At 45.9% G+C, this 57,671-nt stretch carries 59 protein-coding genes (2 of these 59 running past the window's edge); 10 read left to right on the top strand and 49 right to left on the bottom strand.

The genetic code is table 11. From position 1 onward, the window contains the following. Both LCM00_RS06330 and LCM00_RS06325 read right to left on the bottom strand, forming a co-directional pair. Positions 1-1,535: the 5' portion of a glycosyltransferase gene (locus LCM00_RS06330; protein ID WP_224899059.1), read on the bottom strand. It extends 805 nt beyond the left edge of the window; only the first 1,535 of its 2,340 coding nucleotides appear in the window; the start codon lies at positions 1,533-1,535; its stop codon lies beyond the left edge, outside the window. Further along, positions 1,489-2,139 carry a DUF4912 domain-containing protein gene (locus tag LCM00_RS06325; RefSeq protein ID WP_224899056.1) on the bottom strand — a complete coding sequence of 217 codons (651 nt, stop codon included), beginning with the start codon at positions 2,137-2,139 and terminating at the stop codon, positions 1,489-1,491. The genes LCM00_RS06330 and LCM00_RS06325 overlap by 47 nt, the downstream gene beginning before the upstream one ends. 323 nt (positions 2,140-2,462) lie before the next feature. Between LCM00_RS06325 and LCM00_RS06320 the strand changes: the two genes are divergently transcribed. Further along, on the top strand, positions 2,463-2,834 hold the full coding sequence (locus tag LCM00_RS06320; protein WP_224899054.1) for a hypothetical protein: 372 nt from the start codon (positions 2,463-2,465) through the stop codon (positions 2,832-2,834). Then, a complete protein-coding gene (locus tag LCM00_RS06315) occupies positions 2,831-3,352 on the top strand; it encodes an endolytic transglycosylase MltG (protein ID WP_224899049.1) in 522 nt (173 codons plus the stop codon). The genes LCM00_RS06320 and LCM00_RS06315 overlap by 4 nt, the downstream gene beginning before the upstream one ends. Before the next feature lie 88 nt (positions 3,353-3,440). Here LCM00_RS06315 and phoU read toward each other — a convergent pair whose 3' ends face one another. From phoU to LCM00_RS06265, 10 genes are all read right to left on the bottom strand, one after another. Continuing rightward, positions 3,441-4,100, bottom strand: a complete 660-nt coding sequence (phoU, locus tag LCM00_RS06310) for a phosphate signaling complex protein PhoU (protein WP_224899046.1) — start codon at positions 4,098-4,100, stop codon at positions 3,441-3,443. A gap of 53 nt (positions 4,101-4,153) precedes the next feature. Then, on the bottom strand, positions 4,154-4,981 hold the full coding sequence (pstB, locus tag LCM00_RS06305; protein ID WP_224899043.1) for a phosphate ABC transporter ATP-binding protein PstB: 828 nt from the start codon (positions 4,979-4,981) through the stop codon (positions 4,154-4,156). A gap of 95 nt (positions 4,982-5,076) precedes the next feature. Continuing rightward, positions 5,077-5,955, bottom strand: coding sequence for a phosphate ABC transporter permease PstA (gene pstA / locus LCM00_RS06300; RefSeq protein WP_009794880.1), 879 nt, complete (start codon positions 5,953-5,955; stop codon positions 5,077-5,079). Continuing rightward, a complete protein-coding gene (gene pstC, locus LCM00_RS06295; protein ID WP_224899040.1) occupies positions 5,955-6,929 on the bottom strand; it encodes a phosphate ABC transporter permease subunit PstC in 975 nt (324 codons plus the stop codon). Before pstC ends, pstA begins: the two co-directional genes overlap by 1 nt. 52 nt (positions 6,930-6,981) lie before the next feature. Beyond that, positions 6,982-7,971 (bottom strand): PstS family phosphate ABC transporter substrate-binding protein, encoded by a 990-nt coding sequence (locus tag LCM00_RS06290; RefSeq protein ID WP_224899037.1) that lies wholly within the window; start codon positions 7,969-7,971, stop codon positions 6,982-6,984. A gap of 508 nt (positions 7,972-8,479) precedes the next feature. Further along, positions 8,480-10,648, bottom strand: coding sequence for a peptidoglycan D,D-transpeptidase FtsI family protein (locus tag LCM00_RS06285; protein ID WP_224899032.1), 2,169 nt, complete (start codon positions 10,646-10,648; stop codon positions 8,480-8,482). A gap of 143 nt (positions 10,649-10,791) precedes the next feature. After that, positions 10,792-12,009, bottom strand: coding sequence for an MFS transporter (locus LCM00_RS06280; protein WP_224899029.1), 1,218 nt, complete (start codon positions 12,007-12,009; stop codon positions 10,792-10,794). Positions 12,010-12,137: 128 nt separating this feature from the next. Beyond that, positions 12,138-12,746, bottom strand: coding sequence for a superoxide dismutase (locus tag LCM00_RS06275; RefSeq protein WP_224899026.1), 609 nt, complete (start codon positions 12,744-12,746; stop codon positions 12,138-12,140). Positions 12,747-12,930: 184 nt separating this feature from the next. Further along, positions 12,931-13,413: a DUF456 domain-containing protein gene (locus LCM00_RS06270; RefSeq protein WP_224899023.1), complete on the bottom strand. Its 483-nt coding sequence runs from the start codon at positions 13,411-13,413 to the stop codon at positions 12,931-12,933. An 82-nt stretch (positions 13,414-13,495) separates the two neighbouring features. Next, entirely contained in the window at positions 13,496-15,130 is a 1,635-nt protein-coding gene (locus tag LCM00_RS06265; RefSeq protein WP_224899019.1) for a Na/Pi cotransporter family protein, read from the bottom strand. A 225-nt stretch (positions 15,131-15,355) separates the two neighbouring features. On the opposite strand from LCM00_RS06265, the gene LCM00_RS06260 reads away from it, so the two are divergent. Then, positions 15,356-16,129, top strand: a complete 774-nt coding sequence (locus LCM00_RS06260; RefSeq protein ID WP_224899016.1) for a DUF1189 domain-containing protein — start codon at positions 15,356-15,358, stop codon at positions 16,127-16,129. 94 nt (positions 16,130-16,223) lie between these two features. On the opposite strand, the gene LCM00_RS06255 is transcribed toward LCM00_RS06260, so the two are convergent. Both LCM00_RS06255 and LCM00_RS06250 read right to left on the bottom strand, forming a co-directional pair. Continuing rightward, the gene (locus tag LCM00_RS06255) at positions 16,224-17,264 is read right to left on the bottom strand and encodes a methyl-accepting chemotaxis protein (protein WP_404802146.1); all 1,041 of its coding nucleotides are present in this window, start codon (positions 17,262-17,264) and stop codon (positions 16,224-16,226) included. A gap of 152 nt (positions 17,265-17,416) precedes the next feature. Further along, positions 17,417-17,983 (bottom strand): hypothetical protein, encoded by a 567-nt coding sequence (locus tag LCM00_RS06250; RefSeq protein ID WP_224899011.1) that lies wholly within the window; start codon positions 17,981-17,983, stop codon positions 17,417-17,419. Between the two features lie 168 nt (positions 17,984-18,151). Here LCM00_RS06250 and LCM00_RS06245 point away from each other — a divergent pair, with 168 nt between their 5' ends. Both LCM00_RS06245 and ispG read left to right on the top strand, forming a co-directional pair. Beyond that, positions 18,152-18,490: a hypothetical protein gene (locus tag LCM00_RS06245; protein WP_224899009.1), complete on the top strand. Its 339-nt coding sequence runs from the start codon at positions 18,152-18,154 to the stop codon at positions 18,488-18,490. Between the two features lie 147 nt (positions 18,491-18,637). Beyond that, positions 18,638-19,753, top strand: coding sequence for a flavodoxin-dependent (E)-4-hydroxy-3-methylbut-2-enyl-diphosphate synthase (gene ispG, locus LCM00_RS06240; protein WP_022544197.1), 1,116 nt, complete (start codon positions 18,638-18,640; stop codon positions 19,751-19,753). 77 nt (positions 19,754-19,830) lie between these two features. On the opposite strand, the gene LCM00_RS06235 is transcribed toward ispG, so the two are convergent. Continuing rightward, positions 19,831-20,262 carry a DUF308 domain-containing protein gene (locus LCM00_RS06235; RefSeq protein WP_224899007.1) on the bottom strand — a complete coding sequence of 144 codons (432 nt, stop codon included), beginning with the start codon at positions 20,260-20,262 and terminating at the stop codon, positions 19,831-19,833. 389 nt (positions 20,263-20,651) lie between these two features. Here LCM00_RS06235 and LCM00_RS06230 point away from each other — a divergent pair, with 389 nt between their 5' ends. Continuing rightward, positions 20,652-21,224, top strand: a complete 573-nt coding sequence (locus tag LCM00_RS06230; RefSeq protein ID WP_224899005.1) for a hypothetical protein — start codon at positions 20,652-20,654, stop codon at positions 21,222-21,224. 40 nt (positions 21,225-21,264) lie between these two features. Here the strand turns inward: LCM00_RS06230 and LCM00_RS06225 are convergent, their stop codons facing one another. Genes LCM00_RS06225 through LCM00_RS06215 form a run of 3 tightly spaced genes read right to left on the bottom strand, consistent with a single transcriptional unit; the run spans position 21,265 to position 23,387 of the window. Continuing rightward, complete coding sequence (locus LCM00_RS06225; protein ID WP_224899003.1) at positions 21,265-21,678, bottom strand: Fur family transcriptional regulator; 414 nt, start codon at positions 21,676-21,678, stop codon at positions 21,265-21,267. A 57-nt stretch (positions 21,679-21,735) separates the two neighbouring features. Continuing rightward, positions 21,736-22,599, bottom strand: a complete 864-nt coding sequence (locus tag LCM00_RS06220; protein WP_224899001.1) for a metal ABC transporter permease — start codon at positions 22,597-22,599, stop codon at positions 21,736-21,738. Then, the gene (locus LCM00_RS06215; protein WP_224898998.1) at positions 22,596-23,387 is read right to left on the bottom strand and encodes a metal ABC transporter ATP-binding protein; all 792 of its coding nucleotides are present in this window, start codon (positions 23,385-23,387) and stop codon (positions 22,596-22,598) included. The genes LCM00_RS06220 and LCM00_RS06215 overlap by 4 nt, the downstream gene beginning before the upstream one ends. A 169-nt stretch (positions 23,388-23,556) precedes the next feature. On the opposite strand from LCM00_RS06215, the gene LCM00_RS06210 reads away from it, so the two are divergent. Further along, complete coding sequence (locus tag LCM00_RS06210; RefSeq protein ID WP_224898995.1) at positions 23,557-23,811, top strand: DUF2624 domain-containing protein; 255 nt, start codon at positions 23,557-23,559, stop codon at positions 23,809-23,811. A gap of 596 nt (positions 23,812-24,407) precedes the next feature. Here LCM00_RS06210 and LCM00_RS06205 read toward each other — a convergent pair. Further along, the gene (locus LCM00_RS06205; RefSeq protein WP_224898992.1) at positions 24,408-25,304 is read right to left on the bottom strand and encodes a deoxyribonuclease IV; all 897 of its coding nucleotides are present in this window, start codon (positions 25,302-25,304) and stop codon (positions 24,408-24,410) included. 28 nt (positions 25,305-25,332) lie between these two features. Further along, complete coding sequence (locus LCM00_RS06200) at positions 25,333-26,643, bottom strand: DEAD/DEAH box helicase (RefSeq protein ID WP_224898989.1); 1,311 nt, start codon at positions 26,641-26,643, stop codon at positions 25,333-25,335. 378 nt (positions 26,644-27,021) lie between these two features. Between LCM00_RS06200 and LCM00_RS06195 the strand changes: the two genes are divergently transcribed. Continuing rightward, the gene (locus LCM00_RS06195) at positions 27,022-27,594 is read left to right on the top strand and encodes a YqfQ family protein (protein ID WP_224898986.1); all 573 of its coding nucleotides are present in this window, start codon (positions 27,022-27,024) and stop codon (positions 27,592-27,594) included. Between the two features lie 196 nt (positions 27,595-27,790). After that, positions 27,791-28,732, top strand: coding sequence for a 4-hydroxy-3-methylbut-2-enyl diphosphate reductase (locus LCM00_RS06190; RefSeq protein WP_224898983.1), 942 nt, complete (start codon positions 27,791-27,793; stop codon positions 28,730-28,732). A 36-nt stretch (positions 28,733-28,768) separates the two neighbouring features. Here the strand turns inward: LCM00_RS06190 and LCM00_RS06185 are convergent, their stop codons facing one another. The 27 genes from LCM00_RS06185 to rpsU form a co-directional block, all read right to left on the bottom strand. Beyond that, complete coding sequence (locus LCM00_RS06185) at positions 28,769-29,884, bottom strand: Nif3-like dinuclear metal center hexameric protein (protein ID WP_224898981.1); 1,116 nt, start codon at positions 29,882-29,884, stop codon at positions 28,769-28,771. Next, positions 29,871-30,593, bottom strand: a complete 723-nt coding sequence (locus LCM00_RS06180) for a tRNA (adenine(22)-N(1))-methyltransferase (protein WP_224898978.1) — start codon at positions 30,591-30,593, stop codon at positions 29,871-29,873. Before LCM00_RS06180 ends, LCM00_RS06185 begins: the two co-directional genes overlap by 14 nt. Before the next feature lie 170 nt (positions 30,594-30,763). After that, positions 30,764-31,129, bottom strand: a complete 366-nt coding sequence (cccA, locus tag LCM00_RS06175) for a cytochrome c550 (RefSeq protein WP_009791414.1) — start codon at positions 31,127-31,129, stop codon at positions 30,764-30,766. Positions 31,130-31,549: 420 nt separating this feature from the next. After that, on the bottom strand, positions 31,550-32,689 hold the full coding sequence (locus LCM00_RS06170) for an acyl-CoA dehydrogenase family protein (protein ID WP_224898975.1): 1,140 nt from the start codon (positions 32,687-32,689) through the stop codon (positions 31,550-31,552). 96 nt (positions 32,690-32,785) lie between these two features. Then, complete coding sequence (locus tag LCM00_RS06165; RefSeq protein WP_224899332.1) at positions 32,786-33,307, bottom strand: hypothetical protein; 522 nt, start codon at positions 33,305-33,307, stop codon at positions 32,786-32,788. Positions 33,308-33,406: 99 nt separating this feature from the next. Further along, entirely contained in the window at positions 33,407-34,531 is a 1,125-nt protein-coding gene (gene rpoD, locus LCM00_RS06160; protein ID WP_009791410.1) for an RNA polymerase sigma factor RpoD, read from the bottom strand. Between the two features lie 48 nt (positions 34,532-34,579). Next, the gene (gene dnaG / locus LCM00_RS06155; protein WP_224898970.1) at positions 34,580-36,391 is read right to left on the bottom strand and encodes a DNA primase; all 1,812 of its coding nucleotides are present in this window, start codon (positions 36,389-36,391) and stop codon (positions 34,580-34,582) included. Positions 36,392-36,435: 44 nt separating this feature from the next. After that, positions 36,436-36,843, bottom strand: coding sequence for a DUF188 domain-containing protein (locus tag LCM00_RS06150; protein WP_224898967.1), 408 nt, complete (start codon positions 36,841-36,843; stop codon positions 36,436-36,438). 339 nt (positions 36,844-37,182) lie between these two features. Further along, positions 37,183-38,001, bottom strand: a complete 819-nt coding sequence (locus tag LCM00_RS06145; protein WP_224898964.1) for a pyruvate, water dikinase regulatory protein — start codon at positions 37,999-38,001, stop codon at positions 37,183-37,185. 24 nt (positions 38,002-38,025) lie between these two features. Beyond that, on the bottom strand, positions 38,026-38,658 hold the full coding sequence (locus LCM00_RS06140; RefSeq protein ID WP_009791406.1) for a helix-turn-helix transcriptional regulator: 633 nt from the start codon (positions 38,656-38,658) through the stop codon (positions 38,026-38,028). A gap of 188 nt (positions 38,659-38,846) precedes the next feature. Beyond that, positions 38,847-40,919: a glycine--tRNA ligase subunit beta gene (gene glyS, locus LCM00_RS06135; protein WP_224898961.1), complete on the bottom strand. Its 2,073-nt coding sequence runs from the start codon at positions 40,917-40,919 to the stop codon at positions 38,847-38,849. After that, positions 40,906-41,802, bottom strand: a complete 897-nt coding sequence (gene glyQ, locus LCM00_RS06130; RefSeq protein WP_022544204.1) for a glycine--tRNA ligase subunit alpha — start codon at positions 41,800-41,802, stop codon at positions 40,906-40,908. Before glyQ ends, glyS begins: the two co-directional genes overlap by 14 nt. A 434-nt stretch (positions 41,803-42,236) precedes the next feature. Then, on the bottom strand, positions 42,237-42,998 hold the full coding sequence (gene recO / locus LCM00_RS06125) for a DNA repair protein RecO (RefSeq protein WP_224898958.1): 762 nt from the start codon (positions 42,996-42,998) through the stop codon (positions 42,237-42,239). A gap of 29 nt (positions 42,999-43,027) precedes the next feature. After that, a complete protein-coding gene (locus LCM00_RS06120) occupies positions 43,028-43,171 on the bottom strand; it encodes a YqzL family protein (protein WP_224898955.1) in 144 nt (47 codons plus the stop codon). A gap of 156 nt (positions 43,172-43,327) precedes the next feature. Continuing rightward, entirely contained in the window at positions 43,328-44,257 is a 930-nt protein-coding gene (gene era / locus LCM00_RS06115) for a GTPase Era (RefSeq protein WP_224898952.1), read from the bottom strand. Continuing rightward, positions 44,250-44,648: a cytidine deaminase gene (locus tag LCM00_RS06110; protein ID WP_224898950.1), complete on the bottom strand. Its 399-nt coding sequence runs from the start codon at positions 44,646-44,648 to the stop codon at positions 44,250-44,252. The genes era and LCM00_RS06110 overlap by 8 nt, the downstream gene beginning before the upstream one ends. A 286-nt stretch (positions 44,649-44,934) precedes the next feature. Further along, positions 44,935-45,330, bottom strand: a complete 396-nt coding sequence (locus LCM00_RS06105) for a diacylglycerol kinase family protein (RefSeq protein ID WP_224898947.1) — start codon at positions 45,328-45,330, stop codon at positions 44,935-44,937. After that, positions 45,308-45,778: an rRNA maturation RNase YbeY gene (gene ybeY / locus LCM00_RS06100; protein WP_224898944.1), complete on the bottom strand. Its 471-nt coding sequence runs from the start codon at positions 45,776-45,778 to the stop codon at positions 45,308-45,310. Before ybeY ends, LCM00_RS06105 begins: the two co-directional genes overlap by 23 nt. Continuing rightward, positions 45,775-47,955 (bottom strand): HD family phosphohydrolase, encoded by a 2,181-nt coding sequence (locus LCM00_RS06095; RefSeq protein ID WP_224898941.1) that lies wholly within the window; start codon positions 47,953-47,955, stop codon positions 45,775-45,777. The genes ybeY and LCM00_RS06095 overlap by 4 nt, the downstream gene beginning before the upstream one ends. Before the next feature lie 191 nt (positions 47,956-48,146). Then, on the bottom strand, positions 48,147-49,109 hold the full coding sequence (locus tag LCM00_RS06090; protein ID WP_224898938.1) for a PhoH family protein: 963 nt from the start codon (positions 49,107-49,109) through the stop codon (positions 48,147-48,149). After that, positions 49,106-50,299, bottom strand: coding sequence for a sporulation protein YqfD (yqfD, locus tag LCM00_RS06085; RefSeq protein WP_224898935.1), 1,194 nt, complete (start codon positions 50,297-50,299; stop codon positions 49,106-49,108). Before yqfD ends, LCM00_RS06090 begins: the two co-directional genes overlap by 4 nt. Before the next feature lie 73 nt (positions 50,300-50,372). Then, positions 50,373-50,657 (bottom strand): sporulation protein YqfC, encoded by a 285-nt coding sequence (gene yqfC / locus LCM00_RS06080; RefSeq protein WP_224898932.1) that lies wholly within the window; start codon positions 50,655-50,657, stop codon positions 50,373-50,375. Between the two features lie 82 nt (positions 50,658-50,739). Next, positions 50,740-51,207, bottom strand: a complete 468-nt coding sequence (locus LCM00_RS06075; RefSeq protein ID WP_224898929.1) for a hypothetical protein — start codon at positions 51,205-51,207, stop codon at positions 50,740-50,742. Between the two features lie 35 nt (positions 51,208-51,242). Continuing rightward, entirely contained in the window at positions 51,243-52,241 is a 999-nt protein-coding gene (gene floA / locus LCM00_RS06070) for a flotillin-like protein FloA (RefSeq protein WP_224898926.1), read from the bottom strand. A gap of 51 nt (positions 52,242-52,292) precedes the next feature. Further along, on the bottom strand, positions 52,293-53,633 hold the full coding sequence (locus tag LCM00_RS06065) for an NfeD family protein (RefSeq protein ID WP_224898923.1): 1,341 nt from the start codon (positions 53,631-53,633) through the stop codon (positions 52,293-52,295). 226 nt (positions 53,634-53,859) lie between these two features. Then, positions 53,860-54,303, bottom strand: coding sequence for a GatB/YqeY domain-containing protein (locus LCM00_RS06060; protein WP_148976513.1), 444 nt, complete (start codon positions 54,301-54,303; stop codon positions 53,860-53,862). Between the two features lie 17 nt (positions 54,304-54,320). After that, the gene (rpsU, locus tag LCM00_RS06055) at positions 54,321-54,494 is read right to left on the bottom strand and encodes a 30S ribosomal protein S21 (RefSeq protein ID WP_009791389.1); all 174 of its coding nucleotides are present in this window, start codon (positions 54,492-54,494) and stop codon (positions 54,321-54,323) included. A 244-nt stretch (positions 54,495-54,738) separates the two neighbouring features. Between rpsU and LCM00_RS06050 the strand changes: the two genes are divergently transcribed. After that, positions 54,739-55,659 carry a Na/Pi symporter gene (locus tag LCM00_RS06050; protein ID WP_224898920.1) on the top strand — a complete coding sequence of 307 codons (921 nt, stop codon included), beginning with the start codon at positions 54,739-54,741 and terminating at the stop codon, positions 55,657-55,659. Between the two features lie 50 nt (positions 55,660-55,709). Here LCM00_RS06050 and deoC read toward each other — a convergent pair whose 3' ends face one another. Then, on the bottom strand, positions 55,710-56,381 hold the full coding sequence (deoC, locus tag LCM00_RS06045) for a deoxyribose-phosphate aldolase (protein ID WP_224898918.1): 672 nt from the start codon (positions 56,379-56,381) through the stop codon (positions 55,710-55,712). A gap of 231 nt (positions 56,382-56,612) precedes the next feature. After that, positions 56,613-57,671 carry the 3' portion of a tRNA (N(6)-L-threonylcarbamoyladenosine(37)-C(2))-methylthiotransferase MtaB gene (gene mtaB / locus LCM00_RS06040; protein ID WP_224898915.1) on the bottom strand. It continues 294 nt past the right edge of the window, so 1,059 of the gene's 1,353 nt are visible here — the last part of the coding sequence; its start codon lies beyond the right edge, outside the window; its stop codon occupies positions 56,613-56,615.

Here is a 57,671-nt window from a genome sequence, read left to right as displayed (position 1 = left end):
ATCGTTGCCAGCAGCGGTATACCGAGCTCAGATTTAAGTGATTCTGAAGCTGGCCCTGCAAGCCAGTCATGTGCATGAATGAGGGAGAAGCGGTGGATGCGTGCCAGCTCAAGCCCTTTTTCTGCCATAGCCAGATTCAGGCTCCCTACCCAGTACAGAAAATCTTCTTCTGCAGCAGCAAGCGGCCTCACCCGATGGACAGTGACTCCATCAGCTTTCTCCTCCATTGGCGCCCCGTCTGTGCCGGCAGTAAGAACATGAACATCGAAGCCTTTCCCTGCAAGGCTCGAGGCCAGTCCATGGACATGACGTGAAAGGCCTCCGACAATATTTGGCGGGTACTCCCAGGAAAGCATCAGGATCTTTGGCAAACTGCCCGTTTCGGCTATCTGCTCTCCTCCACCAATTGCTGCAAGGATGGGTGATTTCCCCTCCAGTTCTTCCAGGAAGGCCTCTCCTCCCTCTCCAGCGGCAAACAGCCTCTCAAGCTTCCGAAATGCCTCAGCATGCTTCTCTGATTCCCCCCGATAATCGGGGTGTGCTCCGGCGGTATTCAAAAAAAACATCCATTCTCTTGTCATTTGTTTATAAATCCTAAGCTCCCGGCTACTCTTCAAAGATTCTCCAATCTTCCCAAGCTTCCTTTCCAAAAAGAAGCACTCCTCCCAAAAGCCGGATATCTCTTCAAAGGGAATTCCGCCAGCTTCTAAAAATGATGAGGAAAGGTGGACTCTTTCCAATTTATCAGCACTTTCCTTGGAGGAGGAGGCTGATAGAACAGATAGTTTCTCAAGGTTATAAACATTGAGATCATGCAGGCTGACCGCCGGCATACCATCATCCTTATCTTCTGTCCCCCGAAATGGATAGACAGGGACCATGATTACCCCGTGGGGAGACAAGACTTCTCTCTTCCTTCCACCCTTTGGCGCCGGGTCTGCATAGCCGATTGTCCTGCCGTTTATATAGCTGTAAAGGATGCCTGCTTCAGCTAGATAAAGGTCAAGTCCTTGCTCATAAGCCCCTTTAGGAAACCAGAATCCTTCCGGATGGATGGAAAAATAATCATTCATGATGGATATTCCAGTATCTATCTGCTTTCTTATTCCATTATGAGTCGAAAGAAAAGGGAGGATTGCTGAACATGCCGGGGAAGCAAGGAGCTCCAGCCGGCCGCTTTCGGCAAGCTGGCGCACAAAGATATTCAGCCTTCCCTGATGCTTCTCCCAAATATGGAGCGCCATGTCAGCCTGCTTGTCCGCTTTTAAATACTCAGCCATTTTCTGCTGAAAATCAGGCTGATCGAGCAGCTCGTAGTAGATGGGCGTCACCGCCAGCTTCATCCCATGTTTTTCCTGTGCAGATTCGAGAAATAGAATGAACTTTACAGTAAATGAAAAAATTTCACCCTGCATCTCCCGGCTATCAGAATAAAAGTTCATGACAGGCGCTTCTGCGTATACAATGAATCCTCCTGTAGCGGCCAGTTTAAACGCCTCCCTTATCATTTGTATAAAAGCTGTAGGTGCTGACATGTTCAATCCAATTTGGCGGGGATCCAGCTTCGTGTGCTTTTAGATCTTCCTTGAGACGCCCTGCCTGTTCCGCGGAATTCCTTGGTATTTGAACTGAATTGGATCTCATAAAAGGGATGAACCTCCCATGGACCTTGGCTCCTGCCTCGATGCAGTAAGACCGGTCAGGCGCCAGGCCTTCAAACATAATGGAGTTCTGTCCTTCAGCGGGGATATGTTCCTGAAAGCTGTGTGCATTGCTGCCATTGAAAATTATACTGGTGATATCATAAAGCCTGATGACATCCTCCAGGTCACTTTCATGAACTTCAAAATATGAAGCAGCAAGGGTTTTCTTCATGGCTGCCGTCCTCCAGAAGGAATAGATGCTTCCATCCTGCACCTGCCAGGCAGATATCCCCTCTTCTTTCATCAAATAATCTGCGGATACCCGGGCCGCTTCCATCACTATATGCTTCTTTTCCTTCTCTTCCGCTTTTGAATCCGACTCTTTCACGTGCTTCATCCACTGATACTGAACTTTTCCGCGCGTTGTACCGAGCTCTTTTGCGATTTTTCTGAAAGAAAGCCCTTTTTCCCTTAATCTGATAATTTCAGATTGCATGGTGCACCTCCTGCCAGCCAACCTGCCATTATATGCCCTGCCGGCCCGTCTTATTACTTTCATGTTATCACTGAACACGCGCCCCCACAATGAACGCATTTTGTCGTAATATGCAGGTCCTTTGAGCCCCGTGCATCCAAGGACAAAATATTTTCTCTGCATGAATTTAGAACCAGTCATTACAGCCGGATTCTATTTTAAACTCAGCCAAAAGTACGGATTATGCAGATAAACACTCTTTTCCTGCTAGATAGAGTCGAATTTTGTCACCTGTAGTGGTAAAATTACTAGGGCACTAAAAAATTATTATTGAGGTGAATATAATGGGTTATGTTATGATCGGCCTGATAGCCGCGGCAATATTGCTTCTCATACTCTCGTTTTTTCTGAAAGATCCATATAAAAGCATTCGTGAAGAAATTGACCAGGTATCAATCCATCAGATACAGGAACTTTACTTAATCAAGAAAAAGCTGAAGGTGCTTGAAGAAGAGCTATTAGTAGACGGAGCTGCTGCCAAACCGGCAGGCCAGCCGATTTCTTCCGGGCAAGTCAATCCCATATTGAAGAATCAGGTTCTCTCCCTTTCACAGCAAGGGCTGTCCATCGACCAGATTTCAAAGCAGTCCTCCCTTTCCAGAAGCTCAGTACAGGAGATCGTCAATGAATTTTCTGCAAGGAGAGAGTACTCATGAACAGACTGACCTTGCGGGCATTTTCACTTGGGATGCTGATTACAGCCGGACTCATCGGCGCGTTTTATTTCTTTTCAAAGGACGATTATATCAATCTTTCGGATTCGAAGGCTGCCAAAGCAAGCGTGAAGGAAAACGGATATATCCTTTTGTCCGAAAAAGAATATAATGATCTAAAAGGCAGGACGGCAGAGGCAGCTGAAAGCAGCCAGGAAGAGGATAAGCCTGCCAAAGAAGGCGATAAGAACGCAGACGCAGAAGAAAAACCTAAACAAGACGAGCAGGAAAAAAAAGCTGAACCAAAAGTGATCACCTATAAAATCACAATTTCAAGCGGAATGGATACTGGTGAGATCGCAAGCCAGCTGGCTGCAGCCAAAATCATTACCAATGAGTCTGCATTTAAGCAGTACCTCATTTCCAGCGGCATGCACACAAAGATCCAGCTTGGCACATTTGAACTGAATAATGAAATGACTTCCCAGCAGATTGCAACAGTCATCACAAAAGGCAGATAAAGGAAGGAGGATGAAGCATGGCTTCATCCTCCTTTTTTTATATAGGAAAAGCCCCGCAGAATCCGGGATTACTGCAGGGCTCTTTGCTTTAGCTATTCAAATCATAGTGCCTTCCTTTTACGAGGTAAAACACACTTTCGGATATGTTGGTCACATGGTCTGCTGCCCTTTCAAGATAGCGGCAAATAAAGGACAGCTGAGTGATCTGCGGCAGGTATTCAGGCTTCTGCAGATTGATCTGCAGGAGTTCCTGTATTGTCTGGCCGTACAGGTCATCAACCTGGTCATCCATTTCTGCCACTTCTTTTGCTTTCCTGATATCTTCTTCATTGAAAGCCTCAAGTGACATCTTAAGCATCCTGGAAGTGATTTCATACATCTCTTTAATATGGACGATCGGCTTAACATGATCCTCGCTTCCGATGCGGATGGTTGATTTCGCGATATTGACGGCAAAATCGGCTATCCTTTCAATATCAGTAGCAATTTTAATCGCCACAATGATTCTTCTTAAATCAATTGCGACCGGCTGCTGCTTTGCTATCAGAAGGATGGCAAGGTCATTGATCTCTTCATATAGCACATCAGCTTTCGTATCATCCTCCATAATTTCAAGCGACAATTCAATATCCTTGCCTTCAAGGGCATTAATCGCCCGGAGCAAAGCCTGGTCGGCAAAATTGCCCAGCTCCATCAATTTATTCTGCAGCTCTTTCAAATCATAATGAAATTTTTCGCGGATTGCCATTTTATAAGCTCCCTTCTTTTCCTGTAAAATGTGTTTTCCTTATTAACCGGGCATCAGCCAAATCGGCCGGTAATATAATCTTCTGTCCTCTTGTCGACAGGATTGGAGAAGATTTTGTCTGTATTGGAAAACTCAATCACTTCACCATTCAAGAAGAAAGCAGTCTTATCTGAAATACGGGCAGCCTGCTGCATATTGTGGGTAACGATGATGATACTGAATTCTTTTTTCAGCTCCTGTACAAGCTCTTCAACCTTCAAAGTAGAAATTGGATCTAGGGCAGAGGTTGGCTCATCCATCAGGATGACATCCGGTTCGATGGCGAGGCAGCGGGCAATGCAGAGCCGCTGCTGCTGGCCGCCTGAAAGTCCAAAGGCATTCTGGTTCAGCCGGTCCTTCACTTCATCCCAAATGGCTGCTCCCTTCAAGCTCTTTTCCACGATCTGATCAAGAATTTTTTTATCGCGGATCCCGTGGATCCTTGGCCCGTAGGCGACATTTTCATAAATGGATTTCGGGAAAGGATTAGGCTTCTGGAACACCATGCCAACTTTTGTACGCAGTTCTTCCACTTTATAAGACTTGTCAAAAATATTCCTGCCCCTGTAAGCAATTTCCCCTGAAGTCCTGACTCCGGGAACAAGCTCGATCATCCTGTTCAGCGTTTTGATATAGGTCGACTTCCCGCAGCCTGAAGGGCCGATGATGGCTGTCACCTCATTTTCATAGATATCCAGATCAATATTTTTCAATGCATTATTATCGCCGTACCACAAGTTCAGCTGATTCGTTTTGTATACGATGCTTTTTTCATTAACAGACCCCTGGGTGCTGCCTTTTCTGACAGCTGGTGCATTCACTTTATCTATTGTTGCATTCATTATGAAAAACTCCCCTTCATCCTATATTATTAGCTCGCCTGATTTGCTGCTCATCATAATGGGCAGGCTGAAATCTGATCTATTGTCTGAGAGCCTTAATATCTTTTCTGAAATTTATTCCTGATCAGGACGGCAACAGAGTTCATGCCGATAAGAAGCACGAGCAAAACAATGATGCCTGCAGCTGCAAGCGCCTGAAACTCTTCCTGCGGCCTTCCGGTCCAGTTATAAATCTGCATAGGCAGTACAGTGAACATATCAAACACCGACCTTGGCAGGAACGCCAGGAACAGCGGCAGACCAAGGACAACCAGCGGTGCAGTTTCCCCAATGGCCCGTGAAAGAGCCAGGATTCCGCCTGTCAGTATGCCGGGCACTGCAGCAGGCATGACAACCCGGACGATTGTCTGCCATTTGGTTGCGCCCATTCCGTATGAAGCTTCTCTAAGCTCCTTGGGAACAGAACGGATCGCTTCCTGAGAAGCTACAATAATGATTGGCAATACAAGCAGGCTCATAGTCAGCCCGGCTGCAATTACACTTGTGCCAAACCCTGCCGCTCTTACAAATACAGTAAGACCGAGCAGCCCGAAAACGATCGAAGGCACACCTGCAAGGTTTGAGATATTCACTTGAATGAAGTCAGTAAACTTATTTTTCTTTGCATATTCTTCCAGGTAGATCGCCGTTCCCACTCCAAGCAGAAGTGATACCGGGGCAACGACGCCCATGAGCCAAATCGTCCCGATCAGAGCTGTTTTAACCCCAGCCAGTTCAGGCTTCCGGGATGGAAGGCTTTGAAGGAACTGCATATCAAGATAGCCGGCCCCTTGAGTGAGTATCCGATACAATAAGATTCCCAAAATCAATAATCCAAACATGGTGGCTGCCAGGAATATCAATTTAAACAGTACATTCTTATACAGCCTCGGTTTCATTTTGTTAACGACAGAAGTATGGTCAATCAGCTTCATCAGTATTCCTCCCTAAAGCGGCGGGAAATGAACTGGGCGAACAGATTCATTACTAGAGTAAACAGGAAGAGTGTAAATCCAACCGCGTATATGCTGTAATAGATCGTTGTCCCGTAGCCGGCATCACCCTGGCTGACCTGGACAATATAAGCTGTCATGGTTTGGATGCTGTTTGTCACGTCCCATGAAAGGTTCGGCGTCGATCCGCCTGCCACTGCTACAATCATTGTTTCTCCGATTGCCCTTGATACAGCAAGCACAACTGAAGCAATAATACCCGATAATGCTGCCGGCAGGACAACCTTGAAGGCCACTTCAAGCTTAGTCGATCCCATTGCAAGAGCCCCTTCCCGCATCGCACGCGGAACCGAAGACATAGCGTCCTCTGAAAGCGAAGCTATCATCGGCGTAATCATGATGCCGATCACTATTCCCGGACTCAGGGCATTGAAGATTTCAAGAGAAGGAATCATATCCCGAAGGATTGGCGTTACAAATGTCAGTGCAAAAAAACCGTAAACAATCGTCGGTATGCCTGCCAGCACCTCAAGGATAGGCTTTATGATCCTTCTGGTCCTGTCAGATGCATACTCACTCAAAAAGATGGCTGATGCGAGGCCGATCGGCACCGCAACTATAACCGCGATCGCAGTAACTTTCAAAGTGCCTGAAACAAGCGGCAGGATGCCATATGACCCCTGTGATTCAGAGAAAGGATACCATTTCTGAGCTGTCAGAAATTCTCCGATGCTTACCCTGTCGAAGAAGATGAATGTTTCTACAATAAGAGTCATGACAATGCCGATTGTCGTCAGCACTGAAACTGCAGCTGTCAGCAGCAGAAGCCATGGTACGAGTTTCTCAATCATATTTCCTGCGTTTTTCTTTTGCTTTTTCGCCTGAATCATTTCCTGGACGGAAAATGTGTCCGATGACTTTATTAGTGCCAAAATGAAAACCCCTTTCATCCGCATAGCAAGATGAGAAGCACAGGTGACGCGCTTCCCATCATAAAATTGTTAAATATTATTTAAGGCCTTCTAATGTTTTCATTGCCTCATCATATTCTTCATCCTTCAGCTTTACATAGCCTACATCTTCAGAAAGGACGCCGGCATTTTCAATTGTATATTTGACAAACTCATAAACTTCTTCATTTTTAAGCGATTCGTTTTTCACATAAGTGAAGAGCGGTCTTGACAGTGGTGCATATTCTCCGCTTTCTACTGTTTCATTGTTCGGTTCAACAGGGCCGTTTCCGCCGTCGATCGGAACTACCTTCAGGCTGTCTTTGTTTTCAGCATAATAAGCATAGCCGAAGTAGCCGATTGCATTTTTGTCGCCTGTAACTCCTTGTACAAGTACATTGTCATCTTCTGAAAGTGTTGCTTTTTCAACGATTGGCGCTTCTTCAAGGATTACTTCATCAAAGTAGTCATATGTTCCGGAATCTGTACCTGGTGAATAGAATTTGATTTCCTCTTCAGGCCAGCCTTCACGGATATCGGACCATTTTTTCACAGATCCATCTTCAACCCACATCTTCTTCAGTTCTTCAACAGTCAGGTGATCAACCCAGTCATTGTCTTTGCTTACTACAACAGAGAGGCCGTCATTGGCAAGCTTGAATTCTGTGTATTCAATCCCTTTGCTTTCGAGCTCTGCTGCTTCTTCTTCTTTAATTGGGCGGGATGCGTTGCTCAAATCTGTGTCCCCGGCGATGAATGCCTTAAAGCCTCCGCCAGTACCTGATGATGCAACAGAAACTTTTACTCCAGGCTGTTCCATACCGAATTCTTCAACTACAGCTTCCATGATTGGATATACAGTAGATGAACCATCGATATTAATTTCGCCTTGAAGCTGCTTATCTTCATCACTTGCTTGCTCTGTGCTGTTGCCTCCATCTGTTTGGGAACCATTTGTTGTTCCTTCTTCAGAGTTGCCGCAAGCTGCTGTGAATGCTAGCACTGCCCCGATCATTGCTGATAGTGCTAAGTACTTAAAGCTTTTCATTTCTTTATTCCCCCTAAGAGATTTGGTTGTTTTGTCCTACGAGTATTAGAATAAGGCTTTTCTATTAATCTGGTTTTAACTAAATGTAAAGCTTTTGTAAATGAGGTCTCCTTTTGTGTTAAAAAGTCGGATTTGAGGGAATGATGATATATTTGAACATAGAAAAAAGCCTGTCCCCAAAGGAGACAGGCTTGGATTTATAATGAAAAGCTATGCCGCTGCTGATTTCCGTTCCAGGCAAATCGCTTTCCGCGGGGCGGAGTTACTCCTCCTCGTCACTGGCGTTCCTGCGGGGTCTCAGCATTTCCGCTGCCTCCCGCAGGACGTTGAATCTGCTTCTTCGAATTGCCTCGCACGAGAAAAATGCGCATGCATTTTATGAGAAGTCTGCGTGCCTTGCACTCCAATCAACATGCATTTATAAAATTCATGAACTGGCCAGCAAAAGATTCTGGCTCAATTGTCTAAAAATCTTTCTAAATCCGCTGTTACGAACTTAACCCCGTTATTACAGTCCAGCTTCTTCACGGTCAGCTTCCTGGCCTTCTTTTACGTCTTCAATGTTCTCCACTTTTTGGACTGCTTCTTCTTTATCTTTATTTTCTTCGGCACGCTTCTTCTTTAAATCGAAATAGGCATCAAGTACCCGCTCGCCGATTTTTTTGTTGGCTCCATGATCGACACTTCCCTGGTAGGCCCATGGGACCAGAACAGCCAGGGCTACCTCAGGATTGTCTGAAGGAGCATAGCTTACAAGGCTCAGGTTCATGGTTTCAGGCGGTTCTTTGCCGAAATCCTTCCTTCTTGGCCCATCGTAAAAGGCTTCCGCAGTCCCTGTCTTCCCTGCCGGCTTATAGGTTTTCCCTTTTCCGCCAAAGTTTCCGTAAGCTGTACCGCCCGGCTCCTGCATGACCCTTCTGAAGCCTTCCTGGACGCGTTTCATCCAGTTTTCTTCTATATCAAGCCTGTTCAGGACCTTCGGCTTGATTTCCTCGAGAATTGGCCCGAGCTCACTATTGTCCATCAGAGGCTCACGGATTTCCTTGACGATATGAGGCTCCATCCGGTTGCCGCCGTTGGCGATGGTGGAAACATACTGGGCAAGCTGCATATTGGAATAGGTGTCATACTGCCCGATTGCAAGGTCAAGCATGAAACCAGGCTTGTCGCTCATCCCCTTGAATCCGGTCTGCTCATTTGGCAGATCGATTCCTGTCCTTACCCCCAGGCCGAATTGCGCAAAGGAATCCCGGATTGTATCAAACCCTTCCTCATTGAGCGGGAGCGGCCTGTCCGGCTTATAGACACCGCCACCGATCCTGATGGCTGTCTGGAACATATAGACGTTGGAGGAGTATTTCAGCGCATTGATATCATCAAGCGGCCCGAAGTTCTTCCATGATTTTTTAATGGGAGTGCCTTTAATTCGCAGAGGCCCGTCGAAGATGACTGACCCCGGCTGGATGACCCCTTCTTTATAGCCGGTAAGGATGGTGGCCCCTTTTACGGCAGATCCGACATTATAGGTTGTCGTAATATTCCCCAGGGCATCATCCTGCATCTCGCCATCAGCGATTTTCTTGCCGGCCATGGTCAGAATTTCCCCGGTCATCGGATCCATCAGGACTGTATATGCCCGGTCAAGAAGTGCGGTTCCAGGGGAACGCTTGGCAGCCCTGAGCTCTTCCTCGAGGATTTTCTCCACTTCCTTCTGAAGCTCCATATCGATGCTTAAGACCAGGTCCTTGCCCCTCTGGCCCTCGCTGATCGTTTCAGTCTTTAGAAGGCTTCCGCCTTTGTCGGTAATATTTTTAACCTTTGCTTTCTGGCCATGCAGAACATCCTCATATTGCAATTCAATATAGCTTTTTCCGACCCTGTCGTTGCGGCTGTAATCGCGTGCCAGGTAATAATCCACCTTTTCCGCAGGCAGGCCTTCATCTGATTTTGAGATCCTTCCCAGCACCGATTGCAGCGTGCTGCCAAAAGCATAATATCTTTCCCAGTCGGTTGTCGTGTCCACCCCGGGAAGGAATTGAAGATTTTCACTGACAACCGCAAATTCTTCATTGGTAACATCTTTATTTTTCACGATCTGCGGAGTCAATGCATATCCGCTTGTGAAATCTCTGTAGATCGCCAGGATTTCAAGATCTTTATCTGTGAGTGAGTTCAGCTCTTCCTCTGTGATGCGTTCCAGTTTCAGATCATATACTTCTTTATTGAACTCTTTATCATCTTCATATTTTTCCTTTAAAGCATCAATCTCTTTTTGTGATACTTTCGCATCTGCCTTCTCCTGGTTCTTCATGATCCAGTAGTCTTTCTTATCCCTCTCCTGGACTTTTTCTGTATCCTTCTGAATCAGGCTGGCCAGATTTTCCGCTACCTTTAGCATTTCCTCCTGGCTTGCGCCTTTATTAGTGTAGGTGATGGCATTCTGCGGCGTATTGTCGACAATCACCTTGCCAGTGCTGTCGAACATCTTGCCCCTTGGAACAGGGTTATTGACTGTCACGTCCTCTGTTCTCTCAATTTCCCTTTTGTAGTCATCCCCATACACGATCTGAACGACGCCTAGGCGAAGGATCAGCATGGAAAACAGCAAAAATACAGCAAAGAACAGCATGTTCAGCCTCATAGGCACATGGTTCTTCTTTTTTCTTTTTTTATTCAAAACAGCAGCACACTTCTTTCCTCATGGATTGTCTTCTTATATTGTAAAAGAAAGTAGAAAATATTTCTATAAACAGCCTGCTGGTTTTCACAGGAAATAATTAGCTTTAGAACACAAATAAGAGGGGGCTCTCGCTCCCCCTCCTATGCAGGCTTGATTTGAATTTTCCGATAAAAGAAGTAAATCACTGAATGGCCTGCCCCAACGAACAGCAATAAAATGGGAATGCTCTTTTCCTCGCTGAAAAAAGTGACTGCACCGAGGAAGCAGAGAATGGATACCACCCTGCCCATATTCAGGAATACTTCCCTTACGACAATATACTCAATCCTCATTTCAGCTGCACGCCAGCCTGTTCCTATAACATCGTAGGTCATGGAAACATAGGGAACAAGCAGAAGCGGGTAAGCAATGGCAATCGAGGCCGCATACATAAGCAGCCTTGCGTACGTAACATCAATGATGATAAAAAAGATGCTGGCATATAGAATCAGTCCGCCAGCCAGGATCGATTTTTTGCGGTATTTCTTTTTTATGAGCCTTGATGCAAGATAATACGCTACAAAGGCAATGCCTGAATTGATCAGCCCGAATGTACCGAGGGCCATTTCACTGCCTGTCGAAATGAAAACGAAGACAGAGATGACAAACACAAAGGTTCCTTCACGGAGCCCCTGAAAAAAGTGGGCATTGGTGACAAGCTTCCAGTTGGGATTATTATCTCTTTCTTTAAAAATGCGGACAAACCAATAGGCCCCTTCCGCAGGACGGCGCTTCAGGAAAAAGCTTAAAAAGACAGCAAGTGAGAAAAGGACCAGAGAAAGCCCAAAAACAATCGAATACCCTGTGAATTTTTCCAGCCTGGATATGATGAAGCCGGCTGAGATGGGCCCAATCATCCCTCCGACAGAAGAAAGGATTCCAAGGAATCCATTAAAAAAATCCCGCGTATCCGGTTCGGTGATTTCAAAGGTAAGCACATTAAACGCCAGCCAATAGAACCCATATCCCATTCCAAGCAGCGCTCCAAGGAGCAGCAGGAATTGCGATGCCTTAGTGCCGATGATCAGGACAGTCAAATAAAAAAGAGCCAGGCATATGACGCCGATCCGCAGGACGATGACCCTGTCAATTTTTTTCGCCCATCTTCCTGCAAGGATAAAGGTAAGCGGCTGGATAACGACAATTGATAAATTATACAGCCCAAGATCCCTGAATTCCCCTGATTGCTTCCATAAATAAATATTTACAAAAGTGTTTGAAAGAGCAACACTCAGAGAATAAAGCCCCCCGATTAAAAGCAGCAGGGTCAGGTCTTTATTCAGCTCAATATTTCCGATCAGCTTATTCATTTTGCTCATATTATAAAACTCCCCTTTGTTTCTAAGGGTAGTCTTCTACAATGGGCAGCTGCTTATTCATCCAGGACCGCTTTGATTGCACGCGAAAAGGCAGCAGACGAATCTGCTGCCTCTAATGGATGGAAAGATTATTTTGCTGAGCTATAGCGCTTAGATACTTCTTCCCAGTTAACTGCGTTAAAGAAGTTGTTGATATATTCAGGACGGCGGTTTTGATATTTCAGGTAGTACGCATGCTCCCAAACATCAAGGCCAAGGACAGGCGTTTTGCCTTCCATCAATGGAGAGTCCTGGTTTGGAGTGCTTGTTACTTCTAGCTCGCCATTGTTGACTACGAGCCATGCCCAGCCGGAACCAAAACGTGTAGTAGCAGCTTTTGCGAACTCTTCTTTGAAGTTTTCGAAGTTGCCGAATTTGCTGCTGATCGCATCTGCAAGCTCGCCAGTCGGCTCGCCGCCGCCGTTTGGAGAAAGGATCTGCCAGAATAAAGAGTGGTTGGCATGTCCTCCGCCATTGTTTCTAACTGCTGTGCGGACTGATTCAGGAACAGCGTCAAGATTTGAAACGACTTCCTCAACTGTTTTTGAAAGAAGCTCTTCATTGCCTTCCAATGCATTGTTAAGGTTTGTTACATATGTGTTATGGTGCTTCGTGTGGTGGATGTTCATTGTTTCTTTGTCAATGTTTGGCTCCAGCGCATCATAAGCATAAGGTAATTGCGGTAATTCAAATGCCATAATAAATTCCTCCCTATGTATCATTATTTAGCTTCCGAACGGCATCTATTCCATTTTTCAGAAAATAGAATCGTTCTAAAAGACTTTAATGTAAGATTACCAAACTTGGGTAATCCTTTCAAACAAAAAGCTTTGCCTGACAGATATACAATACCCTCCCATCTCCCTTTTATGCAAGGAGCGGTCATAAAACGAGAAAAAGGAAGTACACGATCATGACTGTCTGGATGAACCCCTTTGCCGCGATACTGCTGACAAAGCCGACAACCGATCCCATACCGATTTTTGCAGCTTCCTTGATGCCCTTCTTATGGACAATCATTTCAGCGGCTATGGCGCCAATGAAGGGGCCGATCAGTATCCCCAAAACCGGGATGACAAAAGGGCCGGCCAGGATGCCGATCGTGCTTCCCCAGATACCCGCCTTTGTACCCCCGTATTTCTTGATGCCAATCATATTGGCGGCATAATCGGCGCCGAAAAGAAGCAGGACAAACATCCCCTGGACGAGCCAGAACAGCCACCCGAAGGGCTCAAAAGAAAAGGCAAGCCCATAAACAGCAAATCCTCCAATGATGAAAAGGACGCTTGGAATGATAGGTAGAAAGAGGCCGATAAAAGCAACCGCAAATAAAATAATGATTATCGTCCAGTATACGTAATCCATTAGACCAGCACCTTCGATTTTTTATTTTTCTTTCCCGTCTGAAAAGGAAAAAGCAAGAGGTTTCCCTCTTGCTTACTATACACTAATTGTCTTCTCCTAAAACAGCCTCTGCGATGTTTACAGCATGATCGCCGATACGCTCAAGGTTGCTGATGATATCTACATAAACAATTCCCGCCTGCCCGGTGCATGTCCCTTCATTCATCCTGATGATATGCTGCTTTCTAAGCTTTCTTTCCATCTTGTCAATTTCCTCTTCTTTTTTGACAACATGCCTTGCAGCTTCCTTATCATTATGGTCAAGGGATTCGAGTGATTCCTTCACCGTTGAAATTGTCAAAGCAAACATATCCTCAAGGTCATTCATCGCTGAATCAGTGATTTTCACCTTATTGGCCTGCTGATATTCAATCAGTTCAATGATGTTTTCAAAGTGGTCGCCGATCCGCTCGATATCCCTGACTGTATCCATCAGCACTGTATGCTCTTCAGATTCATTTTCCGAAAGTGAGCTTGTCGATAGACTGATCAGATAATCTGTAATTTTGCGGTCAAGATTATTGATGGCTTCTTCAAGCTGGTATGTGCTGTCTGAATGCTTTTTGAGCTTCGTCTTTAAAAACAGATTTGTTTCTTCAAGGCCTTTAACCGCAAACGACCCCATTCTGAGCACTTCTTCCTTCGCCTGGCCAAGGGCAATTGAAGGAGACTGTTCTATAAATACCGGATCAAGATGTTTTGCTTTATAGTCAACAACTGAATCCTCGCCCGGAATCAATTTTGTGACTATGAAGGCAAGTGCTGCTACAAACGGAAGCTGGATCAATGTGTTGGACGTATTGAAGATTCCGTGTGCAAACGCAATCGTCATTTCCGGATTGAGACTCAGCTTATCCTGTAAAGCAGAAATCACCAGATTGAATGGATGAAGCAGAATCAGGAAAATGGTTGTCCCGATCAGATTGAAAAGGACGTGAACAGCTGCAGCTCTCCTTGCTGCTACAGATGCCCCAATGGCTGCCAGGACAGCCGTAATGGTTGTCCCGATATTATCCCCAAAGAGGACCGGCAGAGCTGCATCAAGATTGATCAGATTCTCAGAGAACAAGCCCTGGAGAATCCCGATCGTCGCACTCGAGCTTTGGACAATGACCGTGAACAATGTTCCGACCACTACACCAAGGATCGGGTTTGAGCTCATATTGACTGTTAATTCGTGGAACGCCTCAAGCCCCCTGAGCGGCTTCATCCCGCCGCTCATAAGCTCAAGCCCATAAAATAATGCCCCGAATCCAAAAACAATCTGGCCGACATTATGTACTTTTTTATTTTTAAAGAAGAATAGCATGATTGAGCCCAATGCAATGATTGGAAGTGCGTATTCTCCTACATCAATACCTATGATGAACGCCGTTACCGTCGTTCCGATATTCGCACCCATGATGACGCCAATTGCCTGGCGCAGGGTCATGAAGCCGGCACTGACAAGGCCGACGGTAATGACTGTTGTAGCAGAGCTGCTCTGGATAAGGATCGTGACAATGATCCCCGCGAGAACACCCATGACCGGATTGGTAGTAAACTTGTCCAATATATCCCTAAGTTTATCACCGGCCGATTTTTGAAGGCCGTCGCCCATGAATTTGATACCGTATAAGAAAATACCAAGGCCGCCCAAAAATTCAAAAAGCATTTGCTGGATGTTTAGTTCCACCATTTTTCAACCCCTATAACTTTTTAGATTCGACATTAATCTACAAACCCCACATCATTATGTATGATGGGTAAATAAAAAGTAAAGATTACTTTAGCCAAATTTACAATACCTTAACATTTAAGCTTAATGTTACAATTATGTTACAAAACTGATTATTGATCATACTTGTACATATGGGGCGCTGCGGCTAAAATAAATGGTGAATCTTTTTAAGGGTGTGTCAAAATGAATGTATTTAAACAGTTTTTTAAAAGTCTCTATTCCCCTAGGGATATAGCCGCCTTCCGTTTTCAGGGAATCGGGAAGACAATTCTATATGTTTTCCTCCTTACCCTCCTGTCCGTTCTGCCAACCATCTATTATTTCAGCACGGCCATCATGTCCGGAGCAGATGCCGCCCGTGAGAGCCTGGCAGAGGATATCCCTGATTTCACAATTGAGAACGGGGAACTGCATTCCGATCAAAAAGCTCCCATCATCATCAATAAAAACAGCTTTACCATTGTATTTGACTCAACAGGCACTGCCAATAAAGAAGAGCTGGCCGATTCCAATATGGCCCTCGCAATGCTTAAAGATGAATTTATGTTTGTTGCCGGCGGGCAGGTTCAATCTTATTCTTATTCAATGGCTGGCGATCTGACTTTGACGAAGGAAGAGGCAGTATCATTCCTGGATTCCATTGATTCAGTCCTGGTGATTTTCATCATTATTATGGCTTTAGTCATTTACCTGTTCAGCACCGCGGTTAAATTTATCGAGGTTTCCGTGCTGGCGCTGATTGGCCTGCTTCTCCGCAGCATTGCGGGCCGCCGGCTGCAATACAGGCACTTATGGCGGATGGCCGCATACAGTGTCACACTGCCGACAGTCTTCTTTGCAGTCATGGGCGTTTTGCAGACAACTGTGCCAAGCGGCTTCATGATCAACTGGTTTGTTTCCATCATCATCCTTATGCTGGCAATAAAGGAAGTGCCGCTGCCAAAGAGCAAGCAATAAGCGGCAGTGATCAAGCTGAATTCTCAGCCGGATAACCATCTCAATTAAATGCAAATGAAAAAGGCGGACCAATTGGGCCGCCTTTTTTCGTTCTTTAATATTTAAACAATGATATGGTTTCCGCAAGCGACCCGGAAAGGGAAATAAGGCTTTCCCCCGCATCATGGCTTCTTCTGGTCTTGGCTGCCTGCTCATTGGAAGCTGTAATCATCTGTTCAGCACTAGCAAGTGTTTCCTGTGATACGGACGCGAATCCTTCTGCTGAAGCCTCGGCTTCAGGCAATATCCCATTCAGGATGGCCAGGCCTTTCTCGGACTCTTTGATCATCATGCTCACGGATGAAATTTCCCGCATGAGTACATCAAATGTGGTCATGCTTTTCTCAGCTGCCTCCAGATGAATCTTAAAGTTACCCTGCATCTCCTGGAAACCATCTGAAGCCTTTGCAGAAATGCTCACCATCTCTGCAATTGTCCCTGTTATATTTTCAGCAGCTTTCGAGGATTGGTCTGCCAGCTTCCTTACTTCATCAGCCACGACCGCGAACCCTTTGCCTGATTCCCCTGCCCTTGCTGCCTCTATGGCCGCATTCAGGGCAAGAAGCTTTGTCTGTCCGGCAATTTCCTGAATGAGTGTAACCACCTGTGCGATTTTATCTGAATAGTCCCTTACCTCCTGTACAGAGGCAGAAACTCCTTTAAGCTCTTTTTCATAATTTCTCACGGTATGCACAAGCTCCTTGATGCTTGCTTCTCCTTCTGATGCTGATATATTCATTGAGCTGGCGCTCGCAGTCATGCTTCCCATCATCTGAGAAATGCTTTCAATCGAATTTTTCATTTCCTGAAAAAGCTGAATGCTTTTCTCTGAGCTTCCTGCGGTTTCTTCTGCCCCGGCCCTTACCATGCGGATGGCTTCATTAAGATGTTCCTGCTCTTCCAGAACCAGGCCGGAAATTTCCTGCAGATCAGCGCCTGTCCATGTCAAATTCCTGGATGTATCCGAAATGCGGACGATCAGTTCCCTCATCTGATGCATCATGCTATGAAAGCTCTTTATCAGAGATGTAATCTCCGGGATAGTGGTCCGTGATTCTGCTTTCAGGTCAAGTCTTCCTGTCCTGGCCTGCTTCATAATATCCCTTAACGAATTGAGCGGGCCCGTAATGCTTCGGACCAGCATCAAAATAAGGAGGGCGGCTGCCGCTATGCTGGCAATCGCAGCAATAAGTATGTATTTTGCCATATCATAAACACTGTGAAGATATTGCTCCTGTGGAATGGCTATTAAAAATACCCCATTAAGTTCCTGGACATTGTGATAGGAAAGGGTATATTTTTGTCCTTGTAAATTTTCATGGGCAATCCCGGCTTTTTTTCCTGGATGCCGGCCAAAAGCTTCTCCGGAAATATTAAAGAAGATTTTTTGCTGACATCAAATGCTGCCGCCTTTCCTTCCGAAATCAGAAAATACTCACCGTGCAGCCCATCTTTTGCCAGCTCCGCTTCCTGTCCCCTCAGTACCTGGTTCACCTTTTTGCTGAACTCGTCTTCATTTCCCACGTAAATGAACATCAAGTTCTGTGCAAGCTGGTAAAAAGTTTTTGTTTCTCTTTCCAGCCTTTGCTCCATAAGCTCTATCGCTGTATCTTTTGATTTTTCATATGAGATATAGGCAACTGCAGAAATGGCCGCAATAAGCAGCCCTAAAGTCAGGAACAAAAGCCTGAATTGCAGCGGCATCTTTGCCATGAGACGTTTCCACGCTAAGCTTAATTTCAAATTCTGAAAAGGTTTGGCAATTCGTTTGCCGGCCTTTTTGAGTTTGATGGAATACTGTGATGTTTTTGCCAAAATGCATCTCTCCCCCTCTATTTATCCTTCATTATAGGGAGGTATTGTTAAGCATTTGTAAAGAAGCAGTAATTTTTTCCTAAATGATGTTTCGTGTGAATGGCTTGTTCTATTTTTGAATGTACAGGCATACATTCAGTAAAAAACTGCCGATCGGAGGCTTTGCTCATGAAACGGATTGCTGCGCTGCTGATTTCTGTCCTTGCTATATATATTATATTTTATGATCTGAGCCGCGGGACCCTTCCTGCCCCTGATCAAGCTCCAGCCCTTGAAGCCTCCTCCACAGTGGAGCCTGCTGAAGGTTCTATGGCCTATTTCGAACAGAAGGCAGTACCCGGGGAAACTGTCCTGACGATCGTAGAGAGGCATCTCAACAGCTCAGTTCCCGTTTCCATCTCCCAGGTAGCAGCAGATTTTGAAAGGCTTAACAGCGGGGTGACGGCCGGGAAGATCCAGGCAGGTAAAATTTATAAATTTCCGGATTACGCAAAAACTAACAATTGAAAAGATAAATGCCAGAACCCTCATTCTTGTCAACTCAGCAGGTTCATTGATACAATAGGATATAGTTTGACAGCAGCAGGACTTTGCAATGCGCTGCTGAAAATTCATTTTTTGTTCCAATTCCATATTTAAAGGAGCGAATCACCATTGAGTGAAATTATACATCGTACCAAAACCCGCCCGGTCAAAGTAGGCAACCTGACCATCGGCGGCAATAATGAACTTGTTATCCAAAGCATGACGACCACCAAGACGCATGATGTCGAAGCTACAGTCGCTGAAATTAAGCGGCTTGAAGAAGCAGGCTGCCAAGTCGTCCGGGTGGCGTGCCCTGACGAAAGAGCGGCAAATGCCATTGCTGAAATAAAAAAACGGATCAATATCCCCCTAGTAGTGGATATCCATTTTGATTATAAACTGGCTCTTAAGGCTATCGAGGGCGGAGCTGACAAAATCAGGATCAATCCCGGTAATATCGGGCGCCGTGAAAAAGTGGAAGCAGTTGTTAAAGCCGCTAAAGAAAAAGGGATCCCCATCCGGATCGGTGTAAATGCCGGTTCACTGGAAAAACGGATCATTGAGAAATACGGCTACCCGACTGCTGATGGTATGGTGGAAAGCGCCCTTCACCATATCAAAATCCTTGAAGACCTTGATTTCCATGACATCATTGTTTCCATGAAGGCTTCTGACGTCAACCTGGCCATCGAAGCTTATGAAAAAGCAGCCATGGCCTTTGATTACCCGCTTCACCTTGGAATTACAGAATCAGGGACATTGTTTGCCGGCACAGTGAAAAGCGCCGCAGGCCTTGGTGCCATATTAAGCAAAGGCATCGGTAATACTTTAAGGATTTCCTTAAGTGCCGACCCTGTTGAGGAAGTCAAAGTCGCCAGGGAACTCCTGAAGTCATTCGGCCTATCTTCAAATGCCGCTACACTTATTTCCTGCCCGACTTGCGGACGGATTGAAATCGATTTGATCAGCATTGCCAATGAAGTAGAAGAATATATCCAGAAGATCAAAGCACCTATAAAAGTAGCTGTGCTCGGCTGTGCTGTAAACGGCCCCGGAGAAGCGCGCGAAGCAGATATCGGCATCGCCGGTGCCCGCGGGGAAGGCCTATTGTTCCGCAAGGGGAAAATAGTCCGCAAAGTTCCGGAAGATACAATGGTAGAAGAATTGAAAATCGAGATCGATAAAATCGCTGAAGAATACTATGCGAAACAAGAAGCTGAAAAACAGCTTCAAATGAATGATTAAAGCGGCTTTACACCCGCTTCGACAGCAGCAAACAAAGACCGGCTCAAATATTGAGCCGGTCTTTTTCCTGCTCCCGCCTAAAAGAACGGAAGGATAAAGATTCCAATGATAATGGAGACGGCACCGATGCCGATTGCCCAAGCCCCGGTTGTGCGCGCCCCTCTTCTGCGCGCTATGAAGCCGAGAATGATGCCGGCGGCGCCAAACAGGATCGGCAGGACAAAAAGTGAGAGAATGGAAAGCGCTAAGGCTCCATACCCCATCATACCGCCAGAGAGGTCCATCCCGGTATTTTCTTCTCCGCGGTCTTCCTCCCGGCCGCTGTCCCTTCCCAGCGAAACAGGTGCTGCGATTTCGGCCGCTGTTTCTTCTGTATAATTCCTTGACCCATATTCATTTTTTTCGCCAATCTCTTCGCTGTGGCGAAGGTCTTGTTCTTGCTGAGAGCGTTCTTGATCTGCCAATATAATCCCTCCGCTTTCAGAAGCCTGATTTGTTAGTAATGGCAAATTAGCTGCCCCCTTCTATAGGGGCATTATTTATTATCTGCTCTCTCCTCCTGTTTTACGATGCTAATGTATGGTAAGAAAAGCACAAGCTTCTCTTGCTCACTTAAGGAATGCAGACTAATAACGCCATGTGCTGCGGCAGCGACTGGATTATCAGGTTCCTGGGGACCTCATGACGATCCTGCCGCAAAGACGCTCTTTGCCCTTTTTGGCAAATCGGCTGTGACCCTAAGGGATATGCGTGCTGCTGGTCAGTAATCGAAGTTAAAATACTTCTTTATCCATATAAAAAAACAGGCAAATCTCCTGCTTCTCACCTGCAATCCTTTTTGGAGGGCACAAGTTCTGTTAAGATGGTATGAGACATCCATATAAGGAGAAAAAGACATATGAAAAGATTCGGCATTGATATCGACGGGACAGTGACATGCCCTTCATCGATCATCCCCTATTTAAATGAAGCGTTCCAATTAAACCTGACCCTGGAGGATGTAAAAGAATATGACTTAAATCCCCTGGTTGACATAAGCGAAGAAGAATTTGCAAAATGGTTCCTTGACAATGAACCAAAGATTTATGCTAATTCCCCGTTGGCTTCAGGAGCTAAACAGGTTCTGAAAGAATGGGAATCAAAGCATGAGCTGTACTTTATCAGTGCACGCGGCTCATATCTGCAGGAATTGACCGAAGAATGGTTCCTAGAAAACGAGCTTAATTTTCATCATGTTGAGCTGATTGGCTCTCATGACAAAATCAGTACGGCTAAGAAGCACAAAGTGGATATATTCTTTGAAGACAAGCATGATAATGCAGTTGCGATCCATGAAGAATGCGGCATACCCGTCATCCTTTTTGACACACCTTATAATCGCGATCCTATCCCTGAAGGGGTTGTAAGGGTGAACAGCTGGTTTGAGGCGAAGGCAGCAGTGGAACAGTGGCTGAAAGCTGAAAAAAAGTAAAAAAACAGAAAAACCGGCCCCAAGGCCGGTTTTTCCTATATCAATGTAAACAATCCGGGCAGCGGCCGTAGATTTCAAATTTGTGGCCGGATACATCGTAGCCTTTCAGGTTTTCCTGGAGCTCATTCATCGGGCATGTCTCAATTTCCTTCGTTTTGCCGCAGTCCAGACAGATAAAGTGATGGTGGTGATGATGGTGCGAGCAAGTAAAACGGAAATGTTTTTCTCCCGAAAGCTCGGTCATTTCAAAGATCCCCAAGTCAACGAATAAAGAAAGATTTCTGTATATCGTATCAAAGCTTAATCCCGGGTAATCGTCCTTCAATTTATCGAGCACATCTTTGGCAGTGAGATATTTATTGCTGTCAGAAAAGAACTGCAGCATTTCTTCGCGCTTTCCTGTATGTTTATATCCTTTTTCTTTTAAAAGAATCAAGGCTTCTTCAACATTCATTGCAATCACCTCTTTAAATCGCGCTGCTTGCTTCCTGGCAGCTTTTCCAGGCCCCGCCTATGCCTCGGCTTTTTCAGCGCCGGAAGCAAATTTCAGGAACAGGGATTTTATCAGGATGGTTAAAACAAGAATAAGGACACTGATCATTACAATCGTCCCCCCTGGAGCAAGGTCCAGATAATAGGAAACCGACAATCCTCCAAGGACAGAAATTTCCCCGAAGATCACCGAGAAAAGAATGGTTTGCTTAAACCCTTTGGCAATGCGGATGCTGGCAGCAACAGGAAGGGTCATCAGGGATGAAACAAGCAGAATCCCGACAATCCTCATGGAAGCCGCAATGACAAGGGCAACCATCACAATGAAAATGAAATGGACGCTCTTTGCGGCGATGCCGGACGCCTTAGCATGCTCTTCATCAAAGGAAAGCAAAAACAGTTCTTTATATAATAATACTATAAGAATCGCCACAATGGCGCTAATGATTAAAATTATCCAAAGGTCTGTCCTGCTGACCGCACTTACACTTCCAAACAGGTAGCTGAACAGGTCTGTATTGAAGCCATCTGCCAGAGAAATGAAAATGACTCCTATCCCGATCCCTCCCGAAAGGATAATCGGGATGGCCAGTTCCTGATAATGCTTATAAACAGCTCTCAGCTTTTCTATGAAAAGGGAGCCTGCAACAGAAAACAGCATACCCATATACATCGGATTAAGGCCGCTGAATGCTATGAACTTTTTTTCCAGCAGGAGGCTTGCTGCAATCCCTGCAAGCGTGACATGGCTCAAAGCATCTGCTATCAGCGACAGTCTGCGCACCACGATGAAAACCCCAAGGACAGGAGCAATGATGCCTATGATAATGCCAGTCAAAAAGGCGTTCTGCAAGAATTCATATTCAAGGATAGCCGATATCATAAGGCGCCTCCTTCATGATGATGATGGTGGCCGTCATGATTAAGGACATGGAGCCCGTGTCCGTAAAACTCTGAAACCTCATTCTGATCGAAGTCTTCAAATTCTTCTGTCCTTCCGTGAAAATGAAGATGCTTATTCAGGCAGGCTACATGTGTGACCTTATCGGTTATCGTGCCGATGTCATGCGTTACCAGAACCAGCGTAATGCCCAGCTTGGTATTTAAATCCCCAAGCATCTGATAAAACGACTGTACATTCTGAGCATCGACTCCTACCGTCGGTTCGTCAAGTATCATCAGCTTAGGACTGCTGACAAGCGCCCTGGCAATAAAGACGCGCTGCTGCTGCCCTCCGGAAAGCTCGCCGATATTGCGGCCCGAAAAGGCAGTCAAGCCGACAGATTCAATCGCTTCCGCAACTTTCGCCCTTTCCTGCCTGCCTGCAAACCGGAACAGTCCAAGCTTTTTGGTCAATCCGCTGGAAACCACCTCAAACACAGTAGCAGGAAACCCGGTATTGAAGGAGTTTGCCTTTTGGGAAACAAAGCCGATTTTTGACTGCTCCCTGAATTTTCCGATTGGCTGTCCGAACAGATGAATTTCGCCTTTCTGCGGCTTCAAAAGCCCGAGAATCATCTTAAGGAGAGTCGACTTCCCTGAACCATTCGGTCCCACTATCCCAAGGAATGCCCCTTCAGGGACGGTTAAATTAATATTTTCCAGCACATTTTCTTTTTCATATCTATAAGTGAGATTTGATATCTCAATAATGGGTTTTTGATCTTTCACTTTTATCACCTTTTAATATAAGAATGATTCCGATTTAACTTTAGTAGTATAACGGAACTCCACCACAATGTAAAGTGAACCGGATTCGTTGACTTAATTTTCTTCTGGAAGCACTTTTCAGTCACATTTCCGGGCTTTTGTACATAAGGTACAGAGGAGGTGGGAGAAAATGAAAATATTTGAGAATATCATCAATCATAAAGTCAGTACAATTACGACTGAAGAGCTTTTAAAATATGCGAAGCAATTCCAAATATCCATAAATCACGTGCAGGCAAAACAAATTGCCAATTACTTAAAAGGTAAACAGGTAAACATCTTCCAGGATTCAGAACGTTCCAAGATAATTAAGGAAATTGCCAAAATTGCCGGACCGGACACAGCAAGGGAAGTAAACAAGCTGTTTATGCAATTTACGAAGTGAAATGCGGAAGCGGCTTGCCCAGAGCCGACAAGCATAAGACGCGCAAGAATAAAAGGCGCTCTTTGCCTTTAATTCTTGCGCGGCTTATGACTCGAGGCTCTAGCCGCTGGAGCTGGACAATAGAAATGCGGAAAAGCCTTGTTCAGCCCCAACAAGCATAAGACGCTTGGGAATAGAAGGCGTTCTTTGCCTTCAATTCCCAAGTGGCTTATGACTCGAGGGGCTAGGCTTTGGAGCTGGACAATAGAAATGCGGAAAAGCCTAGCTCATTAGAGGAACATATACTCAAAACTTCAGTATAGTCTGCAGCCTATACCCAATATAAAAAACCATAGTTGTTAGTATGGGGCTGTTGATTTCCGTTGCAGGCACTTCGCTTTCCGCAGGGCGAAGTTGAGCCTCCTCACGCTCCGCGCTGCGGGGTCTCAACTTTTTCGCTGCAATCCCGCTGGAGTCTACGTGCCTTCCACTGCAATCAACAGGGTTATTGTAATTCTTTTCTGCTTAACACCTAATCGGCAGGGAATAATTACCTCTTTAGCCTGAAGCCTCTCTCATAAAAAATACAGCTGCAGCACCCTGCAGCTGTATTTCATTTATTTGCCTTCCATGATGTCTGCAAGAAGGTTTTCGTTGAATTCCTTGTTCCTGAGCATCTCAATTTCATATTTGTATGGAGGCATCTTGCTGTTCTTATCTTCCCCGACAAATGGCGTTTCAAGGATTTTCGGGATTTCTGCAAGCTGCGGATGATGGACGATATAGCTTAAAGCGTCAAAGCCGATGTGGCCGAAGCCGATGTTTTCATGACGGTCCTTTTTCATTCCCCGCTCATTTTTACTGTCATTGATATGAAGCACCTTCAGGCGGTCGAGCCCGACAATTTTGTCGAACTCATTCAAAACCCCATCAAAGTCTTCTACGATATTATAGCCTGCATCATGTGTGTGGCATGTATCAAAGCAGACGGATAGATGATCATTATATTTGACTCCATCGATGATCATGGCCAGCTCTTCGAAGTTTCTCCCGCATTCAGAGCCTTTGCCTGCCATTGTTTCCAGCGCAATCTGGACATTTTCCTCGCCATTCAGAACTTCATTCAGTCCTTCAATGATTTTTTTGATGCCCTCTTCTGTTCCTGCACCGACATGCGCACCGGGATGAAGAACGATCTGGCGGGCGCCGATTGCTTCCGTCCGGTCTATTTCCGAACGCAGAAAGTTGACTCCCAGCTCAAAGGTCGAAGGATTTGTCGTGTTTCCTATATTGATGATATAAGGGGCATGGACAATGATATTGTCGATTCCATTGGCCTCCATATGGCGCCTGCCTTCCTCAATATTCAAATCCTCAATCTTTTTCCGGCGTGTATTTTGAGGGGCCCCTGTGTAAATCATGAAAGTGCTGGAGCCATAAGATACAGCTTCCTCACTTGCGGCAAGGAGCATTTTTTTTCCGCTCATCGACACATGCGAACCAATTTTAAGCATTCTATTCTCTCCCTCCGGCAGCCTGCCTTTATTTCTTTTTAAGCCTTCTTTGGCGTTTCTTGATGCTCTCTACTTCTCTTTGTATTTTCTTTTTATAACCAGGCTTTACATTCTTCGGTTTTTTCACACGGGATTGAGCATGGGCATCAATCTCGTCTGTCTGCCTTTGCCGTTTTTTCCGTCTGTTGCGGTCGCCCAAATCAATCCATTCGCCCTTTTGAAGATCAACATGCCTGAACTCGATTCCCAGCTTTTCCAGCCTGTTCAGCGCATCTTCATCTGACGTATCATAAATCGTGAGAGCGATGCCGGAAGATCCCGCTCTTGCCGTCCGGCCGACACGGTGGATGTAAAAGTCCAGATCTGTCGGCAGCTCATAATTGATCACATGGCTGATTCCCTGGATGTCAATGCCCCTGGCAGCAAGATCGGTCGCAACGATATACTGGAATTCCAGATCCATGATCTGCTTCATCATTTTTTTCCGTTCACGCGGGCTGAGGTCTCCGTGAATGCGGCCTACCTTTAGGCCTTTTTGCATAAGGGCATCCGCGACTTCATCAGCCTTTTTCTTTGTATTTGTAAAGACGATCGCCAAATACGGATTGAAAGCCTCCAGAGCACGGAAGACAATTTCGGTCTTATTTTTGTGCTTTGACGGGAGCAGATAATGCTCAATTTTTGCAGCAGCAATCTGCTTGGGCTCTATTTGGACGAATTTCGGGTTTTCCAGATATTTCTTCAGGAATGGCTTCAGCTTTTCCGGAATTGTTGCCGAAAATACAAGCATCTGGAGCTTTTCAGGCATCCTGCCAGCAACCTGGTCTACATCTTCAAGGAAGCCCATATCCAGCATCAGATCTGCTTCATCCACGACCAGCATTGAAGCAGTATGGACGAAGAGCGCATTTTCCTTGACGAGGTCGTTGATCCTGCCTGGGGTCCCTACTACTACCTGGGGCTGCACTTTCAGCTTTTCAATCGTCCTTTGTTTGTCTGTCCCTCCAATGAACAGTTTGGAGCTGATTTCCTCATCACCTTCAGCCTGCTCTGTTACTTTAAGGACCTCCTTATGAATCTGGGTGGCCAGTTCCCTTGTCGGTGCGGTTATGACAGCTTGTACCTCCTGCCTCGAAGGATCAATTTTCTGAAGGATCGGCAAAATATAGGAATGGGTCTTCCCGGTGCCTGTCTGGGACTGCCCAATCGCACTGTCCCCTTTAAGGATGATTGGGATCAGGCGTTCCTGAATTTCCGTGGGCTCATAGAACCCGAGCTTTTTGACAGCTTCTATAATAAATGGCTTAAGTTCGTATCGTTCAAATTTCGTTTCGGTCATAATTAACTCCTTATAGTTAGTGGCCGCAGCCTGAGTGGACAACATGTCTCACCAGTCTTTGTCCATCATATTATTATAATAAAGTTTCCTGCAAAAGACCACCAATAGCGCAGATATAATTATTTTAGCCATTCAGGGAGTTTTTAATAGGCTCTGGCTCCCATGTTATTTTGGGCCACCTTAGCCATATATGCTGAAAAGTGTATAACTCTGTTTTTACACGGATAAGCCCAACTTCAAAAGCAATGTTGAACAAAGCCTTTTAATAAAAAGCCGGCAAAACATGAAAATAGGGAAACATCCGCAGAAACCTAAACCAATTTCATGACAGATGCATAGCTTACATAAAGAGAAACTTTTAAGTAAAGGAGGCAAATTATGCAGCCTAGACCCCGTTTTCCGATGCAGGGCGGAGGAATGCCGCCGCAATTCAGAGGCCCGATGCAGGCCAGGCCCAATTTCGGACCCATGATGGGACCTATGCAGCAGACACGCCAGGGAGGCGGAGGACTGCTGGCCAAGCTGCTGGGCAAAGGCAAGAATCCAGCATCAGCAGCAGGCGGATTGAATAGCATGCGCGCCGCAGTTCCGGGCGCTGCCAATGCAGCAGGTTCTGGCGGATTCCTAAAATCGATAACCAATCCGTCCAGTATCTCGGGATTCTTGTCTAACACACAGAAAATGCTCAATACAGCTCAGCAATTCGGGCCGATGGTACAGCAGTATGGCCCGATGGTCAAAAATCTTCCGGCCATGTGGAAACTGTACAGAGGATTGAAGAGCTCCGGAAGTGAAGAAAGTGAAAAGGAGGCAGCTTCTGAAACAAAAAAAGCCCCCTCCCCGCCGGAGAAAAAAAAACCTGAAACAGCCGGGTCCCACCAGCCTTCAGAAGCTCCCAAACGTGCCAAAGCTCCCGGAAAGGGCAGTTCCTCACCCAGGCTATATATATAGAATCAGTGAAGAATGCAGCTTTTGCGCATTCTTTTTGTTTTGGCTTGCGCCTTCTCAGCTATGGAAAAGATCCAATGATTTTTTCTGCCAATTGAATGCCCCCTTTTGTAATATCTCAATAAGTCTTATATAATGTAGGGGCAGTTGATTCTCTTAAAAATAAGTTTCAGTTCCACTGCAATGGGAGGATTGGAGAATGGATGTTTTAAAAATTTCGCCGCGGGGCTATTGCTATGGGGTTGTTGATGCAATGGTCATAGCAAGGAATGCCGCTTTGGATAAAAACCTGCCGCGGCCGATTTATATACTTGGCATGATTGTCCATAACAAACATGTCACCGATGCATTTGAAGAGGAAGGCATTATAACGCTGGATGGAGAAAACCGTAAAGATATCATTGAAAAAGTCGACAAAGGCACTGTCATATTCACAGCGCACGGCGTCTCCCCCGAGATCCGCGAAATTGCTAAGGCAAAGGGCCTCGTAACAATTGATGCAACCTGTCCAGATGTGACAAGGACCCATGATCTTATCAGGGAAAAAGATGCAGAAGGCTATCAGATCATTTACATCGGCAAAAAAGGCCATCCCGAGCCTGAAGGCGCCCTTGGGGTTGCTCCGCATGCAGTATCTCTTGTACAAACTGCAGAAGATGTCGGCAAGCTCACCCTGGACAGCAGCAAGATAATTGTTACCAACCAGACGACTATGAGCCAATGGGATGTCGTCACTGTCATGGATAAGATAAAAGAGAAATATCCTCACGCAGAGTTCCACAAAGAAATCTGCATGGCTACCCAGGTTAGACAGGAAGCGGTCGCTGAACAGGCAGGAGAAGCCGATGTACTGATTGTAGTCGGTGATCCAAAGAGCAACAACTCCAACCGCCTTGCCCAAGTATCCGAGGAAATTGCGGGCACTACAGCTTATCGGATCGCCGATCTTTCTGAACTGAAGATCGAATGGCTGAAAGATGCCAAAAAGGCGGCTGTCACAGCAGGAGCTTCGACTCCAACACCAATAACAAAAGAAGTCATCACTTTCCTTCAGCAGTTCGATCCTAATGACCCGGAAACGTGGAAAACCGAGAAAAAAGTGCCTCTCAGCAAAGTGCTTCCAAAAATCAAGAGAGCTTAAACAAAAGAGCTGCAGCAATCGCTGCAGCTCTTTCCTTTATATAAATTTGAAAGGATCTGTATGCACTTCTGAGGAAATAAAATTCACATCATATCCCTTTTCCCTGGCCATTTTTTCAAGGATGTGAGCCACACCCTTCTTCATGACCTTTTCTATATTATGGCCTGGATCAATAATGTTCAGGCCCATCATCATTGCATCATGCGCAGTATGATAATACATATCCCCTGTTACATACACATCCGCGCCTTTGAACTTGGCCTGGGTAAAATATTTATTTCCGTCCCCGCCCAGGACAGCCACCTTCCTGACACGGGAGTTCAGATCTCCGACTACGCGGACCCTGTCAAGCCCGAATGCCTCTTTAATTTTTTCAGCAAATTCTTCAAGCGTTGCTTCAGGAACCGTTCCGACCCGTCCAAGCCCAAGTGATTGGCCTTTATTATCAAGGTGATAAATATCATAGGCAGGCTCTTCATATGGATGGGCTTTAAACAGCGCAGAAATCACTTTCTTTTCCAGATGATCCGGAAAAATTGTTTCCACCTTGACTTCCTTTACTTTTTCTAAGTGGCCTCTGGTCCCTATGTAAGGATTGGCTGAGTCCCCGGGCATAAACTGTCCGGTCCCTTCCGAAGAGAAGGCACAGAAGCTGTAATCTCCGATTGCCCCGGCACCTGCTCTGCCCAGTGCCTCTCTAAGAGCCTCAGCTGCTTCGAGCGGTACGAAAACAGCCAGTTTCTTCAGGCTGGTTTCATGTGTGGGCACAAGGACTTCTGTGTCCTCTAAACCAAGAGCTTCCGCCAGGAGGTCATTCACTCCGCCCTCAGCCACATCAAGATTCGTATGGGCCGCATATACGCTTATATCATGCTTTATGAGCTTCCCGATAATCCTTCCGGCTGCTGTATCCGTATTGATTTTCTGCAATGGCCTGAAGATCGGGGGATGATGGGCGATGATGAGCTGCACATTCTTTTCGATGGCTTCATCAACGACCTCCTCCAGCACATCAAGAGCAATCATGACATTTTGCACCTTATTATTCAGTCCGCCAATCTGCAGTCCGATTTTATCGCCTTCCATTGCCAGGTTCTTTGGAGAGAACTCCTCAAACAAAGAGATGATTTGATGGCCGTTAACTTTTTTCACTTTTTACTGCCTCCTCTGCCATAGATATTTTTTTGCCGAGCTCCAGCCTCCTTGCCCGTGTTTCTTCCGAGTCTGCAGCTTTATCCAGTTCCTGCAGAATCCTTTGCCAATTTTTCATTTCATGCTGCCATTTTTTCTGGAAGGTATCCGATTTTTGCGCTGAAAGGAAGGGTCCAAAAAGAAAGGCGCCATTATCATCCTTCCCCCTGTAGGGACGGAGCGGCTCTCCATGCTCTGCAACCAGGATTTCGTATATCTTTCCATCCTCTTCAAGGATATCCTCTTCTATAAGCTCCCAGCCGTTTTCAATCAGCCATTTACGGATTGAAATGGCGCTTATATTAGGCTGAAGGACAAGCCTTTTCACTGAAGACAGCTTTTCTTTTCCCTCTTCAAGAATACTGGCAATCAAGGCGCCTCCCATTCCCGCAATGGCTACACAATCGACTTCTCCGCCTTCAATCACTTCCAGGCCATTCCCTTTCCTGACAGCTATCTTATCGCCCAGCCCTTCCTGGCTGACTTGATTCCTTGCTGACTGAAAGGGACCCTCTGCCACTTCGCCTGCGACTGCGAAGGGCACTTTGCCCTTAGAGACTACATGGCATGGAAGATAGGCATGGTCTGAGCCTATATCAGCAAAGGCTGCCCCATCCGGAATATATTCAGCGACACGTGCCAGCCGCTGTGATAATTGTTCTGTATTCATCTCTTATATCACACCACTTTACATAGATTCAGGTTCATAATCATTCTCTTAGTATAAAAAAGCCGGAAAGCAATGTCCAGCAGCCCGGCAGTACTTATATCCAGGAGTCTGATCAGAGCTCCAAAATAAAGAAAAGCCTTTCAAAAGAAAGGCTTTTCTTTAACTGTACATTATTTCAGGCCTGCCAGCCATTCAGCCATTTCGCCTGCTTTTTCCTGCGGAACAAGCCCTGGCGGCATGGATCCTTTACCGTTAACAACGATGTCAGCGATTTCATCCTGTGAATAGCGGTCGCCAACGCCTGTCAAAGCAGGACCTACCCCACCCTGATACTGGTCGCCGTGGCAGCCGATACAGGTCTGTTTATAAATGTCTTCCGGGTTGGCTGCAACCTCTTCAGTCTGTTCTTCTCCGCCGCCTTCCTGCTCAGCCGCAAGGTCCTTAGCATCGCCCAGCCCTTTGAAGGAAACGAGGAACATTGCTCCAATGCCTAGCACAGCAATCAAAAGAAACGGAATTAATGGATTTCGGTTCATGTTTTAACCTCCCTTATGTAAGAACATCTCAGTCAAGTATATTATATAATACAAACAATCTCTATTTTACTTGAAAACCCCTGTAAGGAAAAGCCCTAAACTGAACTTTGTCACAGTATGTTCGAAATTGAAAGATTCCGCCTCTGTTTTGACAGTACAGAACAAAGCGCAAGCGCCTTGTCACCCCTATGAGCGCAGACTAAGGCCGCCACGTTCTTCGGCAGCGTCTGGGTGACCAGCTTTTCCAGGGCCTCTTAGCCGAACCTCCGGTAAGGCGTTCTTGGCCTTTTTGGTAAGTTTGGATTGTGAACTCGGCGCAGCAGCAGGATGTTGATCAATAATTGATAAATATCCGCAAGACCCACCATACATAAATTTCCAAACAATAAAAAAAGCCCCATGTTAATGGAGCCATAGCCTTTAACAGCCGATCTGCCGCGCAATCACCATACGCTGTATCTCTGACGTGCCTTCACCGATTTCCGTCAGCTTTCCATCCCTCATATAGCGTTCCACATGATAGTCCTTCATATAGCCGTAGCCCCCATGGATCTGGACTGCCTGGTCTGCAATCTCCATACAGATTTCTGAAGCATACAGCTTGCACATAGATGCTTCTTTAGTAAATGGCCTTCCCTGGTCCTTAAGCCATGCTGCTTTATAGACCATATTGCGGGCAAGCTCGATCTTCATCGCCATATCGGCAAGCTTGAACTGAATTGCCTGGAACTGGGACAGCGAGCGGCCGAACTGAGTCCTCTCTTTTGCATACTGCAAAGCTTTATCATAAGCCGCCTGGGCAATTCCGACAGCCATGGCGCCAATCCCTATCCGGCCTCCATCCAATGTGATCAGGAATTGCTTGAACCCTTCGCCTTTTTTGCCGAGCAAGTGCTCAGTCGGCACACGCACATCTTCCATCACAAGCTCTGTGGTATTGGAAGCATTAAGACCCATTTTTTCGTAGTTATCGATTACCTTAAAGCCTTCTGCATCTGTCGGCACAATGATGGCACTGATTTCTTTATCCGCCCCGCTTCCGCCGGTAACTGCTGTAATGGCCAGATGCTTTGCATAGCTCGCATTAGTAATATAGCATTTGCTGCCATTTATGATGAACTCCCCATCTTTTTCTACCGCGCTCGTCCTTGTACCGCCTGCATCTGATCCCGCGTTCGGCTCTGTGAGCCCAAATGCCCCGAATGATTCTCCTGTGCAGATAGGAACCAGATACTTTTGCTTCTGCTCTTCAGTCCCAAAGAGGTAAAGGGGCGCCCCGCCAAGGGAGATATGTGCAGAATATGTGATCCCCGTCGAACCGCATGCCCTGCTGAGCTCTTCTGTCACAATTGCGAAACTGACAGTGTCTGCTCCTCCGCCGCCATATTCCTCAGGGAACGGCAGCCCCATCACACCCATCTTCGATAATTTATGAAATATTTCTTTAGGGAATTCTTTCGTCCTGTCCCTTTCAAGTGCACCGGGAGCAACTTCTTCATCAGCAAACTCCCTGATCATTTTTAAAATCATGTTCTGTTCGGCAGTCAATTCAAAATTCATGCAAATCCCCCTCGAAGTTTTGTATACACTTTCATTACCATTATACGAGGAAGGGATAAATTTTCTCAACATTTAAAAACTTTAAAATTTAATTTATTATATGAAAATAGAAATAGCAATGATGATTAGTCCAACAGCCCCTGATATCCCAAAATAATGCTGACGGAGTTTCCAGGCAGCTGCTATCCAAAGCAAACAATTGAGCATTAAAGCCCCATACAAGGCTGTATTATGATGCGGGAAAAAATGAGATGCCATTTCAACCGACATCAAAAGCAATATTAAAGCCGAAACAGCCAGAGGCAGTTGCGGTGCAATTCCTTTATTAGTAAAATAAATGGCGAGTGCTACTCCAGTAATTGTAAAAAAAAGCAGTAGGCCCATTTGCAAAATGAAAGATAATTCAGTAAAATAAATGAATAACAGCGATAGAGGAATCAGCAGCAAGAGAATGATATTGAGAAAATAAAACCCTTTTGCCTTTCGAGCTTTATCCTTCGGCCGATTCCCTTCTGTATACAAAGCAAGCAGATAATCACAATAATGCTCAGGAAGCATGCGGTTATCCTTCCAGTATAAAATTTCTTTTACAATAATGTCTTTTCTCGAATTATCCATATTCACCCATCCTGTCCGGAAATCCAAAGGCATTTTTTTCAAAAAAAAAAATAGTTTACCTCTATTTTAAGAAGTAAACTATTTTCTGACAATGTTTTTTTATTCTAAAAAGTCTTTAAGCCGCTTGCTTCGGCTTGGATGCCTCAGTTTGCGCAGTGCCTTCGCCTCGATTTGGCGGATACGCTCCCTGGTTACGCCGAAGACTTTTCCAACCTCTTCCAAAGTGCGTGTACGTCCGTCATCAAGCCCGAAACGCAGCCTCAGGACATTTTCCTCACGGTCTGTAAGCGTATCTAGGACGTCTTCAAGCTGTTCTTTCAGGAGCTCATATGCCGCATGCTCAGATGGCGAAGTCGCATCCTGGTCTTCAATGAAGTCGCCAAGATGGGAGTCATCCTCTTCCCCGATTGGCGTTTCGAGTGAAACAGGCTCCTGGGCAATCTTAAGAATCTCCCTGACTTTATCCGGGGTCAGATCCATGTCTTCCGCAATTTCTTCAGGAGTCGGTTCGCGGCCGAGATCCTGGAGAAGCTGACGCTGCACCCTGATCAGCTTATTGATTGTTTCCACCATATGGACAGGGATCCGGATTGTCCTTGCCTGGTCGGCAATCGCCCTTGTAATGGCCTGGCGGATCCACCATGTTGCATACGTACTGAATTTGTAGCCTTTACGGTAGTCAAATTTCTCAACTGCCTTGATGAGGCCCATATTTCCTTCCTGAATCAGGTCAAGGAACAGCATGCCCCTTCCGACATACCTTTTGGCAATGCTGACTACGAGCCTCAGGTTGGCTTCCGCCAGCCTTCTCTTTGCCTCTTCATCGCCTTCCTCGATCCGCTTCGCCAGGGAGATTTCCTCCTGTGCAGAAAGAAGATCCACACGGCCGATTTCTTTCAGGTACATGCGGACGGGATCATTAATTTTAACGCCTGGAGGAACACTTAAATCGTTTAAATCAAATTCCTCTTCACCCTTGGCAAGCTCCTGGACATTAGGGTCCGCATCATCGTTGTCGCCGACAAGCTCTACCCCCTGATCTCCTAGAAACTCATAAAACTCATCCATCTGATCGGAATCCAATTCAAAGTTGGAAAGCCTTTCCGCGATATCGTCATATGCGAGCACCCCGGTTTTCTTTCCGACTTCCGTTAATTGTTCCTTCACTTGTTCCATGGTTAACTCTGAATCAACCTCTTTTGAACGGGCTGACTTTTCAGCCATAAGTCCCCCTCCTTCCAAAAATCACAAACCAGTCGTATAAAAGCTTATCTATAGCAATTTACGCAGTTGAATAATTTCCATTGCGATCGATGCCGCCCTGGCAAAGTCATTCTGCCGTTCAGCTTCCTTCCCTTCAGCCTGCTTTTCCTTTATCATTAACATCTTTTGATAATTCAACACCTGCTTAATATAGTCATTGAGCTCCTGCTCTGTCAGCTCATCATTGACAGACATCATCTCGATATCCGCAATGATCCGCTTAAGCTTTGCATCTTCAACGAAATTTAAGAAGGCGCTTGGATCGGGACTATTCCCCTTCTCATAAAAAGCAAATAAATAAGTAATGATAGCCTGATGATCATCAATGTTAAAGGTGCTGCCTCCAAGAAGCTCCTGAACCTTATAAGCGGTATCGCTGTTTCTCAGCATATGGGCAATCAATCTTCTTTCAGCTGTATGAAAAGCAGGCTTCAGCGAATCCTGGCGCCGTGAAACGATCATATGCTTCTTTTGTGCTGGGGCAGAACTGCCCTGGTTTTTTCGTTTCTCGGCAAAGTATATCTGCTTTTGCTCCTGCTTCAGCGCTTCCAGTGACAGAGAAAATTCATTTGCCAGCTGGCGCATGTAATGATCTCTTTCAACAGCCTTTTCCAGAAGGCTGATTTCCTTAAGTACTTCTTCTATATATAGAAGCCGATCTCCTTCATCCTGGAGCTTTTTGCCTCTTCTATAATAAAGAAACTTGAACGCCATGTGGGTGATGCTGGATTCAATTACATCATTGCGAAACTTTTCAGCTCCGTGCTGTTTGATGTAATCATCCGGGTCCATGCCATCAGGCAGCATTGCAACCTTGATGCCGCAGCCAGCCTCAGACAGCATTTTAGCGGCTTTAAAGGCCGCCTCTATTCCGGCATTATCCGAATCATAGCAAATGGTGACAGACTCTACATTTCTCCTGAGCATTGCAACATGTTCAGGCGTCAATGCAGTGCCCATTGTGGCAACCCCGTTCTCAACAGAGGAACGGTCGGCAGCAATGACATCCGCGAATCCTTCAAAAAGGACCGCCTGGTGTGTCTTGCGGATTGCCGGTCTTGCCAGGTGGAAATTGTATAAGATTTTACTTTTATTAAAGATTGCTGTCTCCGGACTGTTCAGATATTTGGGCTCATTTCCGGCCCCGAGCGATCTTCCGGAAAAAGCAATCGTGTTTCCTTTGCGGTCAAAGATCGGAAACATAATCCGATCGCGAAAGCGGTCAAAATAACTGCCATCTCTGTCCCTCTTGATGATAAGCCCAGCTCTTTCCATGAACTCAGGATTGAATTTCCTTTTTGCAAGAAATTTGCATACGAAATCCCATGAATCCAGGGAATACCCGATCTGGAACTTCTCAATCGACTCTTTTGTAAAGCCTCTGTCAAGCAAATACTCCAGTGCGTGCTGGCCATCCTTTGTGTTCATTAACAAATGATGGTAGAATTTCCGGAGAAGCTCATGCGCCTCAATCATCTGCTGGAGATTTTCGGGCAGCGAGCTTTGTTTTGCAGATGCGGCTTCAATATCAAGCTGGATCCCCGCTCTTTCTGCAAGTTTGACGGCTGCTTCCTGAAAGGAATAGCCTTCATGCTCCATCAGGAATGAGAACACATTCCCTCCGGCTCCGCATCCGAAGCAATGGTAGATCTGCTTTTCCGGGGAAACAGAAAAAGATGGCGAGTTTTCTCCATGGAATGGACATAAGCCAAAATAGTTCCGCCCCTGTTTCTTGAGCTGAACATGATCACCGATAACATCGGCAATGTCTGTAGCTTGCCGGATTTCATCCAGTTTCGCTTCGGAAATTCGCTCTGCCATGAGAACAACTCCATTTTTACTTATGAGGTATTCGTGATAAAAAGCTATTTTCCTGCAAGATTCGACAAAATCTTTGTCAATTGCTTCACAAACCTGCTCCGGTCATCCTGGGTGAAAGGCTTAGGGCCTTTTCCATATTGCCCCCGGCGCCTTGCTTTGGCACTGAGATACCTCATATCCAGAGCGGTATGGATATGCTCTTCTTCGTATAAGGTTCCCCTGGGAGAAAGAACATAAACCCCTTTAGGCAGCAGGGTTGAGGCAAGGCCGATATCCTGTGTGACCGCAACGTCACCCTTTTTCACATGATTCATGATGAACAGGTCTGCTGCTTCCTTGCTTGAATCAACAAACTTCCAGACAGCCCCGCCAAAATCATTTACCATATGTGCGTAAGAAGCGACGAATACCGGTTCAATTTCAAAGCCTTTGGCAATTTCGACAATTTCCATCTTAACAGGACAAGAATCAGCGTCAACAAGGATGCTTCTATTCCCTAATGTACTAGTAATTCTACATCACTCCGCATATTCCTTCTTTAATAGAGCAACTTTTCATAAGAGATTCATGTCGAATTTTTTTTAGATGCCTGCCTTGACTTCTCACAATAAATAGTTTATTCGTTATGTGGTAAGTCTAAACCTAATGATGAATATTTTTATCACAATTTTTTATTATAGTGCATAAAAGTCAGTTTTGCCATTATTTTTTACTGTACACTCCTAATTTTCTAATTATCCGGAATGCATTGCCTAAAAAATAGAAAAAGCACATATTCTCAAGAGTATGTGCTACTTTGCTGAAATATTTCTTCGGTAAAGATCAAAAATGACGTTTGCCGTTTCTTCCACTGCCTTATTCGTAACATCAACGACAGGACAGCCGATCCTGGTTACAATCTGGTCGAAATAGCCTATCTCACTTTTAATCCGTTCAAGATTGGCATAGCTGGCGTTGTCGCTCAAACCGAGTGAAATAAGCCTTTCCCTCCTGATATTGTTCAGCTTTTCAGGGCTGATCTTTAAGCCAAAGCACTTTGCAGGCGATACCTGGAACAGCTCCTCAGGCGGATCAACTTCCGGGACCAGCGGGACATTCGCGACTTTAAGCCGCTTGTGCGCGAGATATTGGGATAAAGGCGTCTTGGAGGTCCTTGAAACGCCGACAAGCACAATATCAGCCTTTAGGATTCCACGCGGATCGCGGCCATCATCATACTGCACAGCAAACTCGATCGCTTCCACCTTTTTAAAATAGTCGTCATCCAGCTTCCTGACAAGGCCCGGCTCATACAAGGGGGTTTCGCCGCAGATGGACTGGATCCTGTCCATCAATGGCCCGATGATGTCGATGGCATGTATATTTTCCCTGGCGGCTGCTTCTGCCATATAGCTGCGGATTTCAGGCTTTACCAATGTAAAAGCAATCATTCCCTGGTCCATTTTCGCGAGAGATAATACCTCGTCAATATTATATTTATCTTCAACATAAGGAAATCTTTTTATTGTCAGATCGCTGCCATTAAACTGGCTGATGGCCGCTTTCGTCACTAATTCTGCCGTCTCCCCCACTGAATCGGAAACAACATAGATGATCGGCACTGTACCCATTGCTCATCCATCCTCTCTTCAAAATCACCTTTGTTCTGCAAGAGCCAGGAATGCCCTTGTCAAATTGGTCTTTGTAATCCTGCCAGTTACTTCAAAGCCCTTATCTGTTTCTTTCACGACCGGCAAAGCGTCTATCTGTTTTTCAATCAGGAGATTCGCTATTTCAATCAGCAGATCATCTTTTTTGCAGGTAGTAATATTCGGCATCCTCGTCATAATGATATTTACCGGGAGGGCTGTCAGCTCCTGATTCCCGATGCTTGCCCTCAGCAGATCCTTCCTGGACAAGACGCCGACCAGCAGAGAAGATTGATCGACAACAAATAAGGTGCCGACATCCTCCAGGAACATAGTGACGATCGCATCATAGACAGATACATTTTCATTCACCACTACAGGGATTGACTGATAATCCTTTACCAGCAGCTTCTGCAGGCTTTCAGTCAAAAGCTGGGCACCGGTCTTGCCTGTATAGAAATATCCGACCCTCGGCCGCGCATCCAGATAGCCTGCCATGGTTAATATGGCCAGATCAGGCCTTAAGGTTGCCCTCGTCAGATTCAGCCTCTCTGCAATATGTTCACCTGTAATCGGACCATTTTCTTTCACGATATCCAATATTAGTTCTTGCCTTTTATTAAGCTCTATTGTCCTCACCACCTTGCTTGCCAGCTAATAATGTCATACTTTTATAAAAATATTATATACTATTTGCTATAAATGAAAAGAATGATTTCACATTTAACCTGGCATACAGGAAAAAATTTCAAAGAGCCTGTCGGAATTTTTGACAGGCTCTCTGCATAATCATATCTTTTAGCAAGCTAAAAAGCAAAAATTACTTCTTACTTGACCACTATTTCGTTCACTTTGGCAAATGCCTGGATCAGCGATGCGATTTCGGCCATCATGCTCAAACGGTTTTCCTTTAAAGCAGTGTTATCGGCCATGACCATTGTATTTTCGAAATAGGCACTGATCTCAGGTCTCATAGACACGAGCAGCCCATAATATTCTTCCGCTTCGACACCCTTGCCGATTACCGCAGAAACTTCCAGGAAACGGCTGTACAGCTCCGCTTCTTCCTTATTTTCAAAAAGCCCCTGATCAACCGCTGCAGGATGTTCTGCTTTGGAAGCTATATTTAATACACGGCTCAAAGCCTCCATGCTCTCTTTAAAGCCATCTTCGCCTTTATGGGCATTCAATACTTCTGCTCTCTTGATTAAAGAAGCCATTGAACCGATTTTTCCTGATAAGGCGGCATCAATAATATCGTAGCGGATGCTGCGCTCCTGCAGAGTATGCTTGATGCGGAGTTTAAAGAAGGACAGCAGCTCATCATATACCTGCTCTTCCTCTTTCTTGCCGATGCCTGACTCTTTGACAAGTGCAAGCGACTTCTTAATCACTTCTTCAAGCTCAAGCTTCCATTCCTTAACAGCGAGGATCTGGACGATGCCTGCTGCCTGCCTTCTTAAAGCGTATGGATCCTGCGAGCCGCTTGGAATCATGCCAATCGCAAAAAAGGAAGAGATCGTATCCAGTTTCTCTGCCACAGCAAGGACAGCACCTTCATTGCTTTCAGGTGCAGAATCCTCTGCATTACGGGGCATATAATGCTCATTGATTGCTTTTGCAACAGCGGCATCTTCACCTTTTTGGGCAGCATATTTTTCACCCATGAACCCCTGCAATTCAGGGAACTCGTATACCATCTGTGACACGAGATCAAACTTGCTGATTTCTGCGGCACGGTCTACATTTTTCTTTTCTTGGGGGTCCAAGGAAAGCGATTCTGCCAGCCCATTGGCAAGCTTTCTAACTCGTTCAACTTTCTCAGCGAGCGTGCCGATATCTTCATGGTAGACGATGCTGCCGAGCTTCTGCAGCGCTGACTCAATATCCATCTTCTGGTCTTCCTCGTAAAAGAATGCTGCATCGGCGAGTCTGGCGCGAAGCACTTTCTCGTTACCCTTTGCAACTTGTTCGAGGTGATTGTGGTCACCATTGCGCACAGTTACAAAGTAAGGCAGCAGCTTTCCTTCTGCAGACTTGACAGGGAAATAACGCTGATGCTCTTTCATGCTAGTAATCAGCACTTCCTCAGGAATTTCAAGAAACTCTTCCTCAAACTTTCCGAAAAGGGCCGTTGGGTACTCCACAAGGTTTGTTACTTCCTCGAGCAGATCCTCATCGACTGGGATCTCCCAGTTATTTTCCTCTGCCAAGCGTTCAATCTGGCTCCGAATGCCATTTTTCCTTTCCTCTGCATTGACAAGGACGAACTGGCCAAGCATGCTTTTTTCGTATTCAGCAGGCTCAGTGATCTCAACTTTCTCTCCAAGGAAACGATGCCCTAGAGTCCAGTTGGATGCAGGCACCCCGGCAATTTCAAACGGAATGACATCTTGGCCGAAGAGAGCCATAATCCATTTAATCGGCCTTACATACCTCATATCCCTGTCTGCCCAGCGCATATTTTTAGGGAAAGTAAGGCTTTCAGCGATATCCTTCAGCTCCGGCAGGATAGAAGCAGTCTCGGCTCCTTTGATGAATTTATTTACATGTGCATATTCAATGCCGTTTATTTCTTTGAAATAGATATCATCCACGCCCATGCCTTGGCCGCGGGAAAAGCCGATCGCAGCTTTTGACCACTCTCCTGCATCGTTCTGGGCGATTTTCCTGGCCGGACCTTTCGCCTCTTCATGGATATCCTCCTGTGTTTCAGTTACGTCCTTTACAAGGACAGCAAGACGGCGGGGAGTTGAAAAGGCGCTGATTCCTCCATGCGGCACCTTCTTTTCTTCCAGCCACTTTTCCACTTTGGAAGCAAGCTGGTTCATGGAATCTGTTACAAATCTTGCCGGCATTTCCTCAAGGCCGATTTCAAGCAATAAATCACGCTTCGCCATTTTCAATCTCTCCCTTCCGCTGTAAAATCGGGAATCCTAATTTTTCCCGTTCTTCATAGAATGTTTTGGCGACCTTCCTTGCCAGGTTCCGGCAGCGTCCGATGTAACCGGTCCTTTCTGTTACAGAGATGGCTCCCCGTGCATCGAGCAGGTTGAAAACATGGGAGCATTTCAGCACATAATCATATGCCGGATGAACCAAGCCTTCTTCCATCTGTCTATGGGCTTCTTTTTCATAAATATTGAACAAGTTAAAAAGCATATCAGGATCAGAGGTTTCGAAGGTGTACTTGGAATGCTCATATTCAGGCTGAAGGAAGATGTCCCTTACAGTAAATCCTTCAGTCCACTCAAGGTCAAAGACATTCTCTTTATCCTGGATGTACGATGCAAGGCGTTCAATTCCGTAAGTGATTTCCACAGAAACTGGCTTACATTCTATGCCGCCGACCTGCTGGAAATAGGTGAATTGCGTGATCTCCATTCCATCAAGCCACACTTCCCAGCCCAATCCGGCGCATCCGAGGGAAGGATTTTCCCAGTTATCCTCAACAAAGCGGATATCATGCTCCAATGGATTAATTCCAAGGGCACGAAGAGAATCAAGATACAGCTCCTGGATATTGTCAGGAGACGGCTTCATGATCACCTGGAACTGATGATGCTGATAAAGACGGTTGGGATTTTCGCCATACCTTCCATCCGCAGGGCGGCGTGAAGGCTCTACATAGGCCACATTCCATGGCTCAGGCCCAATCGCACGCAAAAACGTGTACGGGCTCATCGTCCCTGCACCTTTCTCGACATCATAAGCCTGCATAAGGATGCAGCCCTGCTCTGACCAGTGCTTTTGCAAAGTCAGAATCATATTTTGAATATTCATCCTGGCACCTCCAATAGGTATTTTTGTAATCTGAGCATTGGGAAAAAGCACAAAAAAACTCCCGTCCCTATGCTCCAAAAAGCATAGGGACGAGAGTTACCCGCGGTTCCACCCTATTTGCTGCCATTCAATGCAGCCACCTTATGTGCCCAAAGCACGCAATCCGCTCAGGAACGCCCTTCATCCAACACCCATAATCCGGCTCACACCATCCCGGACTCGCTTCTACAGATCATTCGGACTACTTCTTTCCGTCATAGCAGAACTATTAATTATTGAGAATCATAAAACAAAACAAAATAAAAGTCAATATTGAAATGCGGAAGGCGTTTGTTCAAAAAACGCAGACTAAAAACGCCACGTCCTGTGGCAACGTCTGCATGCCCCGCGTCCTGCGGGCCTCAAGCATAAGACGAGCCGGACTTTCTCAGGCATTACCCTTTTTCAAAGAAACCGCCCATCTTGTCCATCTGGTCCAGGAACTTTCTTGTTTTCAGGCTGAGGCCTGAGTATTCATTATAGTAAGCTGAGATAATCTTTTTCAGCTCAGCTTTGGTTTCCGGCTTAACTGAAATATTTCCAAGCCTCGACAAATCAAAATAATAAAAAAGACGCAGGAGTTTTAAAGCTGCCGGCGAAATCTTATAGTGATATGGGTCCTTCTCAAGGCATCGGTGGCAAAGCAGACCGCCCTCCCTGATGGAAAAAGAAAAATGCCCATCAGTGCTTCCGCAGACGGAGCATTTATCCAGGACCGGATAAAGTCCAAGGGGATTGAGCATTTTCATTTCGTAAATATTCACCATTATCTCAGGGTCATAGCCTTCGTTCATATAATTCAATGTCTGGTGAAGCAGTTCAAAATGGAATGGATTCGGCTTTTTCTCTTCAACTGTTTTATCTGTAAGATCAACAATATAACTGGCATATGCTGTCAGGAAGATATCCTCCCTGATCGAGCGCATGGAGGAAACCATTTCCCCCTGCTGCATAAGCCCCAGCCCGCTGCTTCTCTGAACAAGGAAGTAGCCATAAGTAAAAGGCTGGGTGACAGCCGAAAGCCTGCTGTTAGGCTTTTTTGCACCTCGGGCCATCACGCCAACCTTACCCCATTCCCGGGTATATAAGGTAACTATTTTATTGGATTCACCATAATTGACTGTTCTCAATACGATTCCTTCGCATTTTTCAAACATTTATGCCACCATCCCTGCAAGAGACAAACCTATGAGATGGGAAAATCAACTTCTGCTAGTTCTTGTTCACTGCTTCCGGGCAAATCCTGAGTTTCTTTTTCAAGCTCCTTAAAAAGAAGATATGTGTCAATATTACCTGTCTGCTTGAAGACCTTCCAGGTAAAATCCAACATTGGAAACCCCACCTTTCAATTTTTAACTAGCAATTATTAATTCCTTACCTTTATCATAGCCTGTCATTAGAAAATCATAAGACGTAATAATTGTTAATAAAAAGTCTGCATAATTCCAGTTGAGGTGAAATAGGTTAGTTATGGCTGAATCGCCCTTTAATATTCATCATCTCTGAATCCGAAATCACGCAGCTGGCTCATTTTGTTGCGCCAGTCCTTCTGAACCTTTACCCATAGTTCCAGGTAGACCTTTGAGCCCAGCAGATTTTCAATATCTGTCCTGGCCCGCTTGCCGATTTCCTTGAGCATAGCGCCCTGCTTCCCAATGACGATCCCTTTTTGGGAATCCCGTTCTACAATGACAGTAGCCATCACATTTATGACATCCTTGTCTTCGCGCCTCTCCATCTTGTCAATCACTACAGCAAGAGAATGCGGGATCTCCTCCCTGGTCAAGTGCAAAGCCTTTTCCCTGATCAGTTCAGATACAATGAACCTTTCAGGATGGTCTGTCACCTGGTCAGCCGGATAGAATTGCGGCCCTTCCGGTATATACTGCTTGATCTGCTCCAGCAGCGTATCCACATTGTTCCCTTCCAGCGCTGATATCGGGATGATTTCCTTAAAGCCGTATTTCTCTTTATAGGATTCAATGATGGAGAAAAGCTTATCAGGGTGAATCTGATCAATTTTATTTATGACAAGGAAGATGGGAGTCTTCACATTCTGAAATTTCTCGATGATGAACTCCTCGCCGCGGCCGAAGCCTTCTTCGGCATTCACCATAAACAGGATGAGGTCCACTTCTTTCAGCGTATTCTGAGCTATCTTCATCATAAAGTCGCCCAGCTTATGCTTTGGCTTGTGGATCCCTGGTGTATCAATGAATATAAACTGAGCATCATTGGTTGTAAGTACACCCTGAACCTTATTCCTTGTGGTTTGGGGCTTATCGCTCATAATGGCGATTTTCTGGCCAATGACTCTGTTCAGGAATGTTGATTTACCAACATTAGGACGTCCGATAATAGATATAAATCCAGATTTATGAGTTTGTTCGCTATTGCTATTCCATTCTTTATTCATTAAGATCCTCCGGTGAAAAAGCTCCAGGCAGCAGCTCTTCTACTGTTAATTCATTTATATCCCCTTTTAAATTCGTCAAAACCACTTTCATCGTATTTGGGCATAATTCTGAAATAACCTGGCGGCAGGCCCCGCATGGGGAAACCGGACGCTCTGTATCAGCTACGACTGCCATTGCTGTATATTTTTTGTCTCCTTCGGAATATGCTTTGAAAATGGCGGTGCGCTCAGCACAATTGCACATGCTGTATGCCGCGTTCTCAATATTGCAGCCATGGTATACTTTGCCGTCTTCAGTCAGGAGGGCTGCCCCCACAGGGAAATTGGAGTATGGCACATATGCTTTGTCCCTTGCTTTTTTTGCTTCTTCAATTAACACTTCCGTCTTCATCAGTCATTCTTCCTTTCGAAGGAGGCGAGTATTCTCCTTCTTATATTTTACCTTATTTTTGCAAGATTTTCATTGATTGTAGCAAAATCGTAATAAAAAAATTGAATTTTCTAAAAACGGACATGGTATTCAATTGCATGCTCTGTCATTTTAACCAAATCAGGCAGCGTTTTCAAGAAAGCCGGAAATCCGAATTCAAGCAAGTCCGCAAATATCTGTATTCAAGTGTTCATATTCAGTGAATTTCATTTTCCAACAAAAAAAGAACGGCAAGCTTCAGCCGCTCCTACTGGAAAAGTGCCCATATCTTCGGGAGAAATATGATTGCACCGAGGGCTGCTGACGCAAAAGCAAACACCAGCACAGCCCCTGCTGCAGCATCTTTGGCCTGCTTTGCCAGCGGATGCCATTCTTCTGTTGACAGATCCACAGCTCTTTCAATGCTTGTGTTGATCAGTTCCAGCGCGAACATCCCGCCAATGGCCAATATGATGAACATCCACTCGATCCGGCTCAAGGAAAAGCAGGCGCCTGCTGCAATGACCACAGCTGATGAAAGGGCATGAATCCTCATATTCCTTTCCTGCATCAGTGCATTGCCGATTCCGGCAAAAGCTACGGCAAAAACAGGCCACATGCTTTTCCCGGCACCAGGCTTCTTATCGCGTGAGCCCGTACTCATCAAGGATGTCCTTCTGTCGGCCGAACATTTCTCTTTCTTCCTCATCTGTTTCATGGTCATATCCAAGGAGATGGAGGAATCCATGAACAGCAAGGAAGCCCAGCTCGCGTTCAAAAGAATGTCCATATTCACCGGCCTGTTCTTCTGTCCGTTGGATTGAAATGATGATATCGCCGAGTACTCTTGGAATACCTTCCCCCGCGATTTCTGTTTCGCCTTCCCCGAGTTCTTCCATGGCAAAGGAAATAACATCGGTAGGCTTGTCTTTATCGCGGTATACCCTGTTTATTTCCTGTATCCGGTCATTCGTTACAAAGGTCACGGACAATTCAGAACCAGCTTCGACATTTTCCTTTTGTGCTGCAAAATTGAGGAGCTTTTCAACCTGCTCAATATGGCTGCTTTTTACTTCATTCGTTTCATCCATAAAATCAATATTTAAACTCATGCTTGTTTCACCTTCTGTTTCGTGGATTCTGGATATTCTATTCTGGAATGGAAGATACCCTTTAGTGTTTCACAAAATGTGTGTGCAACGATTTCCAATTCCTTCAGTGTTAAGTCACATTCATTCAGCTGTTCATCCTGAAGCCTGTCTGAAATGATGTTCCTGACAAGACCTTCAATTTGTTCAGGAGTCGGATTGGACATGGACCTGACCGCTGCTTCGACACTGTCGGCTATGCCGATGACGGCAATTTCCTTCGACTGTGCTTTTGGCCCAGGATACCGGTAGTCGTCTTCATTGACATCCATGCCGTTTTGTTTGGCCTTATGATAGAAATATTTGAGCAAAGAGGTGCCATGGTGCTGTTCGGCAATATCAACGATTTCTTTCGGCATTTTGTGCTTCCTCAGCATTTCTGCCCCGTCGACAGCATGGGCAATAATGATATTTTTGCTTGTCTGCGGCGGCAGCCTGTCATGAGGGTTTTCGATATTCATTTGATTCTCAATGAAAAAATGAGGTCTCTTTGTCTTCCCGATATCATGATAATAGCATCCTACCCTGGCAAGGAGGCCATTTGCCCCGATTGCTTCACATGCTGACTCAGCCAGATTAGCCACCATTACACTATGATGGTAGGTCCCTGGCGCCTCAGTCAGGATTTTGCGGAGAAGCGGATGGTTCGGGTTTGACAGCTCAATCAGCCGCATGGCGGAAAGGATGCCAAAGCTCCCCTCAAAGAATGGAAGCAGGCCGATGGCCAGTACAGATGAAGCCACGCCGGAAATCAATGCTGTCACTAAATGGAAGCTGTATTCAACCGCATCGAAATGAGTGTTTCTAAGCAGCATGAGGGAAATGATCACAACAAGATTCACACCTGCTGCAAACAGTCCCGCCTGAAGAATCTTGGACCTGTTGTTTTGCTTGTTTAAGAATAATATACCCGCAAAGCCTGAGCAAATGATATAGATGCCCATATTTATATTCAATGTTCCGGCAGTGCCTTCATTGAACATGACGCTTCCGCATATGGCAAGGACAATCGTAATCAGAATGGCAAGCCTTTCATTGATCAGGATCCTGATCAGCATGGCTGCCATTGCAGCCGGAAATATAAAGCCAATTTCCGGGTACTGGAGCAGCTGCAGGAGGCTAACGCATTTCATCAGCAAAAGCGAAAGGATGAATATCAGACTGAACAGCAGGAGAAAATTCTGTTTCAGCTCCTTCTGGACATTTAGCTCATAAAAGTAATAATAGAGCGCAGCCAAAATGATAGCGACAATCAGGCCCAGCCCCAGAAACGGCTGTATGCTGTTCTGGTTTTCCAGAAGCCCTGTAAGCTCCAGCTGCCTGTATATTTCCCTGTTAATCAGCTGCCGTTCTTCCGCGATGATCTGTCCCTGGAGAATTTTGACCGGTTCTACATTCTCCACTGCCTGCTGCCTGAGCTCTTCAGTCGCAGCAGGGTCATAGAATTCGTTCTGGATGACAGCATATCTGCCAAGCTCGATCGCCGAGCTTCTCAAATTCGAGCTCAGGCTCGTATACTTCAGCTCTTCCTCCACCCTTTTCTTGCTGTTTTCCACTTCATCAGCAGGGATTTTGCTGCCCATCACATTGTTGATCGCAGTTACAGTAAGATCCCTTGCAATGGTAAGCTCGTCCTTGGAGGCCTGCAGAAGCGGTGACAGGACCGCATCAGATACTTCCTTCGTCACATTATCTGTCAGCTTTTCCTTGAGCATTTTCAGCTTTTCCGAAGAAGAAGGCGGGACATATGCTGTTTCCTGGTCTCCATCACCTTGTTCATTTCCGTTTTGTGCCGAGTCCTCGCTTATCTCTTCGTTTACTTCCGCTGCCGAATCAAAGATTGAAGTAACCAGATCGACACGGTTCTGATTGATTTCCTTTTTGACTATGTATACATCGGTCACCTGGTCGGCGGCCGCCTTCTTTTCCTTCTCGGTGCTCGCCTTGTCTTCTATCGTAATTGGTGAGCGGATTGTCTGTTCAGCCACAGAAAACAGGCCTATGTCGAGCTTTTCGGGCTTTACATTGCTATACATGGCGGCATATAGCACGATGCCGAGCAGAAGAAATAAGACGACTCTAAAGAATGTCATATCCAACAGGTTTCTGACCTTTGCCAACTGGCGCTGTAATTTTTCCATGCTTCCCCCTCCTATCCGGGCTAAGCAGGGCCGGATAAGCTCACGTTTAATTTGAACTATGATTATGTAAAATGATAACAGTTTTTCCGTCAAGTTTCACCCTCTATTCGCATCATCCTGCCAAAACAGAGGGTGCGCCTGTCCGTAATCCTTCTACACAGAATAAAAACCGCCCATTTGGACGGTTTATATCATTGGTCTGTTTTTTCGTAAGCTGAAATGATCCGGGCTACAAGCGGATGGCGAACGACATCGCTTTGCTCCAGATAAGAGAAGGAAATCCCTTTTACAGCTGACAGGATATCCTCTGAAGCAATCAGCCCGGAACGGACGCCCTTCGGAAGGTCGACCTGGGTGCGGTCTCCGGTAATGACCATCTTGGATCCAAAGCCCAGCCTGGTCAGGAACATTTTCATCTGTGCCTGTGTTGTATTCTGCGCTTCATCAAGAATGACGAATGCATCATCAAGCGTACGTCCCCTCATATAGGCAAGGGGGGCAATTTCAATGGTACCCCTCTCGATCAGCCTTTGAGTATGCTCGGCGCCAAGGATGTCATGCAGGGCATCATACAGCGGCCGCAGGTAAGGATCGACCTTTTCTTTCAGATCCCCGGGGAGGAAGCCAAGGCTTTCGCCTGCTTCAACAGCCGGCCTGGTCAGGATGATTCTCTTTACATTTCCGTTTTTCAGTGCATTGACTGCCATCACAACAGCCAGATATGTTTTGCCTGTCCCTGCAGGGCCAATTCCAAACACTAAGTCATTTGTTTTAATTGCATTTATATATTGGCGCTGCCCAAGCGTTTTTACCCTAATGGACTTGCCTTTTGCATTCTTCGTTATTTCTTCTTCATACAGGTCGCTGAAATATTCAAGTGTGCCTTTTTTGGCCATCTGGATGCTGTACATAACATCCCTGCCGCTGATATTGATGCCTTTGCGGATAACATAAATGAGTTTGTCCAGGATTTGGCCGGCAAGCTCAACCGCTTCTGCCTCTCCGGATACAAAAATCGTTTCTCCCCGTGTGACGACAGACACATTCAGCTCTTGTTCAATTATTTTCAGGTTGGCATCCGAATTCCCGATCAGTGCTATTGCTTCATTAGGATCTTCCAGATGAACATTCATGGTTTTTAAGTCTTCTGTCATTCTGTGTCTCCTTGGATAATGGATTGTCCTTCTGCAATATTCTCAATAATTTGGAAATGTATTGCTATAAATACTTTACCATTCTCTGCGGATTGGTGCAAAATTTTTTCTCCCTTGATCTTAGCATCCTCACTCAAGCTGTTTTTTATATCTTTTCTTGCCAATTCTTTTGCCACTTCAAAGGCTTCCTCATTGGAGTAAATCCTTGTAACGGTTTCACTTTCCCGCATAGTCCTGCTTGTAAAGCCGAGAGGGAGGCTCCATTTCAGGAATTTGATATCCTTTCTGTTCTCTTCTATCTCATATTCACTGAATTCCGGTTTGCCAAACCCCCAGACAGGAATTGAAAAGTTTCCTATGTCAATATAATATTTCCGTTTTTCACTTCCGCTGAACACCTGAAGCGTGCTTTTCAGCGGGAGCTTCACCTCGGATTTATACCAGGTCTCCCCCCAGATTTCCCCTTTTGCCGGGACTGTCTGTGTTTGGCCGTCCTGGCCGATGATGCCTGAAACCAGAAGCTGGCCCGGGATGACATGGTCATTTATGCTGACGACAGGCTTGCCTTCTTCTACAAACATGTCCAAAATGACAGCCTTCTTTTTGGCAACCAGGTGCCTTGGACTCAAAAGCTCCGGCTTATCCGGCTCATTTTTCTCCACTACCTGGAAGTGGTAGGTTGTCCCCTTGAGCTCCACACCTACCCAAGTGATTTCCTCCACTTCGTTGGACAGCTCACGCTGGATTCCTTCTACATTCTTGACAAAAAACTGAAGTTTTCCTCTGTGGATGCCCATTTCATCAAGCTGCTTGCGGATTTTATATTCAGTAGCAGGATCTGCCCCTTTGATTTCAATTCCCCATACCATATTGGACAAAAGGATCAGAATAACCAGGAAAGAGGCGGCACCAAAAAGGAACCCGCTGTTTTTGAGGCTTCTTTTCAGCAGAAAGGGCAGGCCGGCACGCTGAAGGAATTCAATCCTGCATCCGCTTTTCCTTACTGACGCACGGAGCCGCTTCACGTCCGCCAGCTTTATTTTGAAGGTAACCGCTTGCTCTCCATGCCTTTTTACCTGCCAGACCATGATGCCGTTCCTGGTCAGTGAGTTGATCAGCCGTTCAATGCCGGAGCCTGCAGCCTTTACAGTGATTATTCCAGAATAAAAAGCAATCCATTGATTCTTCATTTTCCTTCCCTCCGGATCCTCTTTTTCAGCCAGCCCTGCGGTTCAATAAAACTACCCGCATGACGGCTGGCCATTATTCGTCTATATACTGCACATGATCGATTTTGCCTTCCAGCAGTATCTCTTCAGGGAGGATTGTCTTAATGACAAAGGTGCTTCCTTTGATGAGCAGCTGCCCTTGCTTGAGCAGAAGCCTGAGCTCTTTGTCGCTAAAAGCAATCAGTCCGCGGTGGTTCTCAATATATATATGAATTTGCCCAATCATTGTTATCCGGGGTAAATCCATCATGACATCTTGAGGAAGCTCCATTTGGTTGGTCATCCAGCTGCGAATGTATTGTCCCCACTTTTTAGCCATAAAAAAAAGAACCCCCTTTCATCTCATATGTATGAGATGGAAGAAGGTTCTAGCACTCTTTTTATTCGTTAATGCCGCCTGTTCAGCGTCTGTTCAGCCTGCGCGGGTTCTTGGAGCGCGGCGGACCCAGGATTTCTGACCAGACTATTGCGTCCGCAAGCTTCTCCCGGCTTACAGCAGCCCTTCCGGCAGGTTCAGCACTCTTGCTCTTCTCAGGGTTTTCAGCAGCGCTGCGCGCATTCTGAACCCTTCTTTCCAGCAGATCCTGTCTTTCAGAAAGCCTCCTTGCACGTTCTTCCGCCTGTTCTTTTCTTTCCTGGTAATAAGACTCCATGCTTTCGGAAGCTTGCCGGCCTGCTTTCTGAACCGGCGCAGCCGCTTTTTCCGCCGGCTCATATCCAGCATCCTCGTACGGGCCCGGTTCCGGTTCCACATTCCCCGGCTGCTGTACCGGGCCAGTACTGCCGCCGCGTTTCGCCTTGCTGAAAAGTGAGGAGATGATGCCGATCAGTACAACTAGAATAAATGGGTTTTCCAATAAGAATTCCAAGGAGAATCCTCCTTTACCAGCATATTCCCGGCTAGTTAGTCATTATTTTTCCCGTCCATGCCTGGATCTGTCGTTCGTCCAATTGAACCCCTCATATCCGTATCCGCAGATATATTCTGGATGTTCATGTAATCCATCACTCCAAGATTCCCTGACCGGAGAGCTTCTGACATGGCAAGAGGGACTTTGGCTTCTGCTTCGACAACCTTTGCCCTCATTTCTTCTACTTTTGCTTTCATTTCCTGCTCTTGGGCAACGGCCATTGCACGCCTTTCCTCAGCCTTAGCCTGTGCGATCTTTTTATCTGCTTCCGCCTGCTCAGTCTGAAGCTCGGCACCGATATTCTTGCCGATGTCGACATCCGCAATATCAATGGACAGAATTTCGAATGCCGTGCCCGCATCAAGGCCCTTTGACAGGACTGTCTGAGAGATCATGTCAGGGTTTTCAAGTACTTTCTTATGATTATCAGAAGAACCTATAGTGGAAACGATCCCTTCGCCTACACGGGCTACGATTGTTTCTTCCCCGGCTCCCCCTACAAGACGCTCAATATTTGCCCTGACCGTGATCCGCGCTTTTGCTTTGACTTCTATGCCATCCATTGCCACACCGGCAATGAACGGTGTTTCAATCACCTTAGGATTGACACTCATCTGAACGGCTTCCAGAACGTCACGTCCCGCAAGGTCGATGGCAGCAGTTCTCTCAAAGCTCAATTCAATATTGGCCCTGTGTGCGGCTATCAGTGCGTTGACAACCCTATCCACATTACCTCCAGCAAGATAATGGCTCTCAAGCTGGTTTGTTGTAACTTCCAGACCCGCTTTATGGGCTTTAATCAATGGATTGATAACCCTATTCGGGATGACCCGGCGGAGCCTCATCCCAATCAATGTGAAAATGCTGACCCTGACGCCTGCCGCCAGGGCGGAAATCCACAGTGCCACTGGCACGAAAGTAAACAGCACCGCCAGCAGAATAACCGCCAGAACCACGGCCACTAAAATAAATACAGTTCCTTCTCCTAACATTTTGTTCCTCCTTAAAATCTATTTGTCTTCCCTTGTTTCACGGGAATGCATTCATTGATCAGCTTTTTTTTCCATATTGAGCATTTCCCTTACAACAATTCGGGAGCCTTCTGCTTTTACGACCCTTATCCTGGCCCCTTTCTGGATAAAGCCGCCTTCGCTGACAACATCTATCCGTTCATCCTCGAGCACAGCCGTCCCGGCCGGCCTCAAGGCGGTTAAGGCATAGCCTTCAAGACCGATAAGCTCTGCACGCGTCTTGTTTGAGACATACCCTTTCTCAGTGCTTGTCGAATCGCTCAATATAATCTTCCTGAAGAATTTCATTTTTTTACCAAACACCTTTATCATTAAGATGGATGCCAAAATGGAAATGCCAATGGCAATTAAAATGGAGACGGCTGTATGGACAACGTTATCAGTTGCAAGAAACAAGCTTCCTACAACCGAAACAAGGCCAATGGCACCGGCAATACCCCCTGGAAGGAAAAACTCCAGTATGATCAGCCCCAGGCCGACCACAAACAAAACGATGGACTCATATCCTGCAAGGCCCGCAACCATATGGCCGTAGAAAAACAGCAGGAGGGCGGCAAGTCCCATAGATCCCGGGATGCCGAATCCCGGCGAGTAAAGCTCAAGCACAAGGCCCAGGCTGCCGACGGACAAGAGAATCGGCACGACAACCGGATGGGTGATAAAACGGGCTATTTTCTCTGCAAAGCTTTCATCCAGGCTCCTGACCTCTGCCCCTGAGTAGCCAAGAGTTTCCAGCAGTTCATCAAGAGATGAAACCGTACCTTCAGAATAACCAGCCTGTTCTGCCTGTTCAGATGTCAAAGTGAGAAGCTTCCCTTTTGGGGCGCCATATTCAGGCAGATCAACCGACTCATCCGCCATGGCCAGTGCTATCTCCGGATCCCTGCCCGACTGGTTAGCAGCACTCTTCATGGCGCTCAGCCAATAGGATTCGGCTTTCTTTCCTGCGGTGTTCCCTGATTGATCGATAATAGCAGCAGAGCCCATTACAGCTCCCGGCACCATATATATTTCATCCATATTCAAAGAGATATAGGCACCGGCCGACAGGGCCTGATTATTGACAAATGACACAGTTTTCAACTCTGTTTCCGCGAGCAGCTTGCCTATTTTCCCGGCAGCATCCACTGCACCCCCAGGTGTATCCATTTCAAAGATAATGGCAGAAGCCCCGTTCTCTTCAGCTGTACTGACAGCCCTGTTCAGAAATGCATAAAGGCCCTTTTCCACTGTTTCTTCAATGGGGACAACGTATACCACTTCATTATCAGCATTCCCTTTTTCGGGAATTAGCATAATCAGCAGGATACCCAAAAACGCCAGCAGAGTGACTGCCCTTCTGAGAGCCACCATTTCCCCCTCCTTTCACAAACAAAAGTCAATCTTCTTTTACTTACGTTTCAAAAAGAAAAAAGATTCATTTTTGGCACATTTTCTGTTTTTGCCTTTATTTTTTCCTGTGTAATAGTTTTAAACACCGATACACCTTCCATACGCACCCTGAAAATTATTGCCGCATGCCGCATTTATGCAATAAAAAGACCGCAGGCAGATGCTTGCGGTCTTTTGGCATACTTTTTCATGAAAGGTGTTGTTGTACAAGTTTATTTACAAGTGAGCCGTCCGCTTTGCCTTTTACTTTAGGCATAATGGCAGACATCACTTTTCCCATATCGGCTTTTCCTGATGCTCCAGTTTCTTCAATTGTCTCCTGGACAATCTTTGATACTTCATCTTCAGACAGCTGCTTGGGCATATATAGCTCGACGAATACTAATTCGTTCCGCAATTTTTCAACAAGGTCTTCACGACCTGCTTTTTCAAATTCATGGAGGGAGTCCTTGCGTTGTTTCACTTCGCGAGAAAGGACAGTTAACTCCTGCTCTTCGTTAAGCTCTCCGCCAAGCTTGATGGCTTCATTCTGCAGAGATGCTTTAATCATCCGAATGACAGTGAGTTTATCTTTTTCTTTGTTTTTCATCGCTTGTTTCATATCATCATTTAAACGCTCGAGAAGACTCATAGTTGATACACCCTCTCTTAGAACTTACGTTTTCTAGCAGCTTCGGACTTCTTCTTGCGCTTTACACTAGGTTTTTCGTAGAATTCGCGCTTTCTCGCCTCTTGTAAAGTACCTGTTTTAGATACAGAACGTTTGAAGCGACGAAGAGCATCTTCAAGCGATTCGTTCTTTTTAACGACTGTTTTAGACATTCTCTTTCCCTCCCTCCGAGCACAACACACTTACATCAGAAACATAGATTTCCATGTACCTTGCAATTATAATATAACAGTGATACAAGGTCAACTGTAATTCATCACGGGCAGGTGCAGTTTTTTTTTTTGCAGGCTCTGTCCTTGAATATAATTTACCATAAAAGCGGTGAAATTAAACCCTTTTCGCCAGGCATGTCCAGTCCCGCTCCTTCATAGAGTTTAAATGAAGGAGTGAGAAAGTATGCTGCTGATTTTTCTATTTTTATTCTTGATTGTCTTTTTCATATACGGAATGACTCTGTTAAGATCAGGATTATACGGACTGTCCGGTGATTCATTCAAGCGGAAGATCGCCGCCTCCACCCATCTTCCCTGGCAGGGAATGCTTGCAGGAATCCTGATCACAGCTGTCCTGCAGAGCAGCTCTGCTGTCATGGTACTGACGATCGGCCTGATCTCCGCCCGGATCCTGACCTTCCCCCAATCGATCGGCATCATCCTGGGGACAAATATAGGAACTACTTTTACGACAGAATTCATCACCTTCAATATCGAGTCTCTCATCATCCCCTTGGCAGCAGCCGGGTCCTTCCTCATCTTATTTGGAAAAAAGGCGCTGAAGCATATCGGCATGGGAGTCCTTGGCATCTCCATTGTTCTTTCCTCGATGAAAGGCTTTGAATTTCTTGCTTCCCCGCTGAAGGGTGTCCCATTTCTCACCGGTATTCTCGAGTTTATGGAGAACAGCCATCTCACTGGGGCAGCAGTTGGCATGGTACTGACAGCCATCATCCAATCCAGCACGGCCGCAGTGGGAATTATCATGGGGTTTCTGAACGGCGGGATCATAGAACTGGATACAGGTATAGCCTTTATGCTCGGAGCCAATATCGGTACCTGCCTTACTGCCTGCCTTGCATCCATTGGCGCAGGGAAGGAGGCACAGCTTACTGCCTTTGCACATATTTGGCTGAATATTGCAGGAGCAGCCCTTTTCCTCCCTTTCACAGGCCTCCTTGCCTCATTTGGTGAATGGGCAGCCGCCGAGCCGGATGTTCAGCTGGCACATGTGAGTGTGTTATTCAATGTGCTGACTTCTTTAATGGTTCTTCCTTTTGCTGAACAGTTTGGAAGATTCATCATGAAGATCCATAGCAGATAAAAAAAGACAGGCACCAGCGCTGGAGGCTGTCCTGTCTTTTTTATCAGCAATTAATAATCCGAATCGCCCGTTAATCCATTAACTATTGCCACACCGGAGCTTGCGCCGATTCTTGTAGCTCCTGCCTCGATCATCTGCTGGGCATCTTCTGTGCTGCGTACACCGCCTGATGCTTTAACACCGATCTCAGGTCCGACTGTTTTTCTCATCAGCCTGATATCTTCAACCGTTGCACCGCCGGTAGAGAAGCCTGTAGAAGTTTTGACAAAATCAGTACCGGCTTTCACAGCCAGCTCACATGCCAGGACCTTCTCATCCTCTGTAAGGAGGGATGTTTCAATAATGACCTTTGTAAGTGCCTTCCCTTTTGCCGCCTCAACGACTGCACGGATATCTGCTTCTACAAGATCACTGCTGCCGCTCTTTAATGCGCCGATATTAATGACCATATCTACTTCAGTTGCGCCGTTTTCAATGGCATTCTTAGTCTCAAACGCTTTTACCTCAGAAGTTGACGCCCCCAGCGGGAAGCCGATGACAGTGCAGACATCTACGCCTGACCCCTTCAGCAGTTCACTCGCGTAGCTGACCCACGCAGGGTTAACACAGACAGACGCGAAACTGTATTCTTTAGCTTCTGAACAAAGCACCTCAATCTGTTCTTTTGTCGCATCTGCTTTCAATAATGTATGATCGATCATTTTTGCTACATTGGTTGCCATATCAATGGTTCTCCTTTCAAACAAACAAGTTGTCCGTACCTCTACATCATACCATTGTCTTTCCGAAAAATGTACCTCAAATTACAGGTTTTCATAGTTTTTTGCAATCGTTTTCTTTAAACCTTTTTATTTTTTTAATTTTGAAGTGGAAATATGTATGTGGAAGACTGTCCCAGTCATAATTGGCATATAAAAAGGAATGGGGAGACTCCCCATTCCTCATTAGTCTACTTAGACTGCAGCTTCCTCGAAAACAGCATCTTCGTCAATGACCCGGACAAACTGTCCTTCATTATAAGGATAGCCTGCCTTGGATATCTTAACTTTTACGATTTTCCCTACCATCTCTTCTGATGCAGGGAATACGACTTTCAGGTAATTGTCAGTATATCCGACATAAAGGCCGCTCTCAGGATCTTCCTTGTAGATTTCCTCAGGAATGACTTCAAGCACCTCATTTTCAAACTGTGATGCATATTCCTTTGCCAGCTGATCGGAAAGGGAAATAAGGCGGTGCACCCGCTCATTCTTGACTTCCTCATCAATCTGGTCTTCCATCCGGGCTGCAGGTGTACCGGTCCTTTTGGAGTAAGGGAATACATGCAGCTCAGAGAATTTATGCTCTTTGATAAAATTGTACGTTTCCATGAACTCTTCCTCAGTTTCACCAGGGAAGCCGACAATAACGTCAGACGTGACGGCAAGGCCGGGAAGCGCCTCTTTTAGGCGGTCCAGACGCTCGGCAAAGAATTCCATTGTGTACTTTCTTCTCATCCTCTTAAGTACAGTATTAGAGCCTGACTGAAGAGGTATATGCAAGTGCCTTACGACCACTTCGGACTTGTCCATTACCTCAATCACTTCATCAGTGATCTGGCTTGCTTCGATAGAAGAAATGCGCAGACGCTTCAGGCCTTTTACCTGTGCTTCAAGATCCCTTAGCAGCATGGCAAGGTTGTAATCCTTCATTTCTTCTCCATAGCCGCCTGTGTGGATGCCGGTCAGGACAATTTCCTTATAGCCGGCATCGACGAGCTGCTGCGCCTGGCGGATGACTTCCTGCGGATCGCGGGATCTCATCAAGCCCCGCGCCCAAGGGATGATGCAGAATGTACAGAAGTTATTGCACCCTTCCTGTATCTTCAGGGAAGCGCGGGTCCTGTCCGTGAAGGCAGGCACATCCAGTTCTTCGTACACACGATTCTTCATAATATTCCCGACCGCATTGATCGGCTGGCGTTCTTGTTTATACTGTTCAATATACTCCAGCATCTTGACCCTGTCCTGTGT

The organism is Bacillus infantis, from assembly GCF_020171945.1.
GTDB lineage: Bacteria > Bacillota > Bacilli > Bacillales > Cytobacillaceae > Bacillus_AB > Bacillus_AB infantis_A.
The sequence above is the reverse complement of the archived record's forward strand: the minus strand, read 5'-3'. Positions and strand labels throughout refer to the sequence as shown.

Bases quoted from the DNA above. Each gene is read 5' to 3' on its own strand.
- LCM00_RS06205 (WP_224898992.1), bottom strand. From the start codon at position 25,304: ATGCTTAAAATTGGTTCGCATGTGTCGATGAGCGGAAAAAAAATGCTC.
- LCM00_RS06110 (WP_224898950.1), bottom strand. From the start codon at position 44,648: ATGAAGACGGAAGTGTTAATTGAAGAAGCAAAAAAAGCAAGGGACAAA.
- LCM00_RS06195 (WP_224898986.1), top strand. From the start codon at position 27,022: ATGCAGCCTAGACCCCGTTTTCCGATGCAGGGCGGAGGAATGCCGCCG.
- LCM00_RS06065 (WP_224898923.1), bottom strand. From the start codon at position 53,633: ATGGTGGCTCTCAGAAGGGCAGTCACTCTGCTGGCGTTTTTGGGTATC.
- ybeY (WP_224898944.1), bottom strand. From the start codon at position 45,778: ATGAGTTTAAATATTGATTTTATGGATGAAACGAATGAAGTAAAAAGC.
- LCM00_RS06245 (WP_224899009.1), top strand. From the start codon at position 18,152: ATGAAACGGATTGCTGCGCTGCTGATTTCTGTCCTTGCTATATATATT.
- LCM00_RS06200 (WP_224898989.1), bottom strand. From the start codon at position 26,643: ATGACCGAAACGAAATTTGAACGATACGAACTTAAGCCATTTATTATA.
- LCM00_RS06260 (WP_224899016.1), top strand. From the start codon at position 15,356: ATGAATGTATTTAAACAGTTTTTTAAAAGTCTCTATTCCCCTAGGGAT.
- pstB (WP_224899043.1), bottom strand. From the start codon at position 4,981: ATGAATGCAACAATAGATAAAGTGAATGCACCAGCTGTCAGAAAAGGC.
- LCM00_RS06120 (WP_224898955.1), bottom strand. From the start codon at position 43,171: ATGTTGGATTTTACCTGGAAGGTCTTCAAGCAGACAGGTAATATTGAC.
- LCM00_RS06165 (WP_224899332.1), bottom strand. From the start codon at position 33,307: ATGGATAATTCGAGAAAAGACATTATTGTAAAAGAAATTTTATACTGG.
- LCM00_RS06265 (WP_224899019.1), bottom strand. From the start codon at position 15,130: ATGGTGGAACTAAACATCCAGCAAATGCTTTTTGAATTTTTGGGCGGC.
- LCM00_RS06290 (WP_224899037.1), bottom strand. From the start codon at position 7,971: ATGAAAAGCTTTAAGTACTTAGCACTATCAGCAATGATCGGGGCAGTG.
- LCM00_RS06050 (WP_224898920.1), top strand. From the start codon at position 54,739: ATGCTGCTGATTTTTCTATTTTTATTCTTGATTGTCTTTTTCATATAC.
- LCM00_RS06090 (WP_224898938.1), bottom strand. From the start codon at position 49,109: ATGACAGAAGACTTAAAAACCATGAATGTTCATCTGGAAGATCCTAAT.
- LCM00_RS06190 (WP_224898983.1), top strand. From the start codon at position 27,791: ATGGATGTTTTAAAAATTTCGCCGCGGGGCTATTGCTATGGGGTTGTT.
- LCM00_RS06220 (WP_224899001.1), bottom strand. From the start codon at position 22,599: ATGATATCGGCTATCCTTGAATATGAATTCTTGCAGAACGCCTTTTTG.
- phoU (WP_224899046.1), bottom strand. From the start codon at position 4,100: ATGGCAATCCGCGAAAAATTTCATTATGATTTGAAAGAGCTGCAGAAT.
- dnaG (WP_224898970.1), bottom strand. From the start codon at position 36,391: ATGGCAGAGCGAATTTCCGAAGCGAAACTGGATGAAATCCGGCAAGCT.
- LCM00_RS06225 (WP_224899003.1), bottom strand. From the start codon at position 21,678: ATGAATGTTGAAGAAGCCTTGATTCTTTTAAAAGAAAAAGGATATAAA.
- LCM00_RS06315 (WP_224899049.1), top strand. From the start codon at position 2,831: ATGAACAGACTGACCTTGCGGGCATTTTCACTTGGGATGCTGATTACA.
- LCM00_RS06150 (WP_224898967.1), bottom strand. From the start codon at position 36,843: ATGGAAATTGTCGAAATTGCCAAAGGCTTTGAAATTGAACCGGTATTC.
- LCM00_RS06060 (WP_148976513.1), bottom strand. From the start codon at position 54,303: ATGAGTCTTCTCGAGCGTTTAAATGATGATATGAAACAAGCGATGAAA.
- LCM00_RS06280 (WP_224899029.1), bottom strand. From the start codon at position 12,009: ATGAGCAAAATGAATAAGCTGATCGGAAATATTGAGCTGAATAAAGAC.
- floA (WP_224898926.1), bottom strand. From the start codon at position 52,241: ATGTTAGGAGAAGGAACTGTATTTATTTTAGTGGCCGTGGTTCTGGCG.
- LCM00_RS06180 (WP_224898978.1), bottom strand. From the start codon at position 30,593: ATGAATACAGAACAATTATCACAGCGGCTGGCACGTGTCGCTGAATAT.
- LCM00_RS06230 (WP_224899005.1), top strand. From the start codon at position 20,652: ATGAAAAGATTCGGCATTGATATCGACGGGACAGTGACATGCCCTTCA.
- LCM00_RS06170 (WP_224898975.1), bottom strand. From the start codon at position 32,689: ATGAATTTTGAATTGACTGCCGAACAGAACATGATTTTAAAAATGATC.
- glyS (WP_224898961.1), bottom strand. From the start codon at position 40,919: ATGGCGAAGCGTGATTTATTGCTTGAAATCGGCCTTGAGGAAATGCCG.
- glyQ (WP_022544204.1), bottom strand. From the start codon at position 41,802: ATGAATATTCAAAATATGATTCTGACTTTGCAAAAGCACTGGTCAGAG.
- rpoD (WP_009791410.1), bottom strand. From the start codon at position 34,531: ATGGCTGAAAAGTCAGCCCGTTCAAAAGAGGTTGATTCAGAGTTAACC.
- era (WP_224898952.1), bottom strand. From the start codon at position 44,257: ATGAATAAAGAATGGAATAGCAATAGCGAACAAACTCATAAATCTGGA.
- yqfC (WP_224898932.1), bottom strand. From the start codon at position 50,657: ATGGCTAAAAAGTGGGGACAATACATTCGCAGCTGGATGACCAACCAA.
- LCM00_RS06325 (WP_224899056.1), bottom strand. From the start codon at position 2,139: ATGCAATCTGAAATTATCAGATTAAGGGAAAAAGGGCTTTCTTTCAGA.
- LCM00_RS06210 (WP_224898995.1), top strand. From the start codon at position 23,557: ATGAAAATATTTGAGAATATCATCAATCATAAAGTCAGTACAATTACG.
- LCM00_RS06095 (WP_224898941.1), bottom strand. From the start codon at position 47,955: ATGGAAAAATTACAGCGCCAGTTGGCAAAGGTCAGAAACCTGTTGGAT.
- deoC (WP_224898918.1), bottom strand. From the start codon at position 56,381: ATGGCAACCAATGTAGCAAAAATGATCGATCATACATTATTGAAAGCA.
- yqfD (WP_224898935.1), bottom strand. From the start codon at position 50,299: ATGAAGAATCAATGGATTGCTTTTTATTCTGGAATAATCACTGTAAAG.
- LCM00_RS06275 (WP_224899026.1), bottom strand. From the start codon at position 12,746: ATGGCATTTGAATTACCGCAATTACCTTATGCTTATGATGCGCTGGAG.
- LCM00_RS06255 (WP_404802146.1), bottom strand. From the start codon at position 17,264: ATGAAGCAGGCCAGGACAGGAAGACTTGACCTGAAAGCAGAATCACGG.
- pstC (WP_224899040.1), bottom strand. From the start codon at position 6,929: ATGCGGATGAAAGGGGTTTTCATTTTGGCACTAATAAAGTCATCGGAC.
- pstA (WP_009794880.1), bottom strand. From the start codon at position 5,955: ATGAAGCTGATTGACCATACTTCTGTCGTTAACAAAATGAAACCGAGG.
- LCM00_RS06270 (WP_224899023.1), bottom strand. From the start codon at position 13,413: ATGGATTACGTATACTGGACGATAATCATTATTTTATTTGCGGTTGCT.
- recO (WP_224898958.1), bottom strand. From the start codon at position 42,998: ATGTTTGAAAAATGCGAAGGAATCGTATTGAGAACAGTCAATTATGGT.
- LCM00_RS06320 (WP_224899054.1), top strand. From the start codon at position 2,463: ATGGGTTATGTTATGATCGGCCTGATAGCCGCGGCAATATTGCTTCTC.
- LCM00_RS06105 (WP_224898947.1), bottom strand. From the start codon at position 45,330: ATGAGTACGGGCTCACGCGATAAGAAGCCTGGTGCCGGGAAAAGCATG.
- LCM00_RS06145 (WP_224898964.1), bottom strand. From the start codon at position 38,001: ATGGGTACAGTGCCGATCATCTATGTTGTTTCCGATTCAGTGGGGGAG.
- cccA (WP_009791414.1), bottom strand. From the start codon at position 31,129: ATGAACCGAAATCCATTAATTCCGTTTCTTTTGATTGCTGTGCTAGGC.
- rpsU (WP_009791389.1), bottom strand. From the start codon at position 54,494: ATGTCTAAAACAGTCGTTAAAAAGAACGAATCGCTTGAAGATGCTCTT.